We start from the raw sequence: 54,403 nt of genomic DNA on the forward strand, positions 1-54,403 counted from the left end.
TATGAATCCCATATTCACAATGATGATATTCTTCCTTACACCAATCATGTTTGCAGCCATACCAACACACCGTTCCCGGTTTGCCTGCAACGTATCCTGCAGATCCTTTCCAACCTGGATATCAGCTTTCGTGGCTGGTTCGGATGGCTGACCTAAAAAGAAAATGTCTCTTACAATTTGCTTTACCATTTACTTTCTCCCTGTAGCTTTCATTCTACTTTTTCCAATTTATTATTTACATCGAGACAAACTTTGTCTCCTTCATTGATATTACGCTCATAGAGCCTGGCGTCCTCCGCTTTTACTGTCACTTCTTTTCCTGAAGAATCCACAAGAGTCACTATTGCCATGACTGGTGCATCATCCGGTCGTTCTTCACAACCAAAATTCAGGTCTTCATCGATTCGTTTTACTGTGTACATCATAACTCAATTTCTCTGGAGATAATATTAAGAATCAGTTTTCTACATACCTTCTCCGATAATATTCCATCGTACGATACTCAATAATATCTTTCATTATCGCCATGTTGCGAACTAATGAAAACCTTAATTTTGTGGTTTGATTTGATTCTTAAGGAAGGTGTCGTTTCTTTAACCGTATTCTTTTTGTCTATATATTCCCACTCTGCACCTATAACAGGCGTACTAAGTCCAGTTAATCTAATTCCCATATTCCTTCTTCCTCTACATAAATACTACTAAGGTAAAGCATACTCACTATTCCAAAGATTCTGGAAATAACACTTAAGCCGCTTTTCAATTCATTGATTACATTCGCATCTACTGATCTAATTCTTCTTTATTTTAAATTTCTCAAATGCCTATTTAAATGAACCTCTTGTTCATTATTATACCTTACCTGTAATAAATTGTCATAAATAACTTTCCGTATTTTGTTGCTTTCCTTGTTTCTTTATTATCCTTCCATTCAGCCAAATCAAATAGCCGAGACCCTAATCAGCCTCAGCTATTCTAAACTATATCATTCAGTTTCAAAAATCAAACTCATCCGGATCCAATCCTGCATCTTCCAACACTTCTCTTCTTTCATCTGGATCCATAAATTCCAACTCATCATAATCGAGTCCGGCATCACCGAAAACGTCTGCTTCATCTTCGTCAAAATCAGAACTGCTGTGATCTTCCTTCAACATATCGTCCATGAACTGAAACTGTACAGCACGTTCCAAGCTATCCAATTTCCCGTCTCTGTTAAAATCAAACATCTTATCAAATCCAAACATAATTTTTCCTCCCTAAGATTTCCTTATTTTTCAACTTCTACTTCAAATTTCTTAACCTTCTTTTGATTATCCAGAAGGCTCTTCTTACTGATGCTACAGATTGTTCCGTGATCTGTGACAAGCGCCACTTTTGCTTTTGCCTTCTTTCCGATTTTGTCATAGATTCTTCCGGCACTCATGGAATCTCCGATCACTGTATAGGAACTGTTTGCTACATATCCAATTTTTCCCAGACCTTCGTAAGTTACTTTAATTGCTTCCTTGTCATATTCATTGTCTGGTTCTTTTTCTAAGCGGATCTTCGTTCCTTTTTTCAGAAATTCTTTTCCAAAATAATGATTTGTTCCTGTCAGTGTGAAATAAATTTTACTCATTGCCCGTCCTCCTCTTAATCTTCCATAAACTCGAAATATTCCTGCTCACTGGCAAATAAAATGTATTTGCCTTCTACATACCCCATATATCCGTTGCTTGTGTCATAACCTTTCATTTGCCAGTCCTCCTTGGATTTTTTCTTCTTTTTTGATGTTATCATCTTACAATAAATGGCTGTGCAAAAATCCCGACATCCAACCGGTCCTATAGCTAATTAAAGGCCCTTAATTGAATTTTCAAACGCTAATTTTTGCCCTTAATTGCTATTTTAAATGCTTTAATTGCTAAACTTCCCGGATCATTTTTGTATTTAATAGCTGAGAGATAGAGAATAGCAAGGACAGGAAGTGTCATGACATTCCACTTCCGGGCATTCGCCACAAGACCGGGACCCTACCCAATCTTCACGCAAACTACAAGCTTTGCGAAGACAATCTGAATGTACATTGAAAGCTTGCTTACAATTGTACAAATCAGGTTGGCTTCATACGGCGACAGCCGTGACCGAGATGAAGCGAAGCGCAATCGAGATTGAAAGCTATATCTTTCAGGAAGGAGACTTATATGGCTAACAGAACAAGAGATATACCTATCCAGTTTTTTGTAACTTCTGAAGAGAAAAAGATGATCCGTAAGAAAATGATTTTATCAAAAACCGCAAACATGGGAGCCTATCTTCGTAAGATGGCAATCGACGGAATCATCATAAATACTGATACGACGTACCTTGAGAAACAGTTTTTTGAAATGCATAAGATTGATGTAAATGTAAATCAGCTGGCAAGACTTGCCAGCGATGATGAAATGAAAGATTTTGCTTATATTAGTAAAAAACTTGATGAAATTTCTTTAGTCATAGACTCTTTGAATCTTTGGGTAGATAAGACCGCCGGAGAACAGGGGCTTAATCTCGATCTCTTAAATGCCGAAAAAGAAAAATTAAAATAATCCATAACGCGCCAAAAGGCAATGAACCATTTCTGACTCATTGCCTTTTCCTTTACATACGCTGTAATTGATTGACGATACTTTCTGTTTGCTCCTCCTGATCCATTATGAATGTGACGTCACCAATGCTATAATGCCACCGACAATCAACAATGGAAAAGCAATGTACATCAGTCCACCTATAACCATACCAATCAATATCACCGGGAAGAAAATAACTGTACAAAGTAATTTCATAATTCCCCAGGATGCTTTTAATCCAAATATAAAAAATTTTCCAACAAACCAAATCATACAAATTGTAAATAATAACGATAACATTTTTTTCTCCTTCTGAAACTCATTTTGATATGCGTCTTTCATTTTTTCTGTTCTTTCTCTGATAAATATTCAGATGTATTCTTTATACCAAGCTTATTACCGAATGCCGGATTTTTCTCCATCTTTTCTATAATCCGGATTAATCGAATTCTCTGTGCTGCTTCCATCTGATCACCCCATTTATATTCTGCTTTTTTGTTGATATTGTCACTATAACAAATTTATTTTTCATAATACACATCCACCATGAGGAATTGCAACTTTATATTTCTCGAATTTTGAGAATTCTGTCTTTATATTTCTCTGCACGAATTGTTTTCTATCTATGCTGACTCATTTATAATAAACATATCCGAGTAACACTATGAATTATTATTAAAGGTAAAGGAGTCAGTAGTAATATGCGAATTGAAAACTTACAAAATGAAAACAGAAAATTTGCGAAAAGCATCGGAAACTTCCATGTGCTTGAATATGTGCAGGATGCCAGCGTTTCACCTATGAATGCAATGAATGAGTATTTCATGAGTAAAATGAATGTCAGAAGAAGACAGGTTGTTATTGATATTGATAAAGACCATTCAGCTGTTATCCAGGCTGGTTCCATGCAGTGGATGGGTGGTAATGTACAAGCCACATCTGGTGTAAAAGGCATCGGAGATTTCCTTGGAAAGGCACTCAAGGGTGCGGTTACAAAAGAAACTGCAGTTAAGCCAGAATATGTTGGTGAAGGCTGCCTGGTACTGGAACCGACATACAAATACATTATCCTTGCAGACATTGGAAAATGGGGTTCTGCCGGAATGACAATTGAAGATGGCATGTTCCTGGCTTGTGATGCAAATATAAAAAGTAAAGTTGTAGCCAGAAAGAACCTTTCATCAGCAGTATTAGGTAGCGAAGACCTGTTTAATCTGAGTTTGCAGGGAAATGGTGTAGCTGCACTGGAGTCTAATGTTCCCGAAGATGAATTGATTGAAGTTATATTGGAAAATGATGAACTGAAAATTGATGGAAACCTTGCCGTATGCTGGTCATCAAACCTTGAATTTACCGTAGAACGATCAACCAAAACACTTGTCGGATCTGCAGTTAGCGGAGAGGGTCTGGTAAATGTTTACCGCGGAACAGGACGGGTACTGATGTGTCCGGTTGCACCGACAACTTCCTTGTTCGAGTCCACTAACACCATGGCAGCTAAAGCTGCTGCTAAATCCAGCAATACATTTGGAAAATAAGCGTAAAACACATTCTCACGTAAACAACAAACGCCGGTATAAGATTATAAAAATCCTGCATCGGCGTTATTAATTGTGATTATTTTATTTTCTTTACTAAAATGAACCTCTTGTCATCTCTGCAAATTTTTCAATTCTTTTCAATTCCATCTGGCATATGATCTTTCTCAGTTATTTTTCGAATGACCCGGCATGGATTTCCGACCATCTGAACACCTTCTTCATAGGTAATACGATATATTGAACTGCTCCCATCTGATTTACATAATGTCTGGTGATTATATTGATCAAGCAAAAGCAATGCTTCTGTATATTCATTTACAGCTCTAAGCACATCCGATTCCTCTATATCAAGCGCATCAGCAAGCATTCTGCTCTGTATATCAACTGTCTTTTCTAATGCTAGAAGACGCCTTTCATTAATAGCATAACCTTTTATAATATATTGCTTAAGAACATTATTTGCCCATTTTCTAAAAGCTATACCTCTTTTAGAATTAACACGATATCCAACAGACAAAATCATATCCAGGTTATATATATTCGGTTTTCTTGCTTCTGTGTCAATAAGACCTCACATATTCTACCCTATTACACTCGCCCCAAATGGCATAAAAGAGAGTCTTGCTATCTTGAAAAACTGCTTTCCAAATGGAATTCCAACTATCGTAATGCACCAAATGCAACCCACTATCAGGTTTCCAAGTGCCATTTCCCAGCCAAAAAATATAATCCATATAAGATTTACCAGAAACGAAAACATGCCATTTCCATACACGATTTCTTTTCCAAACGGCCAGAATGCCAGGGTCGCAAATTTAAAACACTGCAAGCCTACCGGAATTCCAATAATTGTAATACACCATATGCATCCTGCAAAAACCCAAGCCAGGCCGCCCAGTAATCCTCCAAATATAAACCAAAGGATATTACCTATAGTTCTCATGACAACACATCCTCCTTATCCAATGTTTAATATTCTTTTGCAATTTCCTCTGTTATCTCATATATCTCTTTGAATTTTTCTAAGTCCTCTGGAGATCTGATCAGCATGATCTCTTCGATTTTTCCAGTCCGTATGTCTTTGAACCCTGCTACTTCTTCTCCGCTACAAATGCTTGCACGAATAACTGGTTTCATATGTTCTCGGTCATATGTTTTTTTCACGATTTTCTTTTTGAATAATCCCATGCTTCATCCTCCAAATAATTATAGTAACAAGATCAACTATTTAATTTCTGGAACATTTTTCTGCATCAATCGCAAGTACAAACATCAAAGCGTCCAACGCATTTCCCGAATTCTGTACATCAATAACATAAGTATCTGTCATATGAAACAGTTCTTTACTAACCCGTGCAATTGAATAACCGCTTCGATCAAGAATGCTATAGTCCCATTCCATAAAGGTTCCATCAATATGCCATCCATTGTAATCAATATTATAATGTGGCGTCAGAAATGAGAATTCTTTGCTCAGGCATCCAATATAACTGCCATTTTTATAAATCTCAAATTTAGGAAGAAAAGTAAGTACTTTCTGAACAACCATTCCTACTTCGTTTCCATAGGCATCATAAATTACAAGTTTATGTCCCCAGGACAGCTGACCTTTTACTACATAAACAGTGTTGCCTGCTTCATCATAGATATCATAGCTGTCAAACCATGAAAACAACCTTTGTTTAAACAATAACTTCATAACTTTTCACCACTCTCTCCAACAGATATAATTGATTCTTTATAAGTACCATAATACCATGCCGGAACACCTTAAAAAATATGTAAATCGAAGAATTAACCCATCTTATTTCACGGATTATGATAAAACACATATTACCAGCTATAAATCTCTACTCGTTCACAAAAGATATAAAAAAGACCATCTACTGCTTGTTTACGGTAAATGATCTTTTCATTGCAATATTTAATTAAATATCATACTGAGCCGCTTGTCGTCCCTGCAAACTTGAATTTGTCTGGCTCTTTACATAAATGGAGTTTCATTTTCACATCAGCCATACAGATTATCTCTTCAATTTTTATACATTCTGATTTGAATTTTTAGAACCAGTTATAAAATATTGTTCTTCGGGGTTATTACAATCTATTTCAAACAGCCGATCTAATTCATAGTTGTTTAAATATGCCGTTTTACTTATATTGGACGAGCCAATAATTACAAAGGCTTTATTATCATTAGCAATGTAATAAAACTTACCATGATAAAAAGGTTTGAGCTGATAATTCTTTTAACACGTCACAAAGCAGTTCAAAACCGGTCTGTATATCCGCTACAGCGGTGGCTTCTGCCGGATTATGGCTGATACCTCCGATACTCGGCACGAAGATCATCGCGGTCGGGAAATGCTTTCCGAATACCATCGAGTCGTGTCCGGCGCCGCTGTTCATATGCTTATACGCGAGATGTTTCTCTTCACAGTGCCGCTCGATCACCCGAATCACGTTCGGATCCATCTGTACGGACTCCAGCCAGTCATTCTGTCGAAGCCGGGTCTGAAAGCCCTTGCGTTCGATGGATTCCAGTACACGTTTCAGAAGAACCACATCTTGAAGCAGTTCCTCATTGCTACCATCGCGCAGATCGATGAGCAGATTCACTCGATCTGCAATGACATTCTGCATTCCAGGAAATACCTGTATCGCGCCATAGGTAAGGGTGGCAGAAGGAGCCTGCGCCATCATCTGACGGGTAGACTCTGTGATAAATTCCGCAGCAGCTACCACAGGATCGTGCCGTAAAGACATCGAGGTGGTACCTGCATGGTTCTGGCTTCCCTGAATGGTCAGCTCATAGTTGACGATACCGACGATACTGTCCACAATACCGATCTGCTTCTGCTCGCTTTCAAGCACCGGTCCCTGTTCGATATGCAGTTCTACGATTGCTCGAATATCGTCACGTTTCACGTTTTTCAGCGTTTCCGTCTGATACCCGGCAGATACCAGTGCTTCACGAAGTGTGACGCCATCACGGCTGAGCTCCTCGAGATCCTCTTCTTTCAGCGTGCCACAGATTGCGCGGCTCCCCTGACAGCCGGATGGAAAACGACTGCCCTCTTCTTCCATCAGACCCCCCACTTCCAGGCTGTGTTTCGGAACGAAGCCCGACTGTTTGAGGTATCCCAGCGCTGCCACACCAGTCACAACGCCCAGTGCGCCATCATATTTTCCACCGTTCTTTACGGTATCCAGGTGGGATCCCGTCAATATGGTTCCAGGTTCTGTCCCCGGAAGCCGTCCATACACGTTACCGATCGCGTCCTCTCTGTATTCAAGCCCCAGCTCCTCGATCCACTCACGCAGGATGTTCTTCGCGATTTTGTCTTCCAGAGTATACGCTGCACGCCAGATCTCTCCGTCGATGCGCGTCGCATCGGCCAGCTGACACAGCATTTCTTCGATTCTTACTCCCGCTTCGTTTTTCATCATAAATGTCACCTCATTTCATAGTTTGTTTAAATAATAGCTTCATAATTTTTCACCACTCTCTCCAACAGATATAATTGGTTCTTTATAAGTACCATAATACCATGCCGGAACACCTTAAAAAATATGTAAATCGAAGAATTAACCCATCTTATTTCACGGATTATGATAAAACATAGATTTCCGGCTATAAATCTCTACTTGTTCACAAAAAGATATAAAAAAGACCATCTACTGCTTGTTTACGGTAAATGATCTTTTCATTGCAATATTTAATTAAATATCATACTGAGCCGATTGTTCACGTATCAATTTACATGTTTCTCATTGTATTGCTCGCCCTATTATAAATACAATTTATTTTCCTTCCTACCGGAACAAACCTTCTTCATTTTCAGTCCAGCGATAAAACTGACAAGCTTACTGTAATTTCGTGCTTTCTTCGGACAGACTGCTACACAGTGCATACAAGAAATGCACTTATCCTTATCGGTCATCTTTGGATTTTCCAACGGAATGGCACCTGCCGGGCATTCTTTTGCGCACAGACCGCAGGAAGTGCATTTTCCATTTGCAACAGGTTTGAGCGGAACACCACCATATTCTCGATATGGTCTGTTTCCCGGAAATGCAGGTGTACTTTGTGCTTCGCTGTTTTGCATAATCTTTGCGGCAAATTCCAGCAATTCCTTTTCATCCTGCCGATCCGGGCGTCCGGTTCCAAATTGGTGCATCAGGGAATGCTCTGCGACAGCCTCCATTCCTGCGATACATACAAATCCTGATGCCTCCAGAACATCCTGTAGTTCCAATAGAGTATCATCAATCATACGGTTTCCAAATACTGCCACAAGAATTGCTTTCGTACCATCTGCCTTTACTTTGCGGAACATATCCGTTACAACTGATGGAATGCGTCCACCGTAAGACGGTACAGCAACCAAACATAGGTCCTTTTTTTCAAATTTCACCTTCATGAGTTTATCTGGTTCTTTAATTAGATCGATTTCTTCAGCATCCAGCTTCGTCCCTTTCGCAACAATATCTGCTACTTTCTCTGTGCCCCCTGTCGGGCTGAAAAATATGTTATAAAATCTCATAATGATCCTCCTACTGATTCCGATTTGTTTATTGTCCTTTTATAACGGTTGACCAATTGTTTTCAATAGTCTTTATATGTTTGAAAGGAATTCTTCTATCAAACTATTTATCATCTCCGGTTTATCTGTATTAGAATTATGACCAGCCCCTTCAATCCACTTTAAAAGAATTTTCGTTTTTCGATGCCATTCTCTGTTATACCTTATGCATGAACCGGCATGATCCTTTGTACCACATATCAACAGGGAAGAACATTTGATTTCATATGGCAGATCCTTTTCCATTGCCTCTGCCAGAATACGAAACCCATGCCCGGCAATTTGGGCATAACGATGCTGATCACCATCATAGACTAGCATCATTTCCTTCATCAGATTTCTGCCATAATCAGAAGTTGCAACTCCCTCGGTTCCGGATTTCAAAAGCAACTTCCATGGGTAATGTGCATATACTGGTTCCATTCTTTTCAGAAGCCAGATCTCCACTGCTGTCACATAGTTTCTCTGGAGCGGTGCTGAATCAATGGAAATAAAACCTGCCAGCCGGTCAGGATACAATTGTGCATAAGCCTGTCCCACATATCCTCCCATTGATTGACCGATTATAATTGGTTTTATGATTTCTTCTTTTTCAAGAATCCCATTCAGCCATTTTGCCTTATCAAACAGATCAAATTCAAACCGAAACGGCCAGGAAGAGGCATGAGCCGGTGCATCCCATACAATAATATTATATTTTTCCACGAAATGCTCAACCTGTTTATCAAACAGTCTATGGTCAGCAGTCAGCCCCGGAAGAAATACAAGCGTCGTTGTATCCAAACTCAGAATACTTGACCAATAGTGGATCGTTCCACAAGGAGTTTGATATGTACTTTCTTTCAACAAGTTCACCTCCACAATTTCCTTGCATTATTAATTCCCGTAGTTCTCCTCCCAGTAATCATAAGCATCATCATATCCGCCATCATAATTTCCTCCACCAAATTCCTCAGCCCAGTCATCAGCGAAATCATCCGGATCATCATAATTATAAACATCATAGGAATCGTTTATCCGGGATGAATAAGAAACTAAAAATTATTCATTTAATTCAGCCTCAATCTCTTCAATAGTAGGCATACTACCTCTAAACTCTTCTGGTATAAGTTTTGATAATTCATAGCTAGAAATACCAAGTGGCTGGCTAGTAGATTCTAATGCATACTGGGCTTCTACTTTATCCATATCTTTGCAAATCAGAAGTCCCAATGTAGGATTATCGGCTTCTGTTTTCATCTGATGATTAACAGCCACAACATAAGTTCCCAATTGACCTGCATAAGAAGAATCAAATTTTCCTGTTTTTATTTCTACAACAACATAGCAATGCCTTTGAGTATTGTAAAATAGCATGTCTATAAATTTTTCAGTATCTCCGACCTCAATTCTCACTTCCCTGCCCATATAAGCAAAGCCAGTACCTAACTCCATAAGAAAATTATTAACTTTCTCTATAAGCGCATCCTTTAGTTCCTTTTCATCATACCTTTCACGCAAAGTCAAAAAATCAAAATTATATGGATCCTTCGTAATTGCTTGTGCTAAATCACTCTGTTCTATCGGAAGTGTATTAGAAAAGTTAGTTATTGCCTTGCCCTGGCGTTCATATAAATCCGTTCCTAAGAAGTTTAGTAAAACATCTCTTGACCAATTGTTTTCAATAGTCTTTCTGATATAAAACAATGCCTTTGCAGAATTTCCTTTGCATTTATCAAGTATTATTTTGTTATGTCCCCATGGTATTCTAAAAATGATTTGTAAATCATCCCCAACTTGGGGACGATTTGCATCTGTAATCAATTCGTCCTCAACTTGAGAACAAATTACTGCGTCAGGATACATCTCATAAAAGTATCTCATATATTTCAAGTTAGTTGGAGAAAATGATTTCACATCTGGCAAAATAGATTTCAAATCGTCACTCACCGTTTTATAAAATCTTGTTCCATATCCAAACTGTTCACTCATAGATGAAATGCCCTTACCAAGTTTCCAATAAAATCTTAGCATCTCATCATTTATCTTCATAGAAGCCCTGATTTGGCTTCTTCTAAAATCAGTGGATATTCCGGCAATCCACTCTTTATATTCATTATCAGCCTTAAACAATTCACTCATATATAATCCTTTCTACTGTGTCAGTTCGACAATTGTCGAGTTTACAGTTTCTTTATAGGATGTCTAATGACCGTTTTCCATTTTTCTGGGGCAACCTTTCTTGCATCAGACAGATATATTTCATGATGTAATCTTCCCATATTCATATCATTAACATATCCATTCTGCTCCAAATACGCATCCATAAGTGCAACAGTTGCCGGTTCATCATCAAATGCTCCCAAGTGCATTATTTGAACACACAATCCCTCGTCAATGGTCACAAACTCTGCAGATGAACAATTTATTTTTTTCTTTTTGGTTGCTGTTTCAACAGCCCATTCAAAATCCTTTTGATTTACAAAATCAGGCAGGCGTATAACTGAAATCCAATTAAAAGAATCTTTATCTGCATAATTTACACCATATATATTTTCCTGCCACCAGAATCCTTCAAGTGGTGGAACTACATATTCAAAAAATCCTGCAATTTTATGATCTGTCTTATAACTCATTCTCAAAGTATATGCAACCGCATATAATACACTAATTGCCTGCTGATATGCTCCACCTTCTTCGTTTGGATTACCCTTTCCTCTGACCGCAATATAATTTGCTTTAGGGACAGTCACGATCTCCGGTTTATTTTTAGGCATATAAAACTCTTTATATTCTTTCTTAAAATCAAAAGCCATAACTAACTCCTTAAATTTATAATTTATGAACTCAAATTCGTTACCAGTGACGAATATCTTTTTGTCTTGTTTTTAATATCTTCCTCAGTAACACCATAATAACTGTATAAATCTCTGGATATTTTCTTAAATTTTTTCATTACCGCCTTATTTCCTGAATAAGACATTCCAAATATATTCCAAGTATAATCTATCTCCATTTCAAGAAAATCATCATCGATTCTTATTTTATACAAATGAAAATCCATAGGAATTATACTATCGGGCATTTCAGCAATCATTTCATTTCGAGTCTTTATTTTACCCAAATACTCTTTGACGGATGCTTCATTAGAAAAATCCGGTACCGAAATATCCTTCATTTCACCCAAAAGTTCTGGTTCATATTGCAAAATCAAACTCTCTTTTAGACATTTTATTTGTTCAATATATTCTCTATCAGCGGGAGCAGTTTCGGTCAATTCGTATTTATCTTTTGCATACTGCACTGTTTCAGAAAGAGAATGCGGATTTGCAACTATTGTCTTCTCTACTTTTTTTTCTCTTATATCTATATATGCTATTTTTAATTCTAATCTTTAATGGTTGCTTTTTTGAATGTCCTGCTATAAAAATGCTTGTAGGACCATCTGCACCACCTATGATTGAAATCGCATTTTTACTTTTTTGTTTCATTCGCCTTTTCATTCGCCTTTTCCTCACAAATCCCGATTTCTATTTTTGTTTCCATAGCATGGTGTACTCTTTTTCACCAGTAGCTTCATCCAAACCTTCACATTGAATAATGAACCCTTCTCTTTGGTAAAAAGAAATTGCTCTGGCATTCTTCTGATATACATTTAATCGTAAGCTGACTTTTTTATCCTTAATATAATCCAATAAAAGCTTACCTATGCCACATGACTGCATTTCATCAGAGACAAAAATACCTTCGATATATTCATCATTTAGTCCTACAAATCCTTGTATCATTTTATCTGCTTCAAACACATAGACTTCGGATTGTGACAGCATTTCTTTTACTAATTCATAATTACTTTTCCAGTATTGATTGGAAATAAAATAATGTGCTTTCAGATTTGTCTTTAACCATATGTCAGCAACTCTATCGATATCTCCGTTCAGCAACTTTCTAATCATAACAAATATTCTCCACAACTACATCCTTTATGCATTTTCTCTTTTTTCCATTCTATCACAAGCTCACCATTAATCATCAATTTTTTGATATTTTTTCTTTTCCCCCACTGTAAAACAGCCTCTGAACGTTTCGTTATATAGAGGGATACAAATAAGAGCAAGATCCACCCATGTTTAACAGTATTGCCGTTTGGCATCCTGTTCTCCTATGGGATTTATCTTGATGGGGATCTCCCCATACCCTCTCAATAACAGACGTTTCACTTGTGGATCCTTAACAAACTTACCGAAGAAGAAAATTAATAATATATTTGGTGGCTACACCCCCAAGCCCCTGTAGAATAAATAACGCCAGTACTGGATATCAAAAATCCCGCACCGGCGTTATTTATTAAAATATTTTGTTTTTTAATCTTCAACACTCTCTACTGAAACTTCTTTTTTCTTCCTACTTTTACCAGAAATCATCTTGTGTCCTGTATAAATAGCCATAATCATGCAAAGCAAAGAACTTGCTGCAAAGTACTTATGGCCTTCTTTTGATCCCTTATAACCTGTATAAAAAGTTCCAAGCATTGTAATCAGTGCACCGATAGACCAATATTTATGTGATTTCATTCAGATACCTCCTGCCGTTTTTCTTAATCATATACCTTTTAAAAGATATATACAAACTGGAAGTTGTTATTCTTTTACGATTTTATCAATGCAGAAATAAACAGCTATCATAATTAAAGATATTACCAATCCAACATAAAACTCTGGAAAAGCAAATTCGATACTATTATGAATACTCATTTTCCCTGTTATATTCATTATGTGCCAAGTAAAGAAATTGTATATTTCAGAAATCACAATTCCTACTACTCCTAATCCACCAAAAATTTTATTGATTTTTTTATTTTTAAATGGAATCCATACGCCTATAATAAAAAATAACACAGATATAATGCCTATTGGATTATACAAGTTAATTAAACCACTAATCTCTTGTACACCTTTCATTCCACCATATTGGTTTGATAACATTGGTAATAAACTAATAACAAATGCTATTGTTAATATAATCTTCTTTTTCATAAAATACATCTCACTTTCAAATTACGACTTATCGTTATGTTCACTTTTTCAGACAAGAAATTTCAAAACTAAATCATTAAAATCTTTTGCTTCTTCAAAAGCACCATGACCATATTTTTCATAGATTTTAAGCTTGCAATCAGAAATATTCTCAGCTAGCTCATATGCTGCCTTATTTCCGACAATATAATCCCGTTCTCCGCCAACAATAAGGGTTGGTACTTGAATCTTTCCAAGCCAGGGCCGTGCATCATGTGCCATACAAGCATTTCCCTGTATAATAAACCTTTCTAAACTCCTTGGTTCACTCATTTTTAATAATATTCCATAAAATCGTCGGTATGTTTTTAATTTCTGTTCAGAGTATGTTTTCTCAGCAGTATCAATAAATATATCTTTAAAATCACCTTGCTTGGCCATATCAATCCATGTACCAACAACCGTTTTAATGACATCATTTGCATATGGTGCCGTATTGGCAAGAACCAACTTGGTTACAAGCTCTGGATATTTTGCTGCAAGATGCATAGATATCACTCCACCCTGTGATACACCCATGACACATATTTTTCTCCACGATACAACTTTGAAGTTGTCAGATACTTTTATAAAACTCTCGCAATAAGGAGGCTAATTCTTCCGGAGATTCCAAATTCACTTCGTGACCGGTTCTCGGAATTTCTTTGAATTGGGAATGCTTCATAATATCTGCAAGTTCGATAGATGCTCTTTTGTTGGTTTTATCTTTTTCTCCACAAACGACCAATACAGGACAGGAGACTTGGTTCAATGAATCACTAAAATCAAGTGCCACCATGGTGTCACACAGACTTATAAAATCGAGTTTTCCAAAGCCGGTTTGTTGAAACATCGACTGTGGCATAAAACGAAATAGTGCATTTTGCAGTTTTAATAATCTCTTTGGCATCTTATACTGCGTTGCAATCAAAACTAATGCCTTTACTTTTTGGGGATAGTCTATCGCATAGTTAAGTGCCAACACTCCACCCAAGGAAAGACCACACAAAATGATTTCCTCATTTTCTGCATCACACAATTCCACAAAAGCAGAGTAGAGGGTGGAATATGTTGCCGCTTTGCCTTTGACCATTTCCGACAAATCCAAGCATACGCTATGATCCAACACTTCTGTTGCTTCTATCGCCTTGTTCCAACTGCCTGCATTTTGTCCCAATCCATGCAAGTATAAGTATTTCATCTGTTCTCTCCTCAACTTCCGATTTTCTCAATTCTCCAAACTTGAATTTATCGTCTTGTTCCATTCTTATCAAAATTCTTTTTTAATGCTATTTCTGTTGGGAGAATAGATCCAATTAAAGGAATAAGTTGAACACCACAGATAATTCCTCCTATACTCCCAACACAATCTTCATTTTTTCCAATTACTAAAAGCATGAATATTACTGTTATCGGCAACATAACCATTCCACAGACATACCAAACTTTACCACAATATTTATGAGCAAATTCCCATGTGTCTTTGTTCTTCATAGACATCGAAGTCCGATATCCAAATACTGAATTTATTTCCTTTGGAGCCTTTTTCATAAAATATCTTCCAAAACCAATCATCGTAAATGGAAGAAGCAAATCCATAATCAACATAAAAATCCAAAACCCCATTGTAAACCTCCTTTACTACAACTTCCGATTGAGATTTCACCTGTTTTAAGAGATTTAATAACTGTTATATTTTGTTATTAAATTCTCTGTAAACCCTTGAAAACACTGGATTTGTCGCAGGTGAGCTTTCCCTTATTGTTTCCCTTGTGTTATATCGTCCCGCCAGTGTTTACAAACTCTGATAAGGGAAAATACAAGGGCACAAGATGTCCGGTGGACATCTGCTCTGTGCCGACCGAAGCGGCAGCGGAGACCAAGAAAATCATATAAAACAGTATAACACAAAATAAAAGTGACATGGTGAACTGATTGAAATGCTTCTGATTTTTGTAACTGATGATTTATTGATCGATAAGGAGATAAGATACGATGAGAACAATATTTGCAGAATATAATCCACAATGCAACAGTATTGATGTTTATACCAGTGCCGGCTATATGCTTCGCATTGACTGCTGGGAAGCTGAGAAGGACTTAAAAACCACGCCTGGATCAGACTGTGCATTAAATACACTTGCTATTGACGAACCACTGGAATATGCAAGATTATATCTTGATGGAAATTTACAGATGTGGGTTGATGCAGAAGATTCACTTGAACTTTAATATTTCCTGTTAAAAATTGAGTAGGAGGCAGTGACTAACCGCCGTCCTCTCAGTGGACAGCCCCCAATTGGTGAACTGTCCACTTTTTTTAATAATATTCTCGTTCTTCCCACCAGTCGTTCACTTAACATCGGATTCCAATATAAATCACATTCTCAGGCAGTAACAGTACAATAAGATTTATCGGATATTTCAACAAACGCTTATAACAATCCACTGTATATTTTTAAATCTTCATCTTTAAACACATTAAAGATTACCTTTTTTATTCTGCTGTCTTTGTTAAGATACTGCTTTACAGTGTTCGTTGCAATCTCGGCAGCTCGTTGCTGTGGAAAACGGAATACACCTGTAGACAAACAACAGAATGCAATAGATTCCACACCAGTATCAGCTGCAAGCTTTAGGCACTCTGTGTAGCAGTTTGCCAACAGGTCTTCATCTTCTTTTGTGACTTTCCATTGTATAATAGGTCCTACCGTATGAAGAATATATTTTGTCGGAAGATTGTATCCCGAGGTTATCTTTGCTTTGCCGGTCTCTTCTTCATGCCCCTGCTTTGCCATAATTTCATGCATTTTCAGACGAAGTTCCATTCCAGCATAAGTATGAATAAAGTTATCAATACAGGCATGCATCGGTGAAAAACAACCAAGCATCTGTGAGTTACACGCATTCACGATCGCATCACATTTCAAAGTGGTAATATCCCCCTGCCAGATATATAATCTCGAATCGGATTTTACAGGTGCAAGCGTGTCAACATCTGTGATTCCACGCTCTATATTTCTTTCTGTAAGATACTCATCCTGTATTTTCAAAAAATCATTACTGATTGGTCTTGGCGGTCTGACATTCATAAGTGAGCGGAGCAGATTTTCCTGCCCCTGCTTATCCGTAGGAATGTTCTGTCTGCCAAACGGTATTTCTTCTTTTAAAAGATACTGAATCAGATATTCTCTTCGCTCATCCTGTGTCATAATACCAGCCCCCTTATATCAGTAATTGCCTTTGCCATATCACCGCCAATACCGATTGCACGTTCCCCGAAGCTTTCCGGAACTACCGCTTCATCCATATTCAGGCGTATCAAACTATAAGACGAGTTCTCCCTCACCATCTTTTCAAAAGGGAAACGTATAATAATCGGCGTATTAAATCCAACTCCAAGTTCCAAAAGAACAACCTTTTTATCTTTATGCTGTTCCAGAAACCCCGCATACCTGTCGGCTGCCTCATGCCACGCTTCATCTTCCACAAAATAATTATCACAACGGAGATTCATAGCCATATTGCCGCCACACACCGGACATTTTGGTACAAGTTCTGATGGAATCAGGCAGTCTCTTCTTGCTTTATCCATTTTACGAAACAGGTCTTTTGCATCGTAAGTCTTTGGATGACAGGCTTTCTGGCACTGGATTTTCCCATAATCTCCCTGTGTTGCAAATATTCTTTTTTCATCGAATCCCGCTTTATAAAACTGATGATCCACATTGGTTGTAAGTACAAAATATTCTTTGTTCTTTACAATATCATAAAGCTCTGTATAAAGCGGCAATGCCGGAGGATCAAAGCGGTTCATCAATGCATGTTTTGACCAGTATCCCCACTTTGCCTCCTCAGACGGATATGGATAAAATCCGGCTGCATACATATCTGTCATGTAGTACTCACCGTATTTTTTTATAAATTCTGCAAAATTGTCTGTAAACCTTTTACCACCATATTGGATTCCCGCAGCTGTCGATGCCCCGGCTCCTGCCCCGATTATAACACAGTCTGTATTTCTTATATTCTTTGCTGCCCTGTCAATCTGGTCTTCATATGCATCCTTTTGGAATACATAATCCCTTGCCGGAGTACTACATAAAAAGTTTCTCCAGTCAGCATGCCCTTTTCTGATTTTCTTAAAAATCATAATGAACCTCTTTTCTCAATACACTGCTTCGGACAAATTTCTGCACATCTTCCACAATGCAGACAATGATTCTGGTTGATAGTAACCGGAACTGAAGATATATCAATGCATTTTTGCGGACATACAGAGTAACACAGTTTGCATCCAATACATTCTTTTCCAATAAAATACCCTGTCTGAACTGCCTCGGTTTTTCCAATTGTTATAGTATCCCTCACAATATTTGATGGATTGCTGATATCAAAATACTCTCCCTGTGCCTCATACAGCCGAAACACTTCGATTGCGTCTTTCGTATCTCCCGGATAGATTTTCTTCATATATGGATTTTTTTCAAACATAATATCAAGATTCTTTTTTTCGATGTTCTTTATTTTTCCACGCAGAGACACCGCAATTTTGTCTTTTGTTGCGGATATTGCCACATACTGCTGCTCCATTAACTGGTCATAAAATGCTTTTCCCTTTGCTGTAAGGAAATACACACCTTCTTCATCATAGTACATCATATCTATGATTCTTGTCTGAGGATGTCCATCTGAACCTATCGTTGCAACTGTTGTTGAATGAATTTCATCCACCAGAAGTTCAAGATAATCCATTTTTGTCATTTCAAAGTCTCTCCTTTCAGTATCGGTGTAAGTTTTTTATATATCATCATGGCAATTGCTCCAATCACCAAGCCTTTTAAGATATTAAACGGCAATGCATTGAATAGCACAACGTCCAGCTTTGTCTTAATAAATGGCAGAAATTCGCCAAATGATGGACTCAAAGGAACCGGAAACTCTAAAAATGCCAACACATATGATATAGCTGCCAGTAGAGCTGTCATTGTTATCGTCCTTGTGGAAACTAAATTTTTTCTTGTTTTAATAGTTGCTGTATTGTTACTCATAAATCTCCTTTTTGTGAGATATGCCTGAATTTAAAACAGCCCGCAGGACGGGATTCCCTGCGGGACTTGTTTTATCATATCTTCTCTCATCCGGACTTTACCGTCGGTTATGGAATTGCACCATATCAGCTTTTGCTCGCAGACTATACTGCCGGTCAGGAATTACACCTTGCCCCGAAGACTGTAATTTTTTCTGTTAATTATCTTTAAAATTCATAAGGTGGATTTCCAGAGAAATCTGCGATTAAACCATGCGGATTTTCAAGATAGAATACCTCAAAAATAGGATTATCTGCTGTCTGGTACTGTCCCTTAACGATAGGATTGTTCATGCATCCTTCCTTTACACTCTTGTTGTCCTCAAATACTGCTTTGCCATGAAGGCGAATCCATGCGTATTCAGGGGAAGATACTGATACTTCTACTTCAGGATTTGCTAACATATCTTTGTAAACATCCTTTGTGTTGTTAGTACAGAACCAAAGCTTTCCGTCCTGCTCAAAACAGAACATGAATGGACGGCATTTTGCCTTTCCATCTCTTCCGACGGTTGCTAAATACTGAACCGGGTTTTTCTGTAAAAATTCTACTACTTTCTGCATTTTAAATTACCTCCTCGATATGTTGTAACAATGATTATTACATCTTGTGGCTATACAATATCATCAGTTTAATGTAATGTCAATAGTTACATCAAACTTTTTGTAACTTTTTTTGTTACAACTCCTTTTGAAGATTTTACATTGATTATGAAAAACAAAAAGGCTCCGGAAATTGTGATGATATAATCACTCATCCGAAACCTTCTGTAGACTACTCTTCCTCTGTATACACTGCAATATCTTTTTTCACATCAGCAAGTGTCATTTCTGAAAGTTTTTCCTCCATTGCCTTCTGTACTTCTAACAGTCTCTTATCAAGAACATGGTGAATATTCTTTCCTACCGGACATTTCTGATTGGGATTCTCATGAAAATGAAACAGTTCTTCATCTGGTACACATTCCACTGCTTTATACACATCAAGGAATGTAATCTGCTCCAATGGTCTGGTAATTGTCACACCGCCTGTCCCTCTTGCAACTTCAATAAGACCAGCGGCCTTTAATTGTTGCAATATTTTACGAACAATCACCGGATTAGTTCCAATGCTTGCTGCCATAAAATCACTAGTCATCTTCTGATCCGAAAATGTATCTATACAGGCAAACATATGGATTGCCATTGTAAATCTGCTTGAAATCTGCATTATAAACACCTCTCTTTGACAGTAATCATATCAAAAAACAGATGTAATTTCAATGGTTACATTGTTGTTGAAAACTTAATATAAATACAATCAATAGTCTGCTTTAGAAAAAACAGAAAGATACTTTACAAAATCTTCCTGTTTTCTTTTTGTTTTAGTAATATCCTCGTTCCTCCCGCCAGTCTTTCACATAACATCGGATTCCGATATAGACCACGTACCAGTCATGCTTCTCATTTTTTCCAAAGCCTCAATCTGCTCCATCTCTTCGTCAGTTAATTCAAAATCATACAACTGCGTGTTCTCCATGATGTGATCAGGATTGCTTGAACCCGGAATTCCAATTCTGGTGTCACTACTTCCAGTCTCCCAATTTCTATTTTATCTGATTGCAAATATCCGCAATAATCTGAACCGGTGTCATACCAACCTCTTTCAGTAATTCATTTGGGTCATATCGGTCATAAAATTTCTTATCAAGTCCGTAATTTTTCACTTTCATATCAGAACTACCATAAAAGGAAGCTATTTTCTCGCCAAAACCGCCGCTTAAAATACCGTCTTCCATGGTTATTACCATCTGATGTCTTTCGGAAAGACTTTCCAGTAATTCTTTGTCAATACCAGAAGCAAAACGAGGATTGATCAATGTCGGCGTAAAGCCAAATTCTGCTTTTATTTTTGCGCTGAGCTGTTCACCACGCTGATAAAAATCACCAAGTGCCAGAATTGCAACCTTTTCACCAGCTTCTTCCACTTTAAAATGATTCAGTCTGTTAAAATCCTTATCTGCTTCACGATAGGTCACCTGATTTCCGGGGATGAGAATCATAACCGGATGTTCCTTCTGATCAACTGACCAATCAAGCATAGCAAGGTATTCATCTTTTGAGGTAGGTGCAAGCACTACCAGATTCGGAACATTCGTGTAAGCTGCCAGTCCAAAAATTCCAAGATGCGTAACATCTGTCAAACTGTCAAAAGAATTGTAGTTTAAGAGAATCGTAACAGAACTATTGTTAATACATACATCATGGGAAATCTGGTCATACGCTCTTTGAATAAAGGTTGTGTTAGTAACCACAAGCGGTTTCGCACCGTTTTTTGCAGCACCAGATGCCATGGCAACCGCCTGTTCCTCCGCAATCCCTACATCCACATACTGCAATCCAAGCTCCTTTCGCTGTTCCTGATTTAAGCCTGCACTGCCTGGCATAGCAGGAGTAATCACAAGAAACTCAGAATCACTTTTTGCTTTTTCCATAATATACTCAGCAGTGATAGATGTATAATCTTCTCCATCTCCAAAAGAAATTGTAGGTTTGCCTGTTTCACGGTCAAATGGCATACACCAATGCCATCCCTCTTTGTCTTTTTCAGCAATCTCATATCCCTTTCCTTTTTGTGTATGGATATGGACTACGATTGGATGATCCGTATCTTTCACCTTGCGGAATAAGGAAATCAGTGATGCTATGTCATTGCCGTTTTCCTCATATATATAATCTAATCCAAACGCTTTGAAGAGATTATTGGAAGCAGTTCCGCCTGTCTCTCTTAGTTCGGCAAGATTTTTATACATTCCGCCATGTACTTCGGCAATCGACTGCTCATTATCATTTACTATAATAATTAGATTGGAGTTAATCTCTGATCCGGCTACATTCAATCCCTCTAGTGCTTCACCGCCTGAAAGGGAGCCATCACCAATAATTGCAATAATATTTTCTTTATCTCCTTTTATATCTCTCGCTTTAGCCAGACCTGTAGCCAAAGAAACTGAAGTCGAAGTGTGACCTACATTGAAGAAGTCATGTTCACTTTCTTCCGGATTTGTATAACCGGAATCCTCTGAAAAGTGCTCATCGGAAATATATCCATTCTTTCTTCCGGTCAGAATCTTATGAGGATAACTCTGATGAGATACGTCAAATACAAACTTATCCTTAGGCGAAGAGAAAACATAATGCATGGCAATCTCTGCCTCCACCATACCGAAATTTGGACCAAAGTGACCGCCGATTTTAGTCAACCGGTTAAACAATGCCTCTCTGATTTCCGAAGCAAGTTCCTTCAGCTGCTCCATAGACAATTTTTTTACATCTTCCGGTCCGTTAATTGTTTGAATAATTTTATAATCTGTCATTTACATTCTCCTTATTTTCATTAGATTTCTTTAACGAGTAGATCAAATAATCCAGGCAATCTATGTTTTCCTGATAATTATGTGTCTGTTCTATTAAATGTTTTCTATACACATACAACTGTGATAACAGCGCTTCTACATTGTTTTCTTGTGCCAGTTTCATGCAACGCTGGATTGTTTTCTGATTACAGCCTGTGTCCACAAGATTCTGATAAATTCTTCCATATTTGTCATTTGCTTCTGCCATCTGTCTGCACCTCCTGCTTTAATTATACATTCTTCAAGCGATATATCTAATACTTATAATTCATATCACGATATTCTTGACAAGAATATCATTTAAGTATAGGATAATAAAAAATGTTGGAGGTTGTACTATGGAAATTCGTGTACTTCGCTATTTTCTTGAAATTGCACGTGAAGGAAATATGTCAAGGGCTGCTGAAAGACTTCATGTTACACAGCCAACGCTCTCTAAGCAGATGAAGAATCTGGAACAAGAGCTTGGCAAAAAATTATTTATGCGTGGTAGCACCAGCGTCAGTCTTACTGATGAGGGTATGCTTCTACGAAAAAGAGCAGAAGATTTACTGGCCTTGGCTGACAAAATCACAAACGAATTTCAGGCAATGGATGATATCACAGGCGGTGATATTTATATTGGCTGTGCAGAATCTTATCTTGTAAAGTATCTTGCCCGTGCTGTAAAAAAGTTAAGCAGCATTTATCCCAATATCCATTATCATGTTACCAGCGGTGATACCGAACAGGTAACGGAACGATTAGACCGTGGTCTTCTGGATATGGCATTTATTGTAGAACCGCCAGATTTATCAAAATACAATTATCTTGAAGTTCCCGAATACGATACATGGGGTGTTCTGATGAGAAAGGACAATCCATTAGCCACAAAAGAGGCTATTATCTTTGATGACTTATTGGATATTCCTATTTTTTGTTCTGAACAGTCTGCTAAAATGGATTTACCCCGTTGGTGTTCCGATAACCTTGACCGACTTAATATATTAGCGACATTTAATCTCTGCAATAACGGTGCCGTTTTTGTCCGTGAAGGGCTGGGGGTTGAGCTTACCTTTGACAAGTTAGTAGAAACAAATGCAGAAAGTGATTTATGCTTCCGTCCGATTACACCGCCCCTCCATACAAAAATGTATGTTATATGGAAAAAATATCAAATATTCACTCCTGTTGCTAATCTGTTACTGGAAGAAATAAAAAAGATCATCGTTTTACCATAATCGTGAAACGATGACCTTTTTGTGATTTGAACACAGCAAGACAAACTCCGATTGAGATTTCACCTGTTTTAAGAGATTTGATAACTGTTATATCTTGTTATTAAATTCTCTGCCAACCCTTGAAAACACTGGATTTATCGCAGATGAGCTTTCCCTTATTCTTTCCCTTGTGTTATATCGTCCCATCAGTGTTTACGAATTCTGATAAGGGCAAATACAAGGGCAAGAAAATCATATAAAACAGTATAACACAAAATAAAAGTGACATGGTGAACTGATTGAAATGCTTCTGATTTTTGTATCTGATGATTGATTGAATGATAAGGAGATAGGATACGATGAGAACGATATTTGCAGAATACAATCCACACAGAAACAGTATTGATGTTTATACCAGTGCTGGCTATATGCTTCGCATTGATTGTTGGGAAGCAGAAAAGAATTTAAAAACCACTCCCGGATCAGACTGTGCATTAACTTCACTTGCAGTTGATGAACCACTTGAATATGCAAGATTATATCTTGATGGAAATTTGCAGATGTGGGTGAACGCGGAAGATTCATTAGAGATATAGAAATACCTTTTAGAACAAAGTAGTCTTTCGCCTCTACGAATATAATTGTGAATTAGACGCTTATATCCGAAATAAACAATTGGAACATACCCGACAGGAGAACTTTCTTTGATAAGTCACGAAAAGAAACAGTCTATCAGAAAATGCAATCTGACACATAGACGGGCTCGACACATAGAATAAACAAGAGGACTTGCAAGGTTTGTGACCTTCTTTCAAGCCCTCTTATGTATCATTGCGGTACTGGCTGTGTCCGTTCCGTAAAGGACTGCCCTAAGTGTATCGGCTTCACCTTGTTCCTTTACCTCACTATTCACAAATCACTTTTGCTATTTTCGCAATAATATTGCAAATAAAACAATTAGAACTAATATAATTATCAAAAAAATAAACCTTATTTGACCATGAAATCCTAATCCAATCCACTGCAATACTATTATTAACGCAAAAACTAATAACGCCCAATACTTTCTTTTCATGCAATTTTTTAATAAGTCATTCTTACGTTATCTACCACGTAATCATACATTGGATCTCCATACATAGTTCCTCTATTCACACAATGTGTGTCAAACTTAAAATATGCTACAGATTTACCCGAATTAAGAAATGATTTTAAATGACTAACGTAAGTACTCTCTCCGCCGATAAAATTAAGAATTACAGAAACACTGAGTCCAACAACCGAACCAACAGGACCACCTAAAGCAGCTAGCAGTAAAGTCCCTAAACTTTTAGTCGCACCCTCTCCCACATTTATTGCTTTAAGAGCTGCCTCTGCTTGACTTCTTGTCATAGAATATGAAAAAGTCTTATTTTTTACAGTACAGTATCCAATTCCGCCACCCATTCGTGTTTCTTGAGAAGGAACTATATATAGTTCTCCATCTTCATAAATTATAGTATAACCACCATTGGATAAGTCAACATCTTCTTTACTACAAGTCCCCTTCGAATTGTCATTTTGATTATACCTTTCACTAGCAAAAGATACTGTTGACATCGAAAATCCTAAAACCATTGACAAAATAATTGCTATACAACGTTTAATTTTTTTCATGATTTTCCTCCTTTCTTGAGGAATTTAAGATTTATAGACGACTTTAAAAGAATGCGCATGCTTTTGTATACACTTAATATATATCACTCTTTAAAAAAATAAAAGACTTGTTTTGAATTATTTTTATAGTATCCTATAATAGTGGTGATTTATATAATTTTAATGTTTATTTTTAAGATTCTCTAACAAACTTTTATACTATCCTATAAAACGGTCAATTTTAAAAATCACGAAATTGCAGGCTTTACAACACTTTGTAACACGATATAGGTCTGTCCGATAATCCCTCTCATATAAAAATAATCAATGCTTCATTTTTAACACAGGAAGATAAAGACATCTCCCTGTGTTTTTCTTAATAATATCCCCGCTCTTCTCGCCAGTCTTTTACATAACATCGAATTCCAATATAGACCACATATACAAGTAGTAACAGTACAATGAGGTTTATCGGAATGACAGATTTTATCCATTCGCCAAAGTAGATTACGATAGCTGTACTCATTATTGCCACCATAATGCTGATGATATCCCAACAATATTTCCGGTAGATTTTTCCCACCTGATAGCCAATCCCAATTATCAGGAATCCCGTTATAATGAATAAAATTCCCATAACAATAGCCGCGATCAGCCAGTACACAATCCCGGAAACGATACTGTTTGAGATTCCATTGCTTAACTGTCCGAAAGAATCTGCTCCTGTAACAAATTCTCGAAACAGGTTTATGATTCCTTTACCAATCGTACCGAAAAAGGTGATACAGTCGTTAAGAAAAACCGGAGAAAGGATAGCTGTGAACAGTGTAGTTGCTATGCTGTACCATGCCAACAGGAACATAAGGCTTTCATAACCTGTTGTCATTTGTTTATATTTTTTCTCCAACTGAATTTTTCGATTATCGCATTTTTCTTTTGCTTTCTGATAAGCAGTACGGTCACAGTTATCGCATTTCTCATAAGGCACTTTTTTCTCGACAGGCACCTCTACCGTCTTTTGGTGTGTCTGTGCATAGCGTTTTGCCTGCTCCGCTTTTTCGTACTTAAATTTCCATGCCACGACTTCTGCGTCGGCTCTTTTCCTGCTGTCTGTCTCGCTGGTTAATTGTTCCTCTGTTTGCTTTAATTTTGTCCGCAATGCTTCGATATTCTCGGCTCTGTTTTCGCTGTTCAATTTCTCGTTCAAGGTCAGCGATCTGTTTAGCTGCCTGTTCAGTTCCAGAATTGTCTGGTCTTTCTGATCCAGTTCGTCCTGCATCTGTTCCGTCATTGCCAGGAGTTCTTCCACCCGCCCGACGTTCTCTAAGTTTACGCATTCGTTCATCAATATCCCTCGCTTTCTCTATCTGCTGTTTAATGTCAGTAATAAGCTGTTCTCGTTGTTCAGCTTCTGCGTTAATTCCTGCCATTGCTGATTCTCGTTTTCCAACTGTTCGATTCTGACTTTTTGCTGTTCGATCTGGGAGAGCAGTTCTTCTGTATCTGGCAAAAGATTCAGAAGCCCGGATAACTCGCTGTTTAAGATCTGCAAACTCTGGTTCTGCTCCTGAAAGGACAGAAGCTGTCTGTCCCGTTCCTGTAATTCCTGTACCATCTCTGCCATAAGGTTCTGCTGTTCCTCGATCTGGTTTATCATTGACTCCATCATGGGAATGACTTCCCGGCTTTCTTCTAAGGTCATTTAACCACTCCTTCCACTGTGATAATGCACCAGATACTTTTCCGAAACTGGTCTGTATCTTTTTCAGCAGTGCATTTTGTCTTTTTATGATCTGGTTTTCCTCTACTTTCCATGAAGCTGTCTGCACCTGTCCACTCTGGAATTTCTCATCAATCTTTCTTGCATCAGCACCCTCATGGATTGTAGGGATTTCTAATTTTCCCTGTCTTGCATAGGAACGGTGGTCAATCTGTTGTTCTACTGATAAATGGTCATTACAGACTTTCGCCCATTCGCTCCGCCATAATTCACAATTCTTTGGATTGTTCCATCCGGTAGCATCGGTCAGCACCCGTTTCCATTGTTTACGGTTCCTTGCACCAACTTTCTGATTACCGTTTTCGTCCAATACCGGAATTCGGATTCCATGACGGTCAGGATTCTTTTTATCCTGCCACCAGTCCGGGTGGGATTCATCAACCACAATATTTCCGTCAGTATCTCTGACAAACTCCCAGTCTTTGACTTCTTTGTTTCCCCATGAGTGGTCGGGATTAAAGGGACGCATGGTTACAAGTAAATGCACATGCGGGTTTCCGTCGCCCTTATCGTGAATGCTCCAATCTGCACACATGCCTTTGTCCACAAAGTTTTTCTGAATATAATCTGTTGTATATTCAATTTGTTCCTGTCGATTCCATTCTTTTGGAAGTGAGAACTCAAACGATCTGCCAAGCTGTGCGTCTGAACTTTTCTCAATCTTCAAAACTTCATTCCATAAGCACTGTTTCTGAAAAGTAAGTTTGAATTTCTCCAGTACAACTTCTTTGTTGTCTGCCCTTTTATACCGGACAGATTTCTGAAACCGTTTGATATTTTCGGCAGGTACATTCTGCCATTCCTGCGGTGCATTTTCACACATCATCAAACTGGTATAAACAACTTCTCTTTTGGAAGTGTAGTAACTGATCCTGCCTGTTTCTTCATTTTTCATTACCTCACCATTGAGATAGGCAGACGCTGATATGATGGATTTCCCTTTGCTGCGTCCGACAATCTTTACCGTATAATGAAAGATCGCCATGATCCGTTTCCCCCCTTTCTGCCGTACCCGGCATTGATTTCCGGCAGTTAACATTTCCTGTAAAAGAGAATGGTATCTGCCGGAACGCCCTCTGCGTAAGAGTGCTCTGTGCATAACAGCCTGCATGGAATGCGCCCCTCTGGCGAAGAGTGCCTCCTGCGACATGAGCAGGTCTGCATGAAATGCCCGCCGACGGAACGAGCCCGGCAAGCGTTAGCGCAGACCGGTTGCCACCTGTGGCAAACTTATACGGACGACCTCTGGTTGTCCATAAGTGCGCCCTTCATAAAAAAGCAATGAAGGGAATGGAAACTCCACTCCCTCCGGCATTACACTTCCTCCGTATTCGCAACCGGCTCTTTTTGCATTGCCTTTGAGAAGAATTTCCCATTTGCTTCCTGCCTTTTTAAGAAGCCGACCAGCTTCGGAATATCTTCTTCCTCAATCGCAGAACCAATCACTGATTCCACCGCACCGCCAATCTGACAGAGCCTGTGGGTTCGTTTTTTTGTTTCCACATCTTTCTGACGTTTCTTCAGTTCCCGTTTCTGTGCTGCGTACTGTTTCGCTTTTTCAAGGCTTTCCTGTTCTCTTTTTTCCAACTGGAGCAGACGCTCCTCATAACTCTTTGTTGATCTTGCCATAAATATCATCGTCCTTTCTTTTTTCTACCAAACATAAGTTTCCTGTTGTCTGTCAGACGAAGTACATGGTATAATCTGCTTGCGTGTAGGTATATCATGGCTTCGGTCTGATAAAACCTTTGGCGGTTTCTTCGGGAACCGCCTTTTTAAGTGGAACCGTTTCTTGTGACGGCTTTCACATTTCCTTTATCCCTTAAGTCCCTGCCCTCATTGGCTTCCATGAAAAGTTCCAGCATATCCGTTTTAATCAGGACTTTCCTCCCGACCTTTAATACCGGAAGTTTCTTCCACTCCACCAGTTTTCTCAGGGTGTTCCTGCCGATTCCCGTATAATCCGCAGCTTCCTCAATAGATAAGGCAATCTTTCTTTGCGTCATGTGACCACCTCCTTATAAATTGCATTATGCAATTTCTTTTGTGCTGTCAGTATAGCGTGTTTATATCATCTTGTCAAGCATTACGAAATTATATTGTTTATTGTTTAATTGCATATTGCAATATTGTTTGTTATGTGGTATAGTAATGACATACCGAAAAAGGAGGCACATCAGCATGAAAGATAAAGAATTACGCAAGCTGATCGGTAGCAGGGCAAAACAGCGCCGTACAGAATTGAATCTGACACAGCCTTATATCGCTGAAAAGATGGGTGTGACTGCATCTACGATTCAGAGATATGAAGCCGGAACGATTGACAATACAAAGAAAATGGTGCTGGAAGGTCTTTCAGAAGCTCTCCATGTATCTGTGGAATGGCTCAGAGGGGAAACGGACGAATATGAAACCGACATTACGGATAAAAGAGAATTACAGATTCGTGATGCCATGACGGATATTCTCAAACAGTTACCTCTTGACCTTACGAAAACAGAAGATGCTTTTTCCAAAGACCTACTGCTGTTAATGTTGAAACAATATGAACTGTTTTTGGATTCGTTCCAGTTCGCCTGCAAGAATTACAAAGGCAATACCAAAGAAGCGGACATTGCAAAAGTAATGGGGTTTGAATCGAATGATGAATATAACGAGATCATGTTTCTCAGGGAGATCACCCATACTGTCAACGCATTGAATGACATGGCAGATATTGTAAGGCTCTATTCCAAGAAACCGGAAACAGCAGAACAACGGCTTGCAAATCTTTTATCCGAAGTTATGTACGAGGATTCTGAATCGGTATAGTAAGATAATCGGAGTTATGATATACTTACACGCAAGAAGCATTTCAGCAGTTCCGATTGTCTGATATCGAAAGGAGACATACGATTATGGCAAAAGGATCTGTTAGAAAGAAAGGAAAGAAATGGTACTACCGCTTCTATGTAGAGGACGCAAGCGGCAAAATGGTTCAGAAAGAATATGCCGGAACCGAAAGCAAAAGTGAGACAGAAAAACTTCTCCGCAAGGCACTGGAAGATTACGAAGATAAGAAATTTGTTGCAAAAGCAGATAACCTTACCGTAGGTGAACTTCTGGACATGTGGGCAGAAGAAGAACTGAAAACCGGAACACTCAGTAATGGCACAGTGGAAAATTATCTCAGTGCAATCCGTTGCACTAAGAAACACCCGATTGCAGACCGTAAACTGAAAACAGTTACTGCCGAACATTTACAGGCATTTCTTGATCTGCTTACATTCGGTGGCGAATTTCCAGACGGAAAAGTGAGAAAAGGATACAGTAAAGATTATATCCATTCTTTTTCCGCAGTGTTGCAGCAGTCATTCCGTTTTGCAGTATTTCCAAAACAGTTAATCAGTTTCAATCCGATGCAGTATATTAAGCTGAAAAAACAGGCAGAGGAAGTTGACCTCTTTTCCGATGATGAAGTCGAAGATGGCACACAGCCGATTTCACATGAGGATTATGAGCAACTTATCAAGTATCTGGAAAAGAAAAATCCACCTGCGATCCTGCCGATTCAGATTGCATATTATGCAGGACTTCGCATCGGTGAAACCTGTGGTCTTACATGGCAGGACATCAACCTTGAAGATCAATGCCTGACCATTAAAAGAAGTATCCGTTACGACGGTGCAAAGCATAAAAATGTGATTGGAACGACCAAGCGAAAGAAAGTAAGGATTGTTGATTTTGGAGATACGCTGACTGAAATATTGAAAGCAGCAAGACGGGAACAACTGAAAAGCCGGATGCAGTACGGGGAACTTTACCACCGCAACTACTACAAAGAGGTGCATGTGAAAAACAGGGTGTATTATGAATACTATCACCTTGACGGAACACAGGAAGTCCCGGCAGATTATAAAGAAATATCCTTTGTCTGCCTCAGACCGGATGGCAGTCTGGAACTGCCGAGTACACTCGGCATTGCTTGCAGGTCAGTATCAAAAAAGCTGGAAGGATTTGAAGATTTTCACTTTCACCAGTTACGACATACCTACACCAGCAACCTGCTCTCGAATGGAGCTGCTCCGAAAGATGTACAGGAACTGTTAGGACATTCCGATGTCAGTACCACAATGAACATTTACGCTCACTCAACAAGAAAAGCAAAGCGGGATTCCGCAAGACTTCTTGATAAAGTAGCGAGCAACGCTTAAATAAAAATTTCCCTTATTTCCCTTGCGGATTCCTCACAAGGGTAAAAATAAGGGAAAATACATATCATTTCACTATCTAAGGGGCTAAAAAGCCTGTAAAATAAGGAAAACTCAGGAAATCTCTCCACAAACTCCGATTTATAGGTACAATTTGTTTTCCTTCCTGCCGGAACAAACCTTCTTCATTTTCAGTCCAGCGATAAAACTGACAAGCTTACTGTAATTTCGTGCTTTCTTCGGACAGACTGCTACACAGTGCATACAGGAAATGCACTTATCCTTATCGGTCATCTTCGGATTGTCCAACGGAATGGCACCTGCCGGGCATTCTTTTACGCACAGACCGCAGGAAGTGCATTTTCCATTTGCAACAGGTTTGAGCGGAACACCACAATATTCTCGATATGGTCTGTTTCCCGGAAATGCAGGTGTCCTTTGTGCTTCGCTGTTTTGCATAATCTTTGCGGCAAATCCCAGCAATTCCTTTTCATCCTGCTGATCCGGGCGTCCGGTTCCAAATTGGTGCATCAGGGAATGCTCTGCGACAGCCTCCATTCCTCCGATACATACAAATCCTGATGCCTCCAGAACATCCTGCAATTCCATAGGGTATCATCAATCATACGGTTTCCAAATACTGCCACAAGAATTGCCTTCGTACCATCTGCCTTTACTTTGCGGAACATATCCGTTACAACTGATGGAATGCGTCCACCGTAAGACGGTACAGCAACCAAACATAGATCCTTTTTTTCAAATTTCACCTTCACGAGTTTATCTGGTTCTTTAATTAGATCGATTTTTTCAGCATCCAGCTTCGTCCCTTTCGCAACAATATCTGCTACTTTCTCTGTGCCCCCTGTCGGGCTGAAAAATATATTATAAAATCTCATAATGCTCCTCCTGCTAATACCGATTTATCCAGTTAGGAAAACTGAAAGTTATAGTGCTATCTTTTTCCATTTTCTAATCTTAGTTCTAAATGTTCCGAACGGAGCAACCGTGTTAACATGTATAAACTTGTATACTTCCCAGACCGCTGTTTTGGTTGCTTCATCGGCCCACTTTCTCATATGGGGCTCGAATAACTCTTCGTCGCTTAATGAGTCAATCATTTCATAAATCGAATTAATATTCTCTTTCAGCATATCTTTCAACTCCTGCAACGACAGATAAGCATATGTATCTGTAAACCATTGATATAATTCGCCAAGCTGATTCCACTTAAAATCATCCGAAGGAGTCTTGACATGAAGACCATTTCTTTCGTCTGCTTCCCATTTAAGAACAAGAGTTGTCCAGCCAACCTGGTAAGCAAGATTTTCTGCTGGAGTTCTGTCAACTTCCTCAACTCTCTTATCTTTTAATGATTCCGGAATAATATCAAATTCTGAAATGTACTTTGCAAAACTTTTGTTTATCTCGTTCTTAAGTTCATCTTTATTCTCGTATGTTCTCACTAGTCTATCTCCTCAAATACCAATTTCACGACATCATTTCTAATACAGATTTTACCGTACTTTTTAATCTCAGTCCATCCTTTATACCCAGGCGATAGAAAAACTCTTCTGTTTCTGCTCCGCTGGCAAATATTTCATCACAGTACTTCGTTTTTTACTGTTCCAAGTTATCGAGCCAGTCATCGAAACTCTTCTTGGAGATGCGATACTTTCCGCCATCCAACTGGATCCACCGGAATTCCTTTTTCTTCAAAAGGTTATAAATAGTAGGTCTGCTGACTCCTAAGATTTCCTGTAACTCCTGAACTGTATAACATCTTTTCTCTGACATTTCTTTATCCTCTTTTCTTTGAAATATGAAAGAAAAATTATCCCTTCATATAACGAAACGCTCAGAGCATGTTTTACAGTGGTCAAAAGCAAATTTTTTTACTTTTTTTCTTACGAGTCTTCTTGCGAGTTTTTTTAATACGACTCGTAAGAAACTCGTAACATTAGATTTCTACATTTTTCCTGAAATTAAGTAAAGAAAAAGAGCATATGGAATTGAATCCATACACTCTATGATTTCTTGAACTTTATTTCATTTTTAATTCAACAAACTTGAATTTTCAAATTAGTCTTTGCAAATAACCTTTGAACCTTCACCATCAATTACAATTCCCTGACGGTTGTTAATTGGGCATAGATTCAAATCCGAAAACTCAGTCATTATTTTCTCGGTAACTTTCTTAAATGGTGCTGTAAGATAATGCGGAAGAACATAGAAATCAATCAAATCAAGCCCTGCATCACCTTCTTGTGAGTAGTCCTCTGGCTTTTTATCCATTTGCTCGATATATTGGATGCTTGGAGCGCATATAATTGCGCCTGCCGACTCGCCGATCATCAATTTTCCATTTGCCAATTCCTTTTTCAGTAGCCCATCAGCTCCCGTTTTACGGAGCTGGTCCATAAGAAAGAAAGAATTTCCGCCGGTAAAATATATCACATCTGCTTCTTCAAAAACAGACTGTATCGTTGAATAAGCCTCCGTTGAAATATCAATTTCAGTTACGATTGCTCCCAACTTTTTGAATAATTTTCGAGCCGAGCCGACATAACCGGTGTAGCCTTCACGCAGTGAAGCTGTTGGAATAAATGCGACTTTCTTATTTTCAATTTCTTCCTTTATCAGACTTCCCACACTTGAAAAGTGCGAACATAAAAATAGTTTCATCAATATTCTCCTTTATAAATTCCGATTGAGCTTTCCCTTATTGTTTCCCTTGTGTTATATCGTCCCGCCAGTGTTTACGAACTCTGATAAGGGAAAATATAAGGGCAAAAAATTCTGATAACACATTATAGCACAAAATAAAAACGACATGGTGAACTGATTGAAATGCTTCTGATTTTTGTAGCAAATAATTGATTGAACGATAAGGAGATAAGATACGATGAGAACAATATTTGCAGAATATAATCCCGGACGAAACAGCATTGATGTTTATACCAGTGCAGGCTATATGCTTCGCATTGACTGCTGGAAAGCAGAAAAGAATTTGAGAACCTCATCCGGATCAGATTGTGCATTAAACACACTTGCCATTGATGAACCACTAGAATATGCGAGACTGTATCTTGATGGGAATTTACAGATGTGGGTAGATGCAGAAGATTCCCTGACATCATAGTAATGTTCAAAAAAGGGACTGTCGCTTTAACGAATGAATTTTCGTGAAGCGGCAGCTTCCTTTTTTGCTGTTTTAAGGATAAAATCCATCAAAAAACGCTTTTCATTGTTACAGTCTATTATTAAAGACGCACTTTAATAAGCCATTTTTGATGGCTTGAAAAATTGTTTTGATAAGTCAAAATTTAGGCACTTTTTATCGGAAATAAATGTGTTCCGGTTCTTCCATTTTGAATCTTATTATGTAGTTTGTTTATGTTTCTTGCCATGGCAAGCAACGTACTCTCTGCAAGAACATTTGCATTTCCTTTGCTTAAATATCTGCGGAACTGCATATCCTGCTTTAAATCTCCAAAGGAGCCTTCCGCCTGTATACTTCGGTTTGTCCTGAAGAGAATCCCTTCTTCTGAGAGAATCCGGTCTAAATCTTCTTTTCTATGTTTTAGAAATATTTTCGCAACCTGAAGTGTCTTTGTCCGTTCTTCCAAAGGTGTTTTACAATTATTCCCTTTGATGCATTCGCTTTTGTAAGAGCATCCATTACAGTCTTCACATTTATAAATCGTTTTTTCGCTTACATATCCTGTTTTGTTTTTTGAGTGGCGGATATGATCTACACCTAATTTTTTACCATTTCTGCAGGTATAGATATCTTTTTTTACATCATACTCCATATTTTCTATCTTACCGATATCATTTTTATATTTACGGGTCTTGGAAATCTCATAGTTCGCAGTTTTTATATAAGAAAGCTGACCATTTGCTTCTAGAAACAGATAGTTTTCTTCACTTTCATATCCAGCATCTGCTGTTATGTTTTTATATTTGAATTTCAAATGCTCCTGTGCATCTTTCAAAAATGGTATCAGCGTTGTGGTATCAGTAGGCTGGGGACCTATGGTAAGCCATGTGATGTATTCAGAATCCACGCCATGTTGAAGATTATAAGCAGACTTTAACTGTCCGTTTCCCATGGCATCCTCCTTCATTCGCATAAAAGTAGCATCATGATCCGTCTTTGAATAGCTGTTGCGTTCCGCACAGATATGTATCTGCTGGTTATATTTTTTGAGCCGGTTCAAATAACTTTCAAGAGTTTCAATACTCTAATGTAGGCAGGGAACTCACAACAGAGATACTGGAAAAGTATGATCAGCATCTTCATGAGACAAGAAATAAAGCTGAATTTAGAGACAAGGGATACCACAAATCAACCATAAAGACAGTTTATGGAGAGGTATCTTATGAACGTCATGTTTATCAGACACGGGACGAATACGGAACCAGTCGGTGCGTATATCTTCTTGATGAGAATCTACGCTTTAACCATATAGGTCTTATTTCGGAAAACTATGTTAAACTGCTGTTATCATCTATTACGGAAATGTCATACCGGAACTGTGCTGAAAAGGTAAGTGAAACAACAGGGCTTCCAATCAGCCATGCCGGAGTATGGAACGTGATCCAGACGCTGGGAGAAAAACTTGAAAAAGATGAAAAAGAATTGATTGAAGCAGATAAAAAGGAACAGATAAAGGGAGTCAGGGAAATGCCAGTATTGTTTGAAGAAGCAGATGGTGTATGGCTGAATCTTCAGGGAAAGGACCGCAAAAGAAGACATTTCCCAAAAGCGGAGATGAAGGCAGCCATCGCATATGACGGATGGGCAGAGGAAGGATCCGGAAGATACAGACTTGATGGAAAAGTCGTAACAGCCGGATTCAATAAGGCTTCTGATTTCCAAAAGATACGTGAAGCTATGATCGCATCAGAATATAATCTCGATGAAGTACAGATGCGTTTTTTAAATGGGGATGGAGCATCCTGGATAAAAAAGATCAGAGATAAGAGAACAGTATTCCAGCTTGACCCATTTCACAGAAACAAAAGCATCCGGGAAAATCTTTCGCATAAAGAAGCAGTATGCGATGTGATGGAACTGCTTGAAAAAGAACAGATTGAAGAAATGTTTGAATATCTGACCGTCTATAAGGACAGTCTTACCGATGATACAGAGATAGAAAAAGCAGAGACCCTGCTCAGGTATTTTACGGCGAATAAAGAGGGACTGCTCCCTTACCAGAAACGCGGCCTGGAGATACCGGAATGTCCAGAAGGACTTGTATATAAAAATATGGGAACCATGGAGAATCATATCTGGAGTATCATAGCCCGCAGGATGAAACATAACCATACCAGCTGGAGCATAAGAGGCGGGAATCATCTTGCAAGGATCCTGGCAAAGAAATGTTCCGGAAAGCTGTATGAGATAACGGAACAGCTGAGGATACCGGTATTTGAAGAAGCAAAGTTAGAAGAACTAAAAGGCGATATCCTTCAGGCCGGCCAGATCAGGAAGAAGATTGGAGCAGGATATAACTATCCGGTGGTTGGTCATATGATCGGGCTGGATATGGAAAGCAGAGGAGATCGAAAAAAGCTGCTTTCTATTGTGGGTTACTGATACACCACTGCCAAGTGTGGTGATGTGCACGCAAAAGACGATAGTGAGGTTCCGTAGAGAGCTACGCTCCAGCAACGAAGGCGGGCGCATGTTTGAGCCCTGAAGGGGCGAGTTCACGCAGGAGCCTGAGTGAATAGGCGAGTGTAGCGAGCAGGAAACGTAACGTGTCTTTGCGGTACATCTCACACGGGCAGTGGGGAAGCTAATCTGTATAAAAAAGATTTGCCAACGATTACTTGACAGTAACGAATACTATACTAAATTTTAGTTTTCCTGAACAAAATCATTTACATGACTTAGAATTATATTGACAATGAAATTGTCCCGCTCTCAAATCTTTCACTTTTCAAAAGTGGCTGTTATTATTCCTACATATCTGGTAAAATAGAGACATTCAAATGATGAAGGGGCGTGGAAATATGTTAGCAATGTCAGATATTTACATTGATCAATTTTTTCCTGTTTTTGCAAATGCAGGTTTGCCAGTTGCATTTCTTGTACCAACTCCAACCGGATATGATAAATCAATAATGGATGCAATAGCTACAGTTAGAACACTTTTAAAAGAAACAGATATTCATGACTATTATTTTCAAGAACAAGGTCCAGAGAATAAAGCTCGGGTTCCCTCTTATTTTGTTGAATATAATGGAATGGTTGAAACTATGGCATCTTTATATAGACCAAAAACTAAAAAGGGAGATCCAAGGATTTGGTTTTCCGGTTTAAAGAATTATTGTCAACCAAGAAATTTATTAGCTCTTACAGTTTCTAGAGGAGAAATCTACGTCTTTAATCTTTCTAATGATTTGATTAGGAACTCTTTGTTTAATAACGGCTTTGTAGCCGATGTTTTGCAACAACTCAGCTATGACCAAAATGCAATTGCGAGAGAGCTGTTATGGAAGATAAAAGATATTCACGACCAAGGTTTTTTACCAAGCATCACACCGGGAGATCCAGGTGTTGGAGATACTTTGGAAAATGCTCTAAGCATTTCAAGAAATAATTCTGAACTTCCAGATTATAAAGGCATTGAGTTAAAAGCAAGTAGATTAACAAGGACTACACGAAGAGGAACAAGAGCCACAAGAGATCGAGTAAATCTTTTTTCAAAAGTTCCAGATGGTGGATTGTCATATTCTGATATTGTCGGAGAATTTGGAAGATGGACATGGAATGAGGCAAAACAGGAAGAGAGGTTGTCTATTCAGAACACAACGTTTTTTTCAAAAGTTAATTCTTTTGGCTTAGTCCTTAATATTGATAACAACAATGAAGAAGTTCATATCTGCTACGAAGATGCAAGAGAATATAAACATATGCTATCTTACTGGTACTTATCAACTTTAAACAAAAAATTATTAGAAAAACATAAAGAAACATTTTGGGTAAAAGCTGTTTCTGATCTGCGTGGAAATAGAGAATGGTTTAGATATGATATTATTGAACATACCAAAAATCCAAATACATCTCTAATTTTACCACTTATAGAAACTGATAAAATAATGATCGATCTTGCTGGTTATTACAAAAAAATAAATAAGAATGGTCGAGATACTCTTAATTGGAGAGACCATGGAATGTTGTTTAAGATGTGGCCTCAGGATTTGCCATTATTATTTGGTGAGCCGGAAATTTACTATTTAGATGAAATGTAGGTGATCTTATATGGTAAACAGTAATTCAATTATTGAATTTTACAGAAAAAGTATTGTTTCAGGAATCGTCACTGATTGCGTTTATAACTCAACAAATGATGTTGGAGAAAAAGTAAAGGTACAAGTCTGGCCTACATGGAAAACTAAAACACATGAATTACTGAATTTTAATGATTCAACAACTACTCAGACAAAAGCTGAAAGAGTGTTTTTGTTAGGTGAACATTTAAGAGAAATCCTATATTCCTCAAATGCGAATACCTCTAGAGATCAAGATGACGTAAGTTCTGGTGGATATCTCTGGGAGCGTCTGGTGACATATTATCTTAACCTTTGCCTGTGTAATTCAAGAACAGTGGTATTTATTGGCCCTTCTAATATCGATTCACTCCATAAAGCTATGTCTTTTAACGGAATGGATTCCGCTTCAGAAGTAGATTTATTAGCCGTAACCTTCCCCGATAATGAATTATTTACCGGCGATAAATCTATCGCTATTGAAACATTAAAGCAACAACATCCTAATGATGATAATTTACCAGAAGAATTAGCATGTATTTATAATAGAAGAATTCGAAAAGAAGAAACACGAATTGAGCGATTAACAAATTATTTAGCAACCTATTATTTTAAAGACTTTGAAGCTCATGTTTTACAATGTAAAACCAATTGGAATGACAGCATTCAGGCACCTATGCTTTGGAGCTTAATTTATTATCTTTCTCGAGATGGGATTACATTACCAACTGGTTCAAATATTAAATTTGGATCAGGCCTTTATACATTGCCAAGGTTAAAGAATTTCTCATATTCTTTCGTGACTGTTCCAACACAAAATAATGGAGATTATGAGGAAGATCCTGAAAAAGCAGCGAAAAAGAGAGAAGAATTCTACAAATCTTTTTCAGAAGATAGGCTACCAGTAAAAAGGGGAAAATTAATAAGAGGTGGGTATTATTGGGGACTTCCAAAGTATAATACCATAAATCCTATTCATGAATTATTAAATACAAATCTTCAATCTGGTTTCGAGGAAGGCCATTGTGTAGAGCATATTCAGAGACTTATTGAGAATAATACATACACAACTGATGCTGCATATTTTGATTTTTTCTAGCAAAAAGACCACACCGGCAAGTGTGGTCTTTCATATTATTGGATATTTTTTAATATTTCCAATGCTATTGCATGTGCCATAAGAGGTGGAACAGCATTTCCAACTTGTGTAAATTGTGGTGTTTCAAGTTTTCTTTTGTCACCACCTGTTGTACGTTTTCCTTGAAAAACAAAACTATCATCAAATGACTGGAGTCTTGCCATTTCTCTTACAGTAAGTGAGCGATCATCTCCATAGTGACAATAATCATCTCCAATGGTCATAATTGTAGAAGATTGAGATTTTGCATCTAACACATTATAATTTCTTTTATTTGTATTAAGAATTTCATTGTTAGGATCATGTGCCTTAGCAGCTTGATAGCTTCCATACTTTCTCATAAATGCATATCTTTTCTTAACCATATCATTCTGATTAGATGTCTGATGGTTCGGAAGTATCATATCTGTTAATCCTTTTTGTTGAACTTCTGTCATATCATTAGCTGCCGTATAAGTAGGTTTTTTAATATTAGGAAATCGTTTTGGATTTAATCGTCCTTCTCTTGCCCATTCAATGTATGTTTTCTTAGATCCATCACAATTAATTTTCCCTAGTATGGTTCTTTTGGGTTTATCTGCAATGGCTTGTTCATACATCCTGTAATCATAGTCGGTTCGAGTGTCGTTGTTCTCAATAAATAATAGATCATCTAATGCTTCAGAAGTAGTAACTTTTTCATCTTCTGTTACTGTTGGAGGAATAGAAGTAATTAGTTTCTGATCTTTACGACACCCAATAAAAATTACACGCTGTCTGTTTTGAGGCACTCCATAATCAGATGCATTCAATACTATTTCACTTTTAATATGATACAATCGCACTTCCTCAGCTAATGCTTCAAAATTTGTTTTTTCTTCAGTTGACAGCTTCTTTTCAACAAGCTTATTTAATCTGTAAATTGTATCCATTACTGGTTCATACAAAATATTGATTGCGTCTCTTAATGCCAGAGTAATATCGACACATTTATTCTTAGCTGCAACTTCTAATATATATCTATCAAAAGAATCATCCTCTCCCTTTTCATCTCTTTCTACATATGTCTCAGCACAGTATTTATAAATAATATTCCCACAAGCTTGATAAAATTTTTCTAAAATGTTCTCATCTTTAAGCCAATCTGTAATCTGGTCGAACTCTTCTTTATATTCGCTTCTATCAAGATGACAAACATTTATTTCTTTTTTTACACCTTTATTTAAATTTTCTATAATATACTGCCGTTTAATGAGATTAAGAGCCTGTCGAACAATATTCCTTTCTTCTTCTGAAATAACTTTATTATTCCTAAATGCACTCACAAATTGATCAGATAAGTAATCCATAAAAGAATCCAATTCTGGAATATCAATATCATTCTTTTTTTCAAGTGTAGAATTTTGAATAAACTCTCTTTGCTCAATAGAAAATTCACTGTGATCCAATTTTTCTATTATTTCTAAGTATAGATTACTTTTATCAAGTTGAATCTTCTCTTTTGAAAGAACAATCTCCAGCTTTCTAAAGATATAATCAGCCTCTCTCATGTGTTCTCTATCTAATCTCTTAGCATATTTTTTCCCGATTTCCAGATATTCAGTTAATGAATCTGTATCTATAATACTGTTAATTTCTCTTATAATACGTTCTTTAATCTTTCCTTCATACTTAGTGAGAATTCCATAAACATTTTCCATTACAAAGTATTTAGGTTTAATCATTGAGATTACCTTTAAATAATAAGAAAATAAATCATCTTTCTTATCGTTCTTTTTACGAACACCTGCTAATGAAAATGATTGACAGGGTGGTCCTCCCACAACAATATCAATTGGTTTATCTCCATAACTCTGTTTTATTTTGCTTTTCAACACCTCTAAAAAGTCTGGATCAGTTATATCTTTTGTAAGAAATTCTGTAGACAAACCAAGTTGATGATTATATCTCATTCTATGTGTAACTTCACAAGTTGTATTAATGTCAGAAGCAAGGAGAAAATCATAATATTTAGAATCATATTCTACTTGTAGGAAACCTTCACTGAATCCTCCTGCCCCAGCAAATAAATCAATAAATGTAGGCATTTTTTCACATCCTTATTATTTATGATGGTAATAATTATAACAAATAGCGTCTTGAAAATTCAGGTGGAGTATAGCATAAATCCATAAAAAAATCCAGGCATTTTCAAGAAAAAAGCCTTATATAACACTATAATTTTAACATGTGCCTATTAGAAAGTCCAGGTGTTTATGTGTATTACTAAATTACAGTGTTGCTAAAATATAAATAGTACAAGCCAAAATGAGAAATTCCAAATACACATAAGCATGGTACAATAGAAACATGCTGAAGGAGGATCTCATATGGCAAAGCAACATGACAAACAATTTAAACTTGATGCAGTCCAGTACTATCAGGATCACAAAGATCTCGGAGTACGTGGATGTGCAGAAAATCTTGGCATCGGCTACAGTACATTAACAAAGTGGCTGAAAGACTTCCGGGAAGCAGGTGATATTCCTGTTCGTGGTTCTGGTAATTATGCATCTGATGAGCAGAAGGAAATTGCCCGTCTCAGGCGTGAATTACGTGATGCCCAAGATGCACTTGATGTGTTAAAAAAAGCAATCAACATTCTGGGAAAATGACGGAAGCCATTTATCTCGAAGTGTCTGAGAAGACGGAAACTGCCAAAAAGGCTGGACGCCGGGTTTCCGTCTCCGGAATGTTGAAGTTTTTAGGTGTCTCTCGCTCAGGATATCTTGCATGGCTCCACCATGTACCTTCTGATACAGAAAAACATCGTGAAACTGTAAAAGCAAAAATACAGGATATTTATGATGATTCCAAGCAGAACTACGGTGCTCCAAAAATCACTGTAGAACTTCGAAAAATTGGTGAAGTCATTTCGGAAAGAACCGTTGGTACATATATGCGCCAAATGGGGATCCGTGCTCAGTGGAGCAAACCATGGACAATCACCACAAAAGATTCCGATTTCAGCACTGAATTACAAAATATCCTTGATGAGAAATTTAATCCTGATCGTCCGAATGCAGTCTGGTGTTCGGATATCACCTACATCTGGACAATAGATGGATTTGTCTATCTGACCAGTGTTATGGATTTATTTTCTAGAAAAATCATAGTCTGGACGCTTTCAGAAACACTGAAAGTATCTTGCGTGATTGATACTATAAACAAAGCCACAGCTCGCCGGAATATCAATCAACCATTAATTATCCATTCGGATCGTGGCAGCCAATATGTTGCAAAGGAATATAAAAAAGCAACCGAAAATATGCAGCGTAGCTACTCAAAGAAAGCTTTTCCGTGGGATAATGCATGCATTGAATCCTTTCATTCTATTATCAAACGTGAATGGCTCAATCGTTTTAAAATTCACGATTATAAGCAGGCATACCAGTTGATTTTTGAATATCTGGAAGCTTTCTACAATACGAAACGAATTCATAGCCATTGCAACTATATGTCGCCAAACGAATTCGAACGAGTGTATGAAAGAATACACACTGAGGTTGAGCTTCTGGCAGGTCAAAATGGGGAGAATTTTCTCATTTTAACTTGTACAAAATCTTGACATAGGACCAAAGAAAAGACAGATAAGGTCGCAAGTACCGCCTTATATAGCAGTATTACAGTAGGTGCGATTATGATTATCTTTTCCGTGATTTTTCTTCAACCTACTACAATATATTTATGGTTAATATTCCTTACAGCCAGTAAGGAATATTAACCATAAATATATTGTAGTAGAGAGGAGGTGAACCTGACCAAGACACGCAATACAACAAAATACCTTACAATCAAAGAAATATCTGATGAAAATAAGACATACTCCATATCAGCGTTATGCAAGTTTGCTGGAATAGCTAGATCAGCCTATTATAAATGGCTAAGTCATGTAAATAGTGATAATGATAATCTTAATGAACGCATAGCCGATACCATTGCAAAGATTCATGATGAACATCCAGATATGGGTTATAGACGTATAAGGGATACTCTAGCACATGATTATAAAATAGCTGTTAATGACAAACGTGTTTTAAGGATTTGCCGCAAGAAGAAAATCCAGTCATATATAAAGCATCGGTATAATTGTTGTACTAAACCTGCGTCTGATCCAGCTTACGTTGCCGAAAATATCCTTAATAGAGAATTTAAATCGGACATGATAAATCAGAAATGGGTAACAGATGTATCAGAATTCAAATATGGTGTTGGAGAAGACGATAAAAAAGGTAAACTATATTTAAGCGTAATACTTGATTTATGCGATAGGAGGCCTGTCGCTTTTGTATATAGCACCAGAAATGACACAAAGTATGTCTCGCGTGGCAAGATGTATCGATAATGGTCCTATGGAAGGATTCTGGGGACTAATGAAACGAGAAATGTATTATGGCAAAAAGTATAAAACAAAAGAAGAATTAATGCTTGCCATAGAGAAATACATAGATTATTACACAAACAAAAGAGTTCAATGAAATCTTGGGGTGCTTACATCAATGGAATTTCATGAACAAAAACTAGAAAACGTTGCATAAACAACCCGGTACATGAACTGTACCGGGAAAGAAAAATTTTCGTTATTTAATTTGTCTACTTGACGGGTAGCACACCAAAATCAAGGCTTTCAGCGTTGTTTGTGGCGTCCCCGACAGGAATCGAACCTGCGACGTTCCGCTTAGAAGAGCTCCAACCTATTGTCAATCTCTGTCAATCTGAGGTAAGGTAAACCCATATGGGACACTATATAAAACTGTTTCCGATTCAATTTGAGGTATTCTGAATACCCCCTCTGTCAAGCTCTGAAAGTTAGCTGATTGTTTGCTCCAGCTAATAATCGGGGAATGCCTTGATATTACCATCGACATCTGTTATATGACCACCATGCTTCGTACGTTCGATCATGGTAAACAGTATTCAATTAAACTTCCTAGCTTAAGTACAAGATATTTTCTTGTCTATAAATAATATAACGCATACGAGACGGTTTGTCCATGCGTTTTTGACTGGCAAATTATATTCAGCCAAAATATCTATAACCTTTTCTGTAACTAAATCTCCATCATTTCCGATTTATCTCCATCATTCTATCATCGAATGATGGAGATAGACTCATTACTTCATCGTCTTCGCCAGTGAATTGAGCAATGCCCGCATCTCTGGATTAGCCAATACTTTTGCCAAAAGTTCCGGATCGACTTCATCAGCAACAGGTGCATTATTATTTTCCTGCTGTACATGCATCTGTGGATCCAGATTCTTTTTCTCATAAAATGCTTCTTCAAAAAGCTCTGCATTTTTCCTTCGGTCATCATCCAGAATATGAGAGTACACATCTGTAACCATATTGACCTGAGCATGACCGGAATCACCCTGTACCGCTTTGATGTCTCCACCATTCAATTTCAGCTTATAAGTAACACTACTATGACGGAAACTGTGAAATACAACCGGTGGGAGATTATAGTCCTCAATCAGTTTCTTTAAAGGGCCACGGATTGCTCCATCTCCGAGAGGAAGACCAAAGGTACTTGCCATAACCAGGTTATAGTCCATATATTCGTCACCCAGAATTTCTTTCATTTCATCCTGTTCCGCTTTCCAGTCTACCAGCATATTATCGACACTCTTCGGTAAGAAAATCTTACGCACACTGCTTTCTGTCTTCGATGTTTTCAGAATACGGACCGTAGAATTCTTCTTATGATTTGTCGGGAATACCAGCAACACATCTTTTCCATCTCGTTCTTAAGTTCATCTTTATTCTCGTATGTTCTCACTATCGGAATCGTACTCTGTCTGTTCTACATAATCTGCGGAACAGTCTCGTTTGTACGGATAAAAAAATAAACTGAGCCACGGCTGTTCCAACACGAAATCAGCCGTGGCCTTATTTATATCATTTCACTCTTTTTTGAAATAGAACAACACCACAGCAACAACTCAAATCGACTTAAAATTCCAGACTATTCGCATTCAGCAAGAAATACTTCATTCCCATGATGACAAAACCTTCATCATTTCTCCAAGGCTTTTTGCTGCCATTTACAATGACGATCTTCTTGAAAGAGTCCGGGATATTACGCAGAGAATTGAACTCCTGCGTCTGTTTTTCTTCCGAAGTCATGTCATATGCAACCTGGATATAGTATCTCTGGTTTCCTTGATTCACCACAAAGTCAACCTCCAACTGCTTGCGAACACGTTTACCCTCTTTATCCTTATCGAAGATATCCACGACACCCACATCAACATTGTAGCCACGGATCAGTAGCTCGTTATAAACAATGTTCTCCATGATATGAGTAGGCTCCTGCTGTCTGAAATTCAGACGTGCATTTCTCAGTCCCAGATCGGTAAAGTAGTATTTCAGATTTGCACCGATATACTTTCTGCCCTTAATATCGTATCGGCTTGCCTTGGAAATCAAAAAGGCATCTGTCAAATGGTCGATATGCTTGGAGATGGTTTTATTAGCATAAGTCATCTGGCGCTTACTGGCAAAGGTATTGGCAATCTTTGAAGGGTTGGTCGGTGCGCCGATTGCAGATGCAAGCACATCAACCAGAATCCCAATCTCATCCACGTTCTGAATCTTATTTCTTTCAATAACATCCTTCAGATAGACATTTGCAAAGATGTTCTTCAGATAGTCCGCTTTCTGTCGTTCGCTCTGGAAACTTACGATCTGCGGCAATCCTCCGTAGATCATGTAGTCATCCCAGGCATCATCATAATCGCCGTCATAGACAGAATAAAACTCTGCAAAGGAGAGAGGGTAGATTCTAATCTCATCACCTCTGCCACGGAATTCGGTCACAATGTCGCTGGACAGAAACTTGGAATTACTTCCGGTGACATACACATCAATATTGCTCATGCGGAGCAGGCTGTTCAGCACTTCCTCAAATCGTGGCATGAACTGCACTTCATCCAAAAGGAGATAATACTTCCCGTCGTCTTTCATTGCATCCTTGATGTACTTGAAGCATACCTTGGGATCTCTTAATTCCTCGTTCTCAATACCATCCAATGCAATTTCAATAATATGATCAACATCAACGCCGTTCTCCAGTAAGTATCTCTTAAAGATGGTAAACAGCAAAAAGGATTTGCCACATCTACGAATGCCGGTAATCACCTTTATCATTCCATTATCTTTGCGCTCGATCAGCTGCTGTAGGTAAGCGTCTCTTTTAATCTCCATCGTTACACTCCACATTTCCGTGCATCTGCACACTTTTTAGTAATGAGATTCTATCACAGAACGACCTGAATTTCAATATGTATTCCCATTTTATGTGCATCTACACACTTTTATGTAATGTTGATAAATATATTTTCAGATTTTTTTGATTGCAGTGTCTATAATCGACTACTCCAATCGTTATTATAGGTAAACAGCAAAAAGGAGATTCACTCCTGTTGCTAATCTGTTACTGGAAGAAATAAAAAAGATCATCGTTTTACCATAATCGTGAAACGATGACCTTTTTGTGATTTGAACACAGCAAGACAAACTGGAAGTTATAAACATCTTTGCAAATATACCATATCTATTAACTGTACACCACACTCATAAATTGGGTGGTCATAATTGTCCGTAAAGAAATTCGGAATATTGTGAGATCGGACAAATCCGCATTTTTCATAAAACGGTACGGTCAACGGGCTGTCACCTGTTCCAACCTGCAAAATAGAATATTCATCTGCATATTTACTTGCAAGGAAGTCAATCAATGCTTTCCCATAGCCCTGTCCTTGATTCTGAGGATCAACTGCAATATTTTTAATTTCAAGCATTCCATTATCTTCATCAGTAACGACACATTCAGCTTTTACATTACCATCTTCAAGTACATACATAGTACCTTTTTCAAGATAGTGATCAATCATATTTTCCTGCTCATCAGCTAATAACAATAATGCTATAAATTGCTTTTTATTCTCATTCACTTCTCGGATTTTCATATTTATTACTCCGTCAAACTTGAATTTCTGGATGCGTATAATATGCGAAAAAAACTTAACTTCATCTTAAATATAGTGCTGAGTTTCACTGCCATTCTTTAACACCATTTTCACCACACCAAGCAATGCTACAAACAAAACACCAGCAACCGGCCATACAATCCATGTAATATCCCAGCTCATCGTCCAGAAGCTCCATGCAAGGTAAATCGCTGTAGTCAAGCACCAATATACACCAGAAAACGTGTCAGTTTTTTTCTTAAACAGTTTTTCTTCTTTTGTATATTCGCCTTCCTGAAGAAGGGTATCGTAACTGCTTTTTACCATCCCAACACGAACCAACAGATTCACTCCTATTGCAAGTATGAATAGCAGTAATCCAACGGAAAGACCACAGTAATAGTCGGACGCTTCCATAGATTCGGCAATAATTGTCGGAATCACTGCCAGTATACAAAGCACTACCCCAACAGCTGTTCCTCTGATAAAAATTGGTTCATAGGAATCTTTTTTTTCTCGTACCATTCCAGATACACCATACTCTGTTTCAAAGCATTCTTTTTCAAAATGTTCCATATGTGATTCACTCATTCCATATGTAATAAACAAAAAGACGGCTGCCGCAACCATTCCAAGCAAAAAAACACATCCAAATACTGTTGCCAGAGATTCCGAAACATGAAATACGCTATCTTCTGCCATTGTCACAAGAACAATCAATAATATTGGACTTAAGATACACATACTTGTTGCATTTGCCACTACTTTGGATCCATTTCTTTTCATGTCAAGAAATTCATTTGCATTCTCCATAGTTACTTTTTTCAACGGTTCTGCATAGCTTTCAGTACTTTCGTGATAGGTGATATTTTCTGCTTTCATTTCATCTTTTAATAGGTAATCTGTACTAACACCAAAAAGCTCCGACATCTGTAAAATTCTTTGCAAATCTGGAACAGCTCCTGCACTTTCCCACTTAGATACTGCCTGTCTGGATACGCCCAACTGATTGGCTAGTTCTTCCTGTGACCATCCATTCTTTTTTCTTTCCTCTGTAATCTTATCAGCTAAAATCATTTTTTCCTCCTTTTGCAGATTTTATGAGCTAAATATAACAGTTTTGCTGTTTGCATTCCACCATTTCAGGCTGTAAATCTGTCAACCAGAAGTTGCAAATCACAAAAGGATTCTATGAATCCCGATTTTCCAACAATACAAGCAGGAAATTATTTATCATCTGTATTTGTTTTATTGTTTTCCTTTTTCTTATAAGTCGAACCTAAGCAAAGAAATGCGGAACCAAGACTTAACCATATTATAGCCATAGTATTTTCATTTCTAGTCGTTAAGCCAATAGCTGAGGCTATCAAAAACAGAGCTGATACAACATAAAATAAGATTGATTTGTTTATTCCTTTTTTCATAAATAAGCATCTCCTGCAAACAATAATTTATTTTAATAAATATTTTTTAAACGCTTTATGATTATCAAAGTGGACTTCTCTAAAAAACAGAACTAACCAAATAATATAGGTTGGTATAGCCATATATGGGGTTAAAAAGCAGGATAATGTCGCTCCTGCTAACATTATAACAGTCCATATGAAGCACTGATTTCTTATATCACGAGAGATCTGAGCTTTATCATACATTGCCTGTTCTTCTTTAGAAAATGAATTAAATCCTGAAACAAATTTAGTTGCTTTTTCCTTAAAAATCGCAAATAACACACCTATAATTACAAATGGTATAACCAAAATTATACATGACCAAAATCCTATATTCATAATACATACCTCCTCTTAAAATACCAATTTCTCAGTTTCAAAAACTTGAATTTATCGTCTTGTTCCATTCTTATCAAAATTCTTTTTTAATGCTATTTCTGTTGGGAGAATAGATCCAATTAAAGGAATAAGTTGAACACCACAGATAATTCCTCCTGTACTCCCAACACAATCTTCATTTTTTCCAATTACTAAAAGCATGAATATTACTGTTATCGGCAACATAACCATTCCACAGACATACCAAACTTTACCACAATATTTATGAGCAAATTCCCATGTGTCTTTGTTCTTCATAGACATCGAAGTCCGATATCCAAATACTGAATTTATTTCCTTTGGAGCCTTTTTCATAAAATATCTTCCAAAACCAATCATCGTAAATGGAAGAAGCAAATCCATAATCAACATAAAAATCCAAAACCCCATTGTAAACCTCCTTTACTACAACTTTCGATTGAGCTTTCCCTTATTGTTTCCCTTGTGTTATATCGTCCCGCCAGTGTTTACGAACTCTGATAAGGGAAAATACAAGACCAAGAAAATTATGTAAAACAGTATAACATAAAATAAAAGTGACATGGTGAACTGATTGAAATGCTTCTGATTTTTGTAGCAAATAATTGATTGAACGATAAGGAGATAAAATACGATGAGAACAATATTTGCAGAATATAATCCCGGACGAAACAGCATTGATGTTTATATCAGTGCAGGCTATATGCTTCGCATTGACTGCTGGAAAGCAGAAAAGAATTTGAGAACCACACCCGGATCAGATTGTGCATTAAACACACTTGCCATTGATGAACCACTAGAATATGCGAGACTGTATCTTGATGGAAATTTACAGATGTGGGGTAGATGCAGAAGATTCCTTGACATTATAGTAATGTTCAAAAAACGCTGAGAATAATTTCTTCTCAGCGTTTCTGACGACTATTCGGACTTATTTTTTCCAGTAATTCTATTGTTTATGTTATTCCTGCTATATTGGAAGAAGATATCAAAGCACTGACTTATTGATTGTAATTATATTTTTTTCACTCTGCAAACCCGGAAGTTATATCATCACTTTGCTGCCAGATACTATAGACCTGATACAACGTTGATCGGATTCCCTTCCATAAACTGCTTTATATTATCCGCCAGAATAGAAACCAACCGCTGTCTTGTCTCAAGACCTTTCCATCCCATATGTGGCGTCAAAAGGACATGATCCATAGTATAAAGAGGGTTGGTTTCTTCAGGTGGTTCAGTTTCCTGAACATCAAGTCCGGCTCCTGCAATCGTACCATTTTCCAATGCTTCTATAAGAGCAGTCTCATCAATAAGTGCACCTCTTGAAGTATTAATGATAAACGCTGAGGGCTTCATAAGTGATAAAGACTCTTTGTTTATCATATGTTTTGTATTTTCCGTCAATGGGCAGTGCATGGAAACATAATCACTATTCTTGAGTAATTCCTCAAGCGACACATAGCGAATCCCCTTCTCATCCTCTCTCGGTGTCCTGGTATATACAAGTATGTTCATATCCAAAGCCTGTGCGATCTGGATAACTTTCCTGCCAATGTGTCCTGCACCTATAACACCAAGTGTTTTTCCATTTACCTCAACATGCGGAACCTGAAGATTTCTGGTAAAATTGTCATGATTTCCGCATGCCAGCATCTTCATCTGTACCTGCATTGCAGAACTCAGATTCAATATCATCATGATCGCAGTATGTGCCACACGTTCTGTGCTGTATGCCGGGATATTGCAGACTGTAATCCCCTTCTTTCGTGCTGCTTCAAGATCAATATTATTATATCCTGTACCTGCCTCGCAGATCAGTTTAACAGATTCCGGAAATTTCTGTATCATTTCTGCACTCACAGGCATCTCCTTTGTTACAATGATATCTGCACCCTGAATACGCTCTGACAGCTGCTGTTCTGTTGTATCATCATATACTGTAACATCAGAAGATAAAACGGAAAAATCCAGCTTCCCATCAAAATTCATTTTCTTTGCATTCAATACTACACATTTATCGTTCATACTATAAATTTCTCCTTTTAAATTACTTTAGGCTATCGGGATTGCACCTCTTTATCAGTCGGCCATGATCTCCGAAGAGCCACATAGGATATTAAAAAGTTTGCAAACCAACCTGCTGGTACAGCAAGCCAGACAAATACAATGCCAAAACGCGGTGCACAAATCAAAGCAACCGACAGGCGGATCGCCAGATTCACCATATTTGCAATAAGGAACGGGCGCATGATTCCAAGACCACGAAGAACCCCATCGGTTGCCATTTTGATTCCCATAAAGATGAAGAAGTAACCGAGCCATCTCATATAACCCTCGGATACCTGATAAGCCAGGGCAGTTCCATCTTTACCAAGGAATAGTGAGGAAATCTGAGTATGCAATGTTTCAATGACTATAAAAGCAAGAACTGCAAAACATACATCTAACACCAGTGCAGCATGATATCCTTTTTTGATCCGTTCAATTTTCTTTGCACCAAGATTCTGGGAAACATATGGGGAAACCGCATTGCCAATGGATACAAAAATCAATGAAAAAACATTCTCTACCCGCATCGTCGCCGCATACCCCGCAAGTGCCTGTGTACCGAAAGGATTTACAACAGCCTGTACGATCATCATACCGATGGACACTGTAGACTGCTGAAGAACCGAAGGTACAGCAATTTGAAGCATGGAATATAACTCCTGCCTGTCAAACCAGTCAAAGCGACTTTTATATCGACGCATCCGGCTAAGGAAAAGAAAAAGTGAAAACACCGCAGAAATCCCCTGTGCTATAAGAGTCGCAAGGGCTGCACCAAACACACCGAGACCAAGTCCGGCCACCATCCAAAGATCCATAAAAATATTTAAGATTGACGAGAATACCAAGAGTCCCAGTGGGATTTTTGATTCACCAATGGAAGTAAACATGTTGGAAAGAATATTATACATAAACAGAAACGGAAAACCCACAAAATAGACCCGCAGATATAACACTGCATCATTCAGTATATCGCCAGGGGTTTGTAATACCCTCATCATCGAGTTGGAAAAGCAAAAGCCAAAAACACCAAGGACTATGCTTAGAATTAAAAAGCTAAACAAGGACGTTGACACGATGGTCTTCATTTTTCCATACTCCCTGGCACCGAAATAGCGGCTCACGAGCACACCGGCACCGACACCTGCTCCCAGTGCCACACAAATGAAAACATTGGTCAGCGCTGCGCAGGCCCCGACAGCTGCAAGTGCAGAGGAGCCAACAAATTGGCCGACGATGATAGAGTCAGCCATATTGTATATTTGCTGAAAAAAACTGCCCAAAATCATTGGCATTGCAAAAACCGTCAACGCTTTAAGAGGCGTATCTGTGATCAGATATTCATCTTTTGACATTATCATATTCCTCCAAAGCCTTTATAATTTCACTTATTTTTTCCTTCACCAGAATCTATTCCATAGATTCAAAACGCAAGTTTTAAATTACGTTATGAAACAATTATATGTAGTTACAGCTGCTAAGTCAAGCCCACGTTTACTTTCAGCTAAATAAATGATATGATATTTAATATCCGGAAGATATTATTTTACAGGAGGGACACTTATGTACCTGAACGGTTTAGATGAACTGGATCAGAAAATCATCCAGTTGCTTATAGAAAATGCGCGTATTTCTTACTCTGATATCGGTAAAGAAACCGGTATTTCCAGAGTGGCAGTAAAAGCCCGGATTCAGGCTCTGGAGAAACAAGGCATAATTGAAGAATATACAACTATAATAAACCCTCAAAAGATCAGCGGTGCTGTTTCATGCTATTTTGAAATCGAGATAAAACCAGACCATCTGTCGCAGGTGACAGATATATTACATAATAATGATACTGTCACGCAGATTTACCGTGTCACAGGAAGAGACAAGCTGCATGTACATGCCGTTGCTTCATCAAGTGATGAAATGGAACACTTCCTGCACACAGTCATTGATACACTTCCCGGCGTTATCAGCTGCAGCTGCAATACGATCTTATCACGTATTAAAGATATTAAAGGATTACGGCTATAGAAGCCGACATAAAAGGCAATGATTTTTGCTAAGAAAATGCCGGTTTTGACTGGCAAATTTATAAGCTGCTTTCATATTTTTAAACACGGACATAACCAGTAGATGGACCTGCACCAACTTTTGCGATATACCCACTCTTAACCAGATTCGTCAAAGTCCTTTCCACGGTAATTTTGCTTATATCAGGACAAAGCTCCATGATTTCTTTCTTTGTAATTTTGCCAACCTTGTTATCAATAACCGCTTTAATTCTATCAGGCTTAGAAAGACTCCGATGCTTCAAGGAAGCGAGTGCAAAGTTCTTCCATCGCTTCAGCAGTCTGAAATGCGGGAACTGGAATAAAACGTGTCTTCTGATGACCCTCGGCATCTGTTTCTGCAATTACATTATCGGAATTCTTATAACTTCCACCAGCAGATCCCTGTGAATAGGAGTACAGATCTCGATGTAACTGCAAAATAATGTTCGGTCTTGGATCGATATATTCATAGCCTTCGTGAATTGTGGAAAGTACTTCACGATAACCAGCAATTTCCTGCTCAGATCGGTTGCGGGGTTCTGCTTTTTGACTTACCAATTCTTCCAAACGCTTATCGCTTGTAAATATACCTTCGATTCGGTTGGATGCTCCCGTACTCTGAATCAATGCAACTTCTAAGAGTGTTTTCAATTCATCTACATTGGCTTCGAGAAATAATTCCTGTTTGCCTTTATGTTCATGGATGCTGCTAACCATCTGAACAATTTCAGGTGTTAACAATTTTGCAGGACTTACAATAGAATCAAAGTCTCTCATAGGAATCTCCATATACACAATAAATATCCTCATTTTATCCATATATTATATCGTTTTATGAATTGTTTTTTCACTAAATTACACTATTTTTTCACTATTTTTCATTACTTCATCGTTTTCGCCAACGAATTGAGCAACGCCCGCCTCTCTGGATTCAGATTCTTTTTCTCATAAAATGCTTCTTTAAAAAGCTCTGCATTTTTCCTTTGGTCATCATCCGGAATATGAGAGTACGCATCCGTAATCATATTGACCTGTGCATGGCCGGAATCACCCTGTACTGC

At 37.9% G+C, this 54,403-nt stretch carries 70 protein-coding genes, 5 pseudogenes and 1 riboswitch (2 of these 76 running past the window's edge); of the genes and pseudogenes, 18 read left to right on the plus strand and 57 right to left on the minus strand.

The window, feature by feature from the left end; translation table 11 throughout:
* From BQ7344_RS09580 to BQ7344_RS09595, 5 genes are all read right to left on the minus strand, one after another.
* Positions 1-189 carry the 5' portion of a peptide deformylase gene (locus BQ7344_RS09580; protein WP_072522417.1) on the minus strand. 222 nt of this gene lie to the left of the window's left edge, so 189 of the gene's 411 nt are visible here — the first part of the coding sequence; it begins with the start codon at positions 187-189; its stop codon lies off the left edge, out of view.
* 20 nt (positions 190-209) lie between these two features.
* Complete coding sequence (locus BQ7344_RS09585) at positions 210-425, minus strand: hypothetical protein (RefSeq protein ID WP_072522418.1); 216 nt, start codon at positions 423-425, stop codon at positions 210-212.
* A 77-nt stretch (positions 426-502) separates the two neighbouring features.
* Complete coding sequence (locus tag BQ7344_RS16185; RefSeq protein ID WP_159431370.1) at positions 503-673, minus strand: hypothetical protein; 171 nt, start codon at positions 671-673, stop codon at positions 503-505.
* Positions 674-994: 321 nt separating this feature from the next.
* Positions 995-1,246, minus strand: coding sequence for a hypothetical protein (locus tag BQ7344_RS09590; protein ID WP_072522419.1), 252 nt, complete (start codon positions 1,244-1,246; stop codon positions 995-997).
* Positions 1,247-1,269: 23 nt separating this feature from the next.
* Positions 1,270-1,620, minus strand: coding sequence for an HIRAN domain-containing protein (locus BQ7344_RS09595; RefSeq protein ID WP_072522420.1), 351 nt, complete (start codon positions 1,618-1,620; stop codon positions 1,270-1,272).
* Positions 1,621-2,185: 565 nt separating this feature from the next.
* Here BQ7344_RS09595 and BQ7344_RS16950 point away from each other — a divergent pair.
* Together BQ7344_RS16950 and BQ7344_RS16955 are read left to right on the plus strand one after the other, a co-directional pair.
* Positions 2,186-2,401: pseudogene (locus BQ7344_RS16950) on the plus strand (plasmid mobilization protein); the annotation flags it as partial.
* Positions 2,402-2,407: 6 nt separating this feature from the next.
* Positions 2,408-2,569: pseudogene (locus tag BQ7344_RS16955) on the plus strand (helix-turn-helix domain-containing protein); the annotation flags it as partial.
* A gap of 105 nt (positions 2,570-2,674) precedes the next feature.
* Here the strand turns inward: BQ7344_RS16955 and BQ7344_RS09605 are convergent.
* Together BQ7344_RS09605 and BQ7344_RS16655 are read right to left on the minus strand one after the other, a co-directional pair.
* Positions 2,675-2,932 (minus strand): hypothetical protein, encoded by a 258-nt coding sequence (locus tag BQ7344_RS09605; RefSeq protein ID WP_235816089.1) that lies wholly within the window; start codon positions 2,930-2,932, stop codon positions 2,675-2,677.
* Entirely contained in the window at positions 2,929-3,057 is a 129-nt protein-coding gene (locus BQ7344_RS16655; protein WP_255367469.1) for a hypothetical protein, read from the minus strand. The genes BQ7344_RS09605 and BQ7344_RS16655 overlap by 4 nt, the downstream gene beginning before the upstream one ends.
* Before the next feature lie 234 nt (positions 3,058-3,291).
* Between BQ7344_RS16655 and BQ7344_RS09610 the strand changes: the two genes are divergently transcribed.
* Positions 3,292-4,128: an AIM24 family protein gene (locus BQ7344_RS09610; protein ID WP_072522421.1), complete on the plus strand. Its 837-nt coding sequence runs from the start codon at positions 3,292-3,294 to the stop codon at positions 4,126-4,128.
* Positions 4,129-4,258: 130 nt separating this feature from the next.
* Here the strand turns inward: BQ7344_RS09610 and rhuM are convergent, their stop codons facing one another.
* From rhuM to BQ7344_RS09695, 18 genes are all read right to left on the minus strand, one after another.
* The gene (gene rhuM / locus BQ7344_RS09615) at positions 4,259-4,696 is read right to left on the minus strand and encodes a RhuM family protein (RefSeq protein ID WP_255367539.1); all 438 of its coding nucleotides are present in this window, start codon (positions 4,694-4,696) and stop codon (positions 4,259-4,261) included.
* 15 nt (positions 4,697-4,711) lie between these two features.
* Complete coding sequence (locus BQ7344_RS09620; protein WP_072522422.1) at positions 4,712-5,074, minus strand: YccF domain-containing protein; 363 nt, start codon at positions 5,072-5,074, stop codon at positions 4,712-4,714.
* A 26-nt stretch (positions 5,075-5,100) separates the two neighbouring features.
* On the minus strand, positions 5,101-5,319 hold the full coding sequence (locus tag BQ7344_RS09625) for an aspartate dehydrogenase (RefSeq protein ID WP_072522423.1): 219 nt from the start codon (positions 5,317-5,319) through the stop codon (positions 5,101-5,103).
* Positions 5,320-5,359: 40 nt separating this feature from the next.
* Complete coding sequence (locus BQ7344_RS09630; protein ID WP_072522424.1) at positions 5,360-5,830, minus strand: LURP-one-related/scramblase family protein; 471 nt, start codon at positions 5,828-5,830, stop codon at positions 5,360-5,362.
* A gap of 515 nt (positions 5,831-6,345) precedes the next feature.
* On the minus strand, positions 6,346-7,581 hold the full coding sequence (locus BQ7344_RS09635; protein ID WP_072522425.1) for a M20 family metallo-hydrolase: 1,236 nt from the start codon (positions 7,579-7,581) through the stop codon (positions 6,346-6,348).
* A 341-nt stretch (positions 7,582-7,922) separates the two neighbouring features.
* Positions 7,923-8,678: a 4Fe-4S binding protein gene (locus tag BQ7344_RS09640; RefSeq protein WP_072522426.1), complete on the minus strand. Its 756-nt coding sequence runs from the start codon at positions 8,676-8,678 to the stop codon at positions 7,923-7,925.
* A gap of 72 nt (positions 8,679-8,750) precedes the next feature.
* Positions 8,751-9,563 carry an alpha/beta fold hydrolase gene (locus tag BQ7344_RS09645; protein ID WP_072522427.1) on the minus strand — a complete coding sequence of 271 codons (813 nt, stop codon included), beginning with the start codon at positions 9,561-9,563 and terminating at the stop codon, positions 8,751-8,753.
* A 195-nt stretch (positions 9,564-9,758) separates the two neighbouring features.
* Positions 9,759-10,838, minus strand: coding sequence for a PDDEXK nuclease domain-containing protein (locus BQ7344_RS09650; protein WP_072522428.1), 1,080 nt, complete (start codon positions 10,836-10,838; stop codon positions 9,759-9,761).
* 41 nt (positions 10,839-10,879) lie between these two features.
* A complete protein-coding gene (locus BQ7344_RS09655) occupies positions 10,880-11,512 on the minus strand; it encodes a GyrI-like domain-containing protein (RefSeq protein ID WP_072522429.1) in 633 nt (210 codons plus the stop codon).
* A gap of 23 nt (positions 11,513-11,535) precedes the next feature.
* The gene (locus BQ7344_RS09660) at positions 11,536-12,000 is read right to left on the minus strand and encodes a hypothetical protein (protein WP_330392842.1); all 465 of its coding nucleotides are present in this window, start codon (positions 11,998-12,000) and stop codon (positions 11,536-11,538) included.
* A 4-nt stretch (positions 12,001-12,004) separates the two neighbouring features.
* Positions 12,005-12,187, minus strand: a complete 183-nt coding sequence (locus BQ7344_RS16960) for a hypothetical protein (protein WP_330392843.1) — start codon at positions 12,185-12,187, stop codon at positions 12,005-12,007.
* Between the two features lie 39 nt (positions 12,188-12,226).
* Positions 12,227-12,652 (minus strand): GNAT family N-acetyltransferase, encoded by a 426-nt coding sequence (locus tag BQ7344_RS09665; RefSeq protein WP_015541495.1) that lies wholly within the window; start codon positions 12,650-12,652, stop codon positions 12,227-12,229.
* On the minus strand, positions 12,649-12,849 hold the full coding sequence (locus BQ7344_RS09670) for a hypothetical protein (protein ID WP_015541494.1): 201 nt from the start codon (positions 12,847-12,849) through the stop codon (positions 12,649-12,651). The genes BQ7344_RS09665 and BQ7344_RS09670 overlap by 4 nt, the downstream gene beginning before the upstream one ends.
* A 211-nt stretch (positions 12,850-13,060) precedes the next feature.
* Entirely contained in the window at positions 13,061-13,270 is a 210-nt protein-coding gene (locus BQ7344_RS09675) for a DUF6219 family protein (RefSeq protein ID WP_008392833.1), read from the minus strand.
* Positions 13,271-13,336: 66 nt separating this feature from the next.
* Positions 13,337-13,732, minus strand: a complete 396-nt coding sequence (locus BQ7344_RS09680) for a hypothetical protein (protein WP_072522430.1) — start codon at positions 13,730-13,732, stop codon at positions 13,337-13,339.
* A gap of 48 nt (positions 13,733-13,780) precedes the next feature.
* Entirely contained in the window at positions 13,781-14,341 is a 561-nt protein-coding gene (locus tag BQ7344_RS09685; RefSeq protein WP_119247641.1) for an alpha/beta fold hydrolase, read from the minus strand.
* On the minus strand, positions 14,328-14,951 hold the full coding sequence (locus BQ7344_RS09690; RefSeq protein ID WP_072522432.1) for an alpha/beta fold hydrolase: 624 nt from the start codon (positions 14,949-14,951) through the stop codon (positions 14,328-14,330). Before BQ7344_RS09690 ends, BQ7344_RS09685 begins: the two co-directional genes overlap by 14 nt.
* Before the next feature lie 47 nt (positions 14,952-14,998).
* Positions 14,999-15,376, minus strand: coding sequence for an SdpI family protein (locus BQ7344_RS09695; protein ID WP_003864540.1), 378 nt, complete (start codon positions 15,374-15,376; stop codon positions 14,999-15,001).
* A gap of 369 nt (positions 15,377-15,745) precedes the next feature.
* Between BQ7344_RS09695 and BQ7344_RS09705 the strand changes: the two genes are divergently transcribed.
* A complete protein-coding gene (locus BQ7344_RS09705) occupies positions 15,746-15,982 on the plus strand; it encodes a DUF6061 family protein (RefSeq protein ID WP_055057071.1) in 237 nt (78 codons plus the stop codon).
* Between the two features lie 203 nt (positions 15,983-16,185).
* On the opposite strand, the gene BQ7344_RS09710 is transcribed toward BQ7344_RS09705, so the two are convergent.
* From BQ7344_RS09710 to BQ7344_RS09745, 9 genes are all read right to left on the minus strand, one after another.
* Positions 16,186-16,962 (minus strand): protein-ADP-ribose hydrolase, encoded by a 777-nt coding sequence (locus BQ7344_RS09710; protein ID WP_072522433.1) that lies wholly within the window; start codon positions 16,960-16,962, stop codon positions 16,186-16,188.
* Positions 16,959-17,903 carry an SIR2 family NAD-dependent protein deacylase gene (locus tag BQ7344_RS09715; protein ID WP_072522434.1) on the minus strand — a complete coding sequence of 315 codons (945 nt, stop codon included), beginning with the start codon at positions 17,901-17,903 and terminating at the stop codon, positions 16,959-16,961. Before BQ7344_RS09715 ends, BQ7344_RS09710 begins: the two co-directional genes overlap by 4 nt.
* Positions 17,900-18,514: a 4Fe-4S binding protein gene (locus tag BQ7344_RS09720; RefSeq protein WP_072522435.1), complete on the minus strand. Its 615-nt coding sequence runs from the start codon at positions 18,512-18,514 to the stop codon at positions 17,900-17,902. Before BQ7344_RS09720 ends, BQ7344_RS09715 begins: the two co-directional genes overlap by 4 nt.
* A complete protein-coding gene (locus tag BQ7344_RS09725; RefSeq protein ID WP_005426046.1) occupies positions 18,511-18,801 on the minus strand; it encodes a hypothetical protein in 291 nt (96 codons plus the stop codon). The genes BQ7344_RS09720 and BQ7344_RS09725 overlap by 4 nt, the downstream gene beginning before the upstream one ends.
* Before the next feature lie 74 nt (positions 18,802-18,875).
* A riboswitch (FMN riboswitch) is annotated at positions 18,876-18,987 on the minus strand.
* A gap of 20 nt (positions 18,988-19,007) precedes the next feature.
* Positions 19,008-19,403: a pyridoxamine 5'-phosphate oxidase family protein gene (locus tag BQ7344_RS09730; protein WP_004844992.1), complete on the minus strand. Its 396-nt coding sequence runs from the start codon at positions 19,401-19,403 to the stop codon at positions 19,008-19,010.
* A gap of 211 nt (positions 19,404-19,614) precedes the next feature.
* The gene (locus BQ7344_RS09735; protein WP_072522436.1) at positions 19,615-20,049 is read right to left on the minus strand and encodes an Rrf2 family transcriptional regulator; all 435 of its coding nucleotides are present in this window, start codon (positions 20,047-20,049) and stop codon (positions 19,615-19,617) included.
* 186 nt (positions 20,050-20,235) lie between these two features.
* Positions 20,236-20,358: a hypothetical protein gene (locus BQ7344_RS16965; RefSeq protein ID WP_442855805.1), complete on the minus strand. Its 123-nt coding sequence runs from the start codon at positions 20,356-20,358 to the stop codon at positions 20,236-20,238.
* 67 nt (positions 20,359-20,425) lie between these two features.
* Positions 20,426-22,195, minus strand: a complete 1,770-nt coding sequence (locus BQ7344_RS09740; protein ID WP_072522437.1) for a 1-deoxy-D-xylulose-5-phosphate synthase — start codon at positions 22,193-22,195, stop codon at positions 20,426-20,428.
* Entirely contained in the window at positions 22,182-22,442 is a 261-nt protein-coding gene (locus tag BQ7344_RS09745) for a hypothetical protein (RefSeq protein WP_072522438.1), read from the minus strand. Before BQ7344_RS09745 ends, BQ7344_RS09740 begins: the two co-directional genes overlap by 14 nt.
* 130 nt (positions 22,443-22,572) lie before the next feature.
* On the opposite strand from BQ7344_RS09745, the gene BQ7344_RS09750 reads away from it, so the two are divergent.
* Complete coding sequence (locus BQ7344_RS09750) at positions 22,573-23,454, plus strand: LysR family transcriptional regulator (protein WP_072522439.1); 882 nt, start codon at positions 22,573-22,575, stop codon at positions 23,452-23,454.
* Between the two features lie 338 nt (positions 23,455-23,792).
* Positions 23,793-24,029: a DUF6061 family protein gene (locus tag BQ7344_RS09755; protein WP_004841179.1), complete on the plus strand. Its 237-nt coding sequence runs from the start codon at positions 23,793-23,795 to the stop codon at positions 24,027-24,029.
* Between the two features lie 487 nt (positions 24,030-24,516).
* Here BQ7344_RS09755 and BQ7344_RS09760 read toward each other — a convergent pair whose 3' ends face one another.
* The 5 genes from BQ7344_RS09760 to BQ7344_RS09785 form a co-directional block, all read right to left on the minus strand.
* Complete coding sequence (locus tag BQ7344_RS09760; RefSeq protein WP_005421581.1) at positions 24,517-25,089, minus strand: hypothetical protein; 573 nt, start codon at positions 25,087-25,089, stop codon at positions 24,517-24,519.
* A 355-nt stretch (positions 25,090-25,444) separates the two neighbouring features.
* Complete coding sequence (locus BQ7344_RS09765; protein ID WP_004841175.1) at positions 25,445-26,149, minus strand: DUF6040 family protein; 705 nt, start codon at positions 26,147-26,149, stop codon at positions 25,445-25,447.
* Positions 26,133-27,833, minus strand: a complete 1,701-nt coding sequence (locus tag BQ7344_RS09770) for a MobA/MobL family protein (protein ID WP_009243673.1) — start codon at positions 27,831-27,833, stop codon at positions 26,133-26,135. Before BQ7344_RS09770 ends, BQ7344_RS09765 begins: the two co-directional genes overlap by 17 nt.
* A 329-nt stretch (positions 27,834-28,162) precedes the next feature.
* Positions 28,163-28,477 (minus strand): hypothetical protein, encoded by a 315-nt coding sequence (locus BQ7344_RS09780; RefSeq protein ID WP_009243674.1) that lies wholly within the window; start codon positions 28,475-28,477, stop codon positions 28,163-28,165.
* A gap of 146 nt (positions 28,478-28,623) precedes the next feature.
* Positions 28,624-28,854 carry a helix-turn-helix domain-containing protein gene (locus BQ7344_RS09785; protein ID WP_002578307.1) on the minus strand — a complete coding sequence of 77 codons (231 nt, stop codon included), beginning with the start codon at positions 28,852-28,854 and terminating at the stop codon, positions 28,624-28,626.
* 175 nt (positions 28,855-29,029) lie between these two features.
* On the opposite strand from BQ7344_RS09785, the gene BQ7344_RS09790 reads away from it, so the two are divergent.
* Positions 29,030-29,659, plus strand: a complete 630-nt coding sequence (locus BQ7344_RS09790; RefSeq protein WP_004841162.1) for a helix-turn-helix domain-containing protein — start codon at positions 29,030-29,032, stop codon at positions 29,657-29,659.
* Positions 29,660-29,745: 86 nt separating this feature from the next.
* The gene (locus BQ7344_RS09795; protein ID WP_005421594.1) at positions 29,746-31,041 is read left to right on the plus strand and encodes a tyrosine-type recombinase/integrase; all 1,296 of its coding nucleotides are present in this window, start codon (positions 29,746-29,748) and stop codon (positions 31,039-31,041) included.
* Between the two features lie 138 nt (positions 31,042-31,179).
* Here the strand turns inward: BQ7344_RS09795 and BQ7344_RS16535 are convergent, their stop codons facing one another.
* From BQ7344_RS16535 to BQ7344_RS09815, 5 genes are all read right to left on the minus strand, one after another.
* Entirely contained in the window at positions 31,180-31,569 is a 390-nt protein-coding gene (locus BQ7344_RS16535) for a 4Fe-4S binding protein (protein ID WP_235816090.1), read from the minus strand.
* Positions 31,569-31,934 carry a flavodoxin family protein gene (locus BQ7344_RS16540; protein WP_235816091.1) on the minus strand — a complete coding sequence of 122 codons (366 nt, stop codon included), beginning with the start codon at positions 31,932-31,934 and terminating at the stop codon, positions 31,569-31,571. Before BQ7344_RS16540 ends, BQ7344_RS16535 begins: the two co-directional genes overlap by 1 nt.
* Before the next feature lie 48 nt (positions 31,935-31,982).
* On the minus strand, positions 31,983-32,501 hold the full coding sequence (locus BQ7344_RS09805) for a ClbS/DfsB family four-helix bundle protein (RefSeq protein WP_072522440.1): 519 nt from the start codon (positions 32,499-32,501) through the stop codon (positions 31,983-31,985).
* Positions 32,502-32,655: 154 nt separating this feature from the next.
* Positions 32,656-32,832, minus strand: coding sequence for a helix-turn-helix domain-containing protein (locus tag BQ7344_RS09810; protein WP_003864535.1), 177 nt, complete (start codon positions 32,830-32,832; stop codon positions 32,656-32,658).
* Positions 32,833-33,117: 285 nt separating this feature from the next.
* A complete protein-coding gene (locus tag BQ7344_RS09815; RefSeq protein WP_072522441.1) occupies positions 33,118-33,720 on the minus strand; it encodes a Type 1 glutamine amidotransferase-like domain-containing protein in 603 nt (200 codons plus the stop codon).
* Positions 33,721-33,940: 220 nt separating this feature from the next.
* Here BQ7344_RS09815 and BQ7344_RS09820 point away from each other — a divergent pair, with 220 nt between their 5' ends.
* Positions 33,941-34,177, plus strand: a complete 237-nt coding sequence (locus BQ7344_RS09820) for a DUF6061 family protein (RefSeq protein WP_072522442.1) — start codon at positions 33,941-33,943, stop codon at positions 34,175-34,177.
* Between the two features lie 184 nt (positions 34,178-34,361).
* Here the strand turns inward: BQ7344_RS09820 and BQ7344_RS09825 are convergent.
* Positions 34,362-35,282: pseudogene (locus BQ7344_RS09825) on the minus strand (transposase); the annotation flags it as partial.
* Positions 35,283-35,284: 2 nt separating this feature from the next.
* On the opposite strand from BQ7344_RS09825, the pseudogene BQ7344_RS09830 reads away from it, so the two are divergent.
* The 3 genes and pseudogenes from BQ7344_RS09830 to BQ7344_RS09840 all read left to right on the plus strand — a co-directional run.
* Positions 35,285-36,640 (plus strand): annotated as a pseudogene (locus BQ7344_RS09830) (ISLre2 family transposase); the annotation flags it as partial.
* Between the two features lie 419 nt (positions 36,641-37,059).
* Entirely contained in the window at positions 37,060-38,301 is a 1,242-nt protein-coding gene (locus BQ7344_RS09835; RefSeq protein ID WP_159431371.1) for an MvaI/BcnI family restriction endonuclease, read from the plus strand.
* A 10-nt stretch (positions 38,302-38,311) separates the two neighbouring features.
* Complete coding sequence (locus BQ7344_RS09840; RefSeq protein ID WP_072522445.1) at positions 38,312-39,418, plus strand: hypothetical protein; 1,107 nt, start codon at positions 38,312-38,314, stop codon at positions 39,416-39,418.
* A 35-nt stretch (positions 39,419-39,453) separates the two neighbouring features.
* Here BQ7344_RS09840 and BQ7344_RS09845 read toward each other — a convergent pair whose 3' ends face one another.
* Positions 39,454-41,523 (minus strand): DNA cytosine methyltransferase, encoded by a 2,070-nt coding sequence (locus BQ7344_RS09845; RefSeq protein ID WP_072522446.1) that lies wholly within the window; start codon positions 41,521-41,523, stop codon positions 39,454-39,456.
* 282 nt (positions 41,524-41,805) lie between these two features.
* On the opposite strand from BQ7344_RS09845, the gene BQ7344_RS09850 reads away from it, so the two are divergent.
* The 4 genes from BQ7344_RS09850 (at position 41,806) to BQ7344_RS16825 (ending at position 43,953) form a co-directional block, all read left to right on the plus strand.
* Complete coding sequence (locus BQ7344_RS09850) at positions 41,806-42,090, plus strand: helix-turn-helix domain-containing protein (RefSeq protein WP_072522447.1); 285 nt, start codon at positions 41,806-41,808, stop codon at positions 42,088-42,090.
* Positions 42,087-43,043 (plus strand): IS3 family transposase, encoded by a 957-nt coding sequence (locus BQ7344_RS09855; protein ID WP_072522448.1) that lies wholly within the window; start codon positions 42,087-42,089, stop codon positions 43,041-43,043. Before BQ7344_RS09850 ends, BQ7344_RS09855 begins: the two co-directional genes overlap by 4 nt.
* Positions 43,044-43,226: 183 nt before the next feature.
* Positions 43,227-43,820, plus strand: coding sequence for an IS3 family transposase (locus tag BQ7344_RS09860; protein WP_159431372.1), 594 nt, complete (start codon positions 43,227-43,229; stop codon positions 43,818-43,820).
* A 7-nt stretch (positions 43,821-43,827) separates the two neighbouring features.
* Positions 43,828-43,953, plus strand: coding sequence for an IS3 family transposase (locus tag BQ7344_RS16825; protein WP_235816150.1), 126 nt, complete (start codon positions 43,828-43,830; stop codon positions 43,951-43,953).
* Positions 43,954-44,590: 637 nt separating this feature from the next.
* Here the strand turns inward: BQ7344_RS16825 and BQ7344_RS09870 are convergent.
* The 7 genes from BQ7344_RS09870 to BQ7344_RS09900 form a co-directional block, all read right to left on the minus strand.
* A complete protein-coding gene (locus BQ7344_RS09870; RefSeq protein WP_072522449.1) occupies positions 44,591-45,205 on the minus strand; it encodes a tyrosine-type recombinase/integrase in 615 nt (204 codons plus the stop codon).
* 223 nt (positions 45,206-45,428) lie between these two features.
* Positions 45,429-46,682, minus strand: coding sequence for an ATP-binding protein (locus tag BQ7344_RS09875; RefSeq protein WP_072522450.1), 1,254 nt, complete (start codon positions 46,680-46,682; stop codon positions 45,429-45,431).
* 320 nt (positions 46,683-47,002) lie between these two features.
* Entirely contained in the window at positions 47,003-47,446 is a 444-nt protein-coding gene (locus BQ7344_RS09880) for a GNAT family N-acetyltransferase (RefSeq protein WP_072522451.1), read from the minus strand.
* Between the two features lie 66 nt (positions 47,447-47,512).
* Positions 47,513-48,523: a helix-turn-helix domain-containing protein gene (locus BQ7344_RS09885; RefSeq protein ID WP_072522452.1), complete on the minus strand. Its 1,011-nt coding sequence runs from the start codon at positions 48,521-48,523 to the stop codon at positions 47,513-47,515.
* 149 nt (positions 48,524-48,672) lie between these two features.
* Positions 48,673-48,870, minus strand: coding sequence for a hypothetical protein (locus BQ7344_RS09890; protein ID WP_072522453.1), 198 nt, complete (start codon positions 48,868-48,870; stop codon positions 48,673-48,675).
* A gap of 27 nt (positions 48,871-48,897) precedes the next feature.
* The gene (locus BQ7344_RS09895; RefSeq protein WP_009319994.1) at positions 48,898-49,233 is read right to left on the minus strand and encodes a DUF3784 domain-containing protein; all 336 of its coding nucleotides are present in this window, start codon (positions 49,231-49,233) and stop codon (positions 48,898-48,900) included.
* Positions 49,234-49,284: 51 nt separating this feature from the next.
* Complete coding sequence (locus tag BQ7344_RS09900; RefSeq protein ID WP_072522454.1) at positions 49,285-49,662, minus strand: SdpI family protein; 378 nt, start codon at positions 49,660-49,662, stop codon at positions 49,285-49,287.
* A gap of 223 nt (positions 49,663-49,885) precedes the next feature.
* On the opposite strand from BQ7344_RS09900, the pseudogene BQ7344_RS09905 reads away from it, so the two are divergent.
* A pseudogene (locus BQ7344_RS09905) lies at positions 49,886-50,123 on the plus strand (DUF6061 family protein).
* A 199-nt stretch (positions 50,124-50,322) separates the two neighbouring features.
* Here the strand turns inward: BQ7344_RS09905 and BQ7344_RS09910 are convergent.
* Together BQ7344_RS09910 and BQ7344_RS09915 are read right to left on the minus strand one after the other, a co-directional pair.
* Positions 50,323-51,279, minus strand: a complete 957-nt coding sequence (locus BQ7344_RS09910; protein ID WP_015541479.1) for a 2-hydroxyacid dehydrogenase — start codon at positions 51,277-51,279, stop codon at positions 50,323-50,325.
* Between the two features lie 32 nt (positions 51,280-51,311).
* On the minus strand, positions 51,312-52,655 hold the full coding sequence (locus BQ7344_RS09915; protein WP_015541478.1) for an MATE family efflux transporter: 1,344 nt from the start codon (positions 52,653-52,655) through the stop codon (positions 51,312-51,314).
* Between the two features lie 208 nt (positions 52,656-52,863).
* Between BQ7344_RS09915 and BQ7344_RS09920 the strand changes: the two genes are divergently transcribed.
* Positions 52,864-53,322: an Lrp/AsnC family transcriptional regulator gene (locus BQ7344_RS09920; RefSeq protein ID WP_015541477.1), complete on the plus strand. Its 459-nt coding sequence runs from the start codon at positions 52,864-52,866 to the stop codon at positions 53,320-53,322.
* 260 nt (positions 53,323-53,582) lie between these two features.
* On the opposite strand, the gene BQ7344_RS09925 is transcribed toward BQ7344_RS09920, so the two are convergent.
* On the minus strand, positions 53,583-54,119 hold the full coding sequence (locus BQ7344_RS09925) for a Fic family protein (RefSeq protein ID WP_330392846.1): 537 nt from the start codon (positions 54,117-54,119) through the stop codon (positions 53,583-53,585).
* 104 nt (positions 54,120-54,223) lie between these two features.
* Positions 54,224-54,403 carry the 3' portion of a hypothetical protein gene (locus BQ7344_RS16545; protein ID WP_044929370.1) on the minus strand. 27 nt of this gene lie beyond the right edge of the window, so only the last 180 of its 207 coding nucleotides appear in the window; its start codon lies off the right edge, out of view; its stop codon occupies positions 54,224-54,226.

This window comes from Blautia sp. Marseille-P3087, from assembly GCF_900120195.1.
Lineage (GTDB): Bacteria > Bacillota > Clostridia > Lachnospirales > Lachnospiraceae > Blautia_A.

Excerpts from the sequence above, each read along its gene's own strand:
- BQ7344_RS09585 (WP_072522418.1), bottom strand. The coding sequence starts at position 425 with ATGATGTACACAGTAAAACGAATCGATGAAGACCTGAATTTTGGTTGT.
- BQ7344_RS16185 (WP_159431370.1), bottom strand. The coding sequence starts at position 673 with ATGGGAATTAGATTAACTGGACTTAGTACGCCTGTTATAGGTGCAGAG.
- BQ7344_RS09590 (WP_072522419.1), bottom strand. The coding sequence starts at position 1,246 with ATGTTTGGATTTGATAAGATGTTTGATTTTAACAGAGACGGGAAATTG.
- BQ7344_RS09595 (WP_072522420.1), bottom strand. The coding sequence starts at position 1,620 with ATGAGTAAAATTTATTTCACACTGACAGGAACAAATCATTATTTTGGA.
- BQ7344_RS09605 (WP_235816089.1), bottom strand. The coding sequence starts at position 2,932 with ATGAAAGACGCATATCAAAATGAGTTTCAGAAGGAGAAAAAAATGTTA.
- BQ7344_RS16655 (WP_255367469.1), bottom strand. The coding sequence starts at position 3,057 with ATGGAAGCAGCACAGAGAATTCGATTAATCCGGATTATAGAAAAGATG.
- BQ7344_RS09610 (WP_072522421.1), top strand. The coding sequence starts at position 3,292 with ATGCGAATTGAAAACTTACAAAATGAAAACAGAAAATTTGCGAAAAGC.
- BQ7344_RS09620 (WP_072522422.1), bottom strand. The coding sequence starts at position 5,074 with ATGAGAACTATAGGTAATATCCTTTGGTTTATATTTGGAGGATTACTG.
- BQ7344_RS09625 (WP_072522423.1), bottom strand. The coding sequence starts at position 5,319 with ATGGGATTATTCAAAAAGAAAATCGTGAAAAAAACATATGACCGAGAA.
- BQ7344_RS09630 (WP_072522424.1), bottom strand. The coding sequence starts at position 5,830 with ATGAAGTTATTGTTTAAACAAAGGTTGTTTTCATGGTTTGACAGCTAT.
- BQ7344_RS09635 (WP_072522425.1), bottom strand. The coding sequence starts at position 7,581 with ATGATGAAAAACGAAGCGGGAGTAAGAATCGAAGAAATGCTGTGTCAG.
- BQ7344_RS09640 (WP_072522426.1), bottom strand. The coding sequence starts at position 8,678 with ATGAGATTTTATAACATATTTTTCAGCCCGACAGGGGGCACAGAGAAA.
- BQ7344_RS09650 (WP_072522428.1), bottom strand. The coding sequence starts at position 10,838 with ATGAGTGAATTGTTTAAGGCTGATAATGAATATAAAGAGTGGATTGCC.
- BQ7344_RS09655 (WP_072522429.1), bottom strand. The coding sequence starts at position 11,512 with ATGGCTTTTGATTTTAAGAAAGAATATAAAGAGTTTTATATGCCTAAA.
- BQ7344_RS16960 (WP_330392843.1), bottom strand. The coding sequence starts at position 12,187 with ATGAAACAAAAAAGTAAAAATGCGATTTCAATCATAGGTGGTGCAGAT.
- BQ7344_RS09665 (WP_015541495.1), bottom strand. The coding sequence starts at position 12,652 with ATGATTAGAAAGTTGCTGAACGGAGATATCGATAGAGTTGCTGACATA.
- BQ7344_RS09670 (WP_015541494.1), bottom strand. The coding sequence starts at position 12,849 with ATGCCAAACGGCAATACTGTTAAACATGGGTGGATCTTGCTCTTATTT.
- BQ7344_RS09675 (WP_008392833.1), bottom strand. The coding sequence starts at position 13,270 with ATGAAATCACATAAATATTGGTCTATCGGTGCACTGATTACAATGCTT.
- BQ7344_RS09680 (WP_072522430.1), bottom strand. The coding sequence starts at position 13,732 with ATGAAAAAGAAGATTATATTAACAATAGCATTTGTTATTAGTTTATTA.
- BQ7344_RS09690 (WP_072522432.1), bottom strand. The coding sequence starts at position 14,951 with ATGAAATACTTATACTTGCATGGATTGGGACAAAATGCAGGCAGTTGG.
- BQ7344_RS09695 (WP_003864540.1), bottom strand. The coding sequence starts at position 15,376 with ATGGGGTTTTGGATTTTTATGTTGATTATGGATTTGCTTCTTCCATTT.
- BQ7344_RS09705 (WP_055057071.1), top strand. The coding sequence starts at position 15,746 with ATGAGAACAATATTTGCAGAATATAATCCACAATGCAACAGTATTGAT.
- BQ7344_RS09710 (WP_072522433.1), bottom strand. The coding sequence starts at position 16,962 with ATGACACAGGATGAGCGAAGAGAATATCTGATTCAGTATCTTTTAAAA.
- BQ7344_RS09715 (WP_072522434.1), bottom strand. The coding sequence starts at position 17,903 with ATGATTTTTAAGAAAATCAGAAAAGGGCATGCTGACTGGAGAAACTTT.
- BQ7344_RS09720 (WP_072522435.1), bottom strand. The coding sequence starts at position 18,514 with ATGACAAAAATGGATTATCTTGAACTTCTGGTGGATGAAATTCATTCA.
- BQ7344_RS09725 (WP_005426046.1), bottom strand. The coding sequence starts at position 18,801 with ATGAGTAACAATACAGCAACTATTAAAACAAGAAAAAATTTAGTTTCC.
- BQ7344_RS09730 (WP_004844992.1), bottom strand. The coding sequence starts at position 19,403 with ATGCAGAAAGTAGTAGAATTTTTACAGAAAAACCCGGTTCAGTATTTA.
- BQ7344_RS09735 (WP_072522436.1), bottom strand. The coding sequence starts at position 20,049 with ATGCAGATTTCAAGCAGATTTACAATGGCAATCCATATGTTTGCCTGT.
- BQ7344_RS16965 (WP_442855805.1), bottom strand. The coding sequence starts at position 20,358 with ATGGAGAACACGCAGTTGTATGATTTTGAATTAACTGACGAAGAGATG.
- BQ7344_RS09740 (WP_072522437.1), bottom strand. The coding sequence starts at position 22,195 with ATGACAGATTATAAAATTATTCAAACAATTAACGGACCGGAAGATGTA.
- BQ7344_RS09745 (WP_072522438.1), bottom strand. The coding sequence starts at position 22,442 with ATGGCAGAAGCAAATGACAAATATGGAAGAATTTATCAGAATCTTGTG.
- BQ7344_RS09750 (WP_072522439.1), top strand. The coding sequence starts at position 22,573 with ATGGAAATTCGTGTACTTCGCTATTTTCTTGAAATTGCACGTGAAGGA.
- BQ7344_RS09755 (WP_004841179.1), top strand. The coding sequence starts at position 23,793 with ATGAGAACGATATTTGCAGAATACAATCCACACAGAAACAGTATTGAT.
- BQ7344_RS09760 (WP_005421581.1), bottom strand. The coding sequence starts at position 25,089 with ATGAAAAAAATTAAACGTTGTATAGCAATTATTTTGTCAATGGTTTTA.
- BQ7344_RS09770 (WP_009243673.1), bottom strand. The coding sequence starts at position 27,833 with ATGGCGATCTTTCATTATACGGTAAAGATTGTCGGACGCAGCAAAGGG.
- BQ7344_RS09780 (WP_009243674.1), bottom strand. The coding sequence starts at position 28,477 with ATGGCAAGATCAACAAAGAGTTATGAGGAGCGTCTGCTCCAGTTGGAA.
- BQ7344_RS09785 (WP_002578307.1), bottom strand. The coding sequence starts at position 28,854 with ATGACGCAAAGAAAGATTGCCTTATCTATTGAGGAAGCTGCGGATTAT.
- BQ7344_RS09790 (WP_004841162.1), top strand. The coding sequence starts at position 29,030 with ATGAAAGATAAAGAATTACGCAAGCTGATCGGTAGCAGGGCAAAACAG.
- BQ7344_RS09795 (WP_005421594.1), top strand. The coding sequence starts at position 29,746 with ATGGCAAAAGGATCTGTTAGAAAGAAAGGAAAGAAATGGTACTACCGC.
- BQ7344_RS16535 (WP_235816090.1), bottom strand. The coding sequence starts at position 31,569 with ATGCACCAATTTGGAACCGGACGCCCGGATCAGCAGGATGAAAAGGAA.
- BQ7344_RS16540 (WP_235816091.1), bottom strand. The coding sequence starts at position 31,934 with ATGAGATTTTATAATATATTTTTCAGCCCGACAGGGGGCACAGAGAAA.
- BQ7344_RS09810 (WP_003864535.1), bottom strand. The coding sequence starts at position 32,832 with ATGTCAGAGAAAAGATGTTATACAGTTCAGGAGTTACAGGAAATCTTA.
- BQ7344_RS09815 (WP_072522441.1), bottom strand. The coding sequence starts at position 33,720 with ATGAAACTATTTTTATGTTCGCACTTTTCAAGTGTGGGAAGTCTGATA.
- BQ7344_RS09820 (WP_072522442.1), top strand. The coding sequence starts at position 33,941 with ATGAGAACAATATTTGCAGAATATAATCCCGGACGAAACAGCATTGAT.
- BQ7344_RS09835 (WP_159431371.1), top strand. The coding sequence starts at position 37,060 with ATGTTAGCAATGTCAGATATTTACATTGATCAATTTTTTCCTGTTTTT.
- BQ7344_RS09840 (WP_072522445.1), top strand. The coding sequence starts at position 38,312 with ATGGTAAACAGTAATTCAATTATTGAATTTTACAGAAAAAGTATTGTT.
- BQ7344_RS09845 (WP_072522446.1), bottom strand. The coding sequence starts at position 41,523 with ATGCCTACATTTATTGATTTATTTGCTGGGGCAGGAGGATTCAGTGAA.
- BQ7344_RS09850 (WP_072522447.1), top strand. The coding sequence starts at position 41,806 with ATGGCAAAGCAACATGACAAACAATTTAAACTTGATGCAGTCCAGTAC.
- BQ7344_RS09855 (WP_072522448.1), top strand. The coding sequence starts at position 42,087 with ATGACGGAAGCCATTTATCTCGAAGTGTCTGAGAAGACGGAAACTGCC.
- BQ7344_RS16825 (WP_235816150.1), top strand. The coding sequence starts at position 43,828 with ATGGAAGGATTCTGGGGACTAATGAAACGAGAAATGTATTATGGCAAA.
- BQ7344_RS09875 (WP_072522450.1), bottom strand. The coding sequence starts at position 46,682 with ATGGAGATTAAAAGAGACGCTTACCTACAGCAGCTGATCGAGCGCAAA.
- BQ7344_RS09880 (WP_072522451.1), bottom strand. The coding sequence starts at position 47,446 with ATGAAAATCCGAGAAGTGAATGAGAATAAAAAGCAATTTATAGCATTA.
- BQ7344_RS09885 (WP_072522452.1), bottom strand. The coding sequence starts at position 48,523 with ATGATTTTAGCTGATAAGATTACAGAGGAAAGAAAAAAGAATGGATGG.
- BQ7344_RS09890 (WP_072522453.1), bottom strand. The coding sequence starts at position 48,870 with ATGAAAAAAGGAATAAACAAATCAATCTTATTTTATGTTGTATCAGCT.
- BQ7344_RS09895 (WP_009319994.1), bottom strand. The coding sequence starts at position 49,233 with ATGAATATAGGATTTTGGTCATGTATAATTTTGGTTATACCATTTGTA.
- BQ7344_RS09900 (WP_072522454.1), bottom strand. The coding sequence starts at position 49,662 with ATGGGGTTTTGGATTTTTATGTTGATTATGGATTTGCTTCTTCCATTT.
- BQ7344_RS09910 (WP_015541479.1), bottom strand. The coding sequence starts at position 51,279 with ATGAACGATAAATGTGTAGTATTGAATGCAAAGAAAATGAATTTTGAT.
- BQ7344_RS09915 (WP_015541478.1), bottom strand. The coding sequence starts at position 52,655 with ATGTCAAAAGATGAATATCTGATCACAGATACGCCTCTTAAAGCGTTG.
- BQ7344_RS09920 (WP_015541477.1), top strand. The coding sequence starts at position 52,864 with ATGTACCTGAACGGTTTAGATGAACTGGATCAGAAAATCATCCAGTTG.
- BQ7344_RS09925 (WP_330392846.1), bottom strand. The coding sequence starts at position 54,119 with ATGAGAGACTTTGATTCTATTGTAAGTCCTGCAAAATTGTTAACACCT.